This is a genomic window from Loktanella fryxellensis, from assembly GCF_900110065.1.
Lineage (GTDB): Bacteria > Pseudomonadota > Alphaproteobacteria > Rhodobacterales > Rhodobacteraceae > Loktanella > Loktanella fryxellensis.
The window spans coordinates 111122-158125 of record NZ_FOCI01000008.1; the positions used below are offsets into that span (position 1 = coordinate 111122).

At 64.8% G+C, this 47004-nt stretch carries 42 protein-coding genes, 1 tRNA gene and 2 pseudogenes (1 of these 45 running past the window's edge); 26 read left to right on the top strand and 19 right to left on the bottom strand.

The features are described from left to right. Positions 1–278, top strand: partial view of a sulfite exporter TauE/SafE family protein gene (locus BMX16_RS08230; protein ID WP_089901539.1) — the final stretch only. 637 nt of this gene lie to the left of the window's left edge; only the last 278 of its 915 coding nucleotides appear in the window; its start codon lies off the left edge, out of view; its stop codon occupies positions 276–278. Then, positions 275–1030, top strand: a complete 756-nt coding sequence (locus BMX16_RS08235; protein WP_089901542.1) for a TIGR02186 family protein — start codon at positions 275–277, stop codon at positions 1028–1030. Before BMX16_RS08230 ends, BMX16_RS08235 begins: the two co-directional genes overlap by 4 nt. Positions 1031–1086: 56 nt before the next feature. Here the strand turns inward: BMX16_RS08235 and BMX16_RS08240 are convergent, their stop codons facing one another. From BMX16_RS08240 to BMX16_RS08265, 5 genes are all read right to left on the bottom strand, one after another. Beyond that, entirely contained in the window at positions 1087–2625 is a 1539-nt protein-coding gene (locus tag BMX16_RS08240) for an ATP-dependent DNA helicase (RefSeq protein ID WP_089901545.1), read from the bottom strand. Positions 2626–2665: 40 nt separating this feature from the next. Beyond that, the gene (locus tag BMX16_RS08245) at positions 2666–3328 is read right to left on the bottom strand and encodes an acyl-homoserine-lactone synthase (RefSeq protein WP_089901548.1); all 663 of its coding nucleotides are present in this window, start codon (positions 3326–3328) and stop codon (positions 2666–2668) included. Between the two features lie 76 nt (positions 3329–3404). Further along, positions 3405–4187, bottom strand: a complete 783-nt coding sequence (locus tag BMX16_RS08250; RefSeq protein ID WP_089901550.1) for a helix-turn-helix transcriptional regulator — start codon at positions 4185–4187, stop codon at positions 3405–3407. A gap of 369 nt (positions 4188–4556) precedes the next feature. Further along, complete coding sequence (ccrA, locus tag BMX16_RS08260) at positions 4557–5843, bottom strand: crotonyl-CoA carboxylase/reductase (RefSeq protein ID WP_089901692.1); 1287 nt, start codon at positions 5841–5843, stop codon at positions 4557–4559. Between the two features lie 116 nt (positions 5844–5959). Continuing rightward, complete coding sequence (locus BMX16_RS08265; RefSeq protein ID WP_425434014.1) at positions 5960–7363, bottom strand: 1-acyl-sn-glycerol-3-phosphate acyltransferase; 1404 nt, start codon at positions 7361–7363, stop codon at positions 5960–5962. Positions 7364–7533: 170 nt separating this feature from the next. Between BMX16_RS08265 and BMX16_RS08270 the strand changes: the two genes are divergently transcribed. Both BMX16_RS08270 and BMX16_RS08275 read left to right on the top strand, forming a co-directional pair. Further along, positions 7534–9504 (top strand): protein meaA, encoded by a 1971-nt coding sequence (locus BMX16_RS08270; RefSeq protein ID WP_089901556.1) that lies wholly within the window; start codon positions 7534–7536, stop codon positions 9502–9504. Positions 9505–9600: 96 nt separating this feature from the next. Further along, a complete protein-coding gene (locus BMX16_RS08275) occupies positions 9601–9933 on the top strand; it encodes an H-NS histone family protein (protein ID WP_089901559.1) in 333 nt (110 codons plus the stop codon). 33 nt (positions 9934–9966) lie between these two features. On the opposite strand, the gene BMX16_RS08280 is transcribed toward BMX16_RS08275, so the two are convergent. Then, on the bottom strand, positions 9967–10488 hold the full coding sequence (locus BMX16_RS08280) for a DUF4329 domain-containing protein (RefSeq protein WP_089901561.1): 522 nt from the start codon (positions 10486–10488) through the stop codon (positions 9967–9969). Between the two features lie 59 nt (positions 10489–10547). On the opposite strand from BMX16_RS08280, the gene deoD reads away from it, so the two are divergent. Both deoD and BMX16_RS08290 read left to right on the top strand, forming a co-directional pair. Further along, positions 10548–11258 (top strand): purine-nucleoside phosphorylase, encoded by a 711-nt coding sequence (gene deoD, locus BMX16_RS08285; RefSeq protein WP_089901564.1) that lies wholly within the window; start codon positions 10548–10550, stop codon positions 11256–11258. Positions 11259–11439: 181 nt separating this feature from the next. After that, entirely contained in the window at positions 11440–12027 is a 588-nt protein-coding gene (locus tag BMX16_RS08290; RefSeq protein ID WP_089901567.1) for a hypothetical protein, read from the top strand. 70 nt (positions 12028–12097) lie between these two features. Here the strand turns inward: BMX16_RS08290 and BMX16_RS08295 are convergent, their stop codons facing one another. From BMX16_RS08295 to BMX16_RS08335, 9 genes are all read right to left on the bottom strand, one after another. After that, entirely contained in the window at positions 12098–12877 is a 780-nt protein-coding gene (locus tag BMX16_RS08295) for a succinate dehydrogenase iron-sulfur subunit (RefSeq protein WP_089901570.1), read from the bottom strand. 24 nt (positions 12878–12901) lie between these two features. Next, positions 12902–13201: a hypothetical protein gene (locus tag BMX16_RS08300; protein ID WP_089901573.1), complete on the bottom strand. Its 300-nt coding sequence runs from the start codon at positions 13199–13201 to the stop codon at positions 12902–12904. Beyond that, positions 13201–15006: a succinate dehydrogenase flavoprotein subunit gene (gene sdhA, locus BMX16_RS08305; protein WP_089901576.1), complete on the bottom strand. Its 1806-nt coding sequence runs from the start codon at positions 15004–15006 to the stop codon at positions 13201–13203. The genes BMX16_RS08300 and sdhA overlap by 1 nt, the downstream gene beginning before the upstream one ends. 20 nt (positions 15007–15026) lie before the next feature. Next, entirely contained in the window at positions 15027–15398 is a 372-nt protein-coding gene (gene sdhD, locus BMX16_RS08310) for a succinate dehydrogenase, hydrophobic membrane anchor protein (protein WP_089901579.1), read from the bottom strand. Positions 15399–15408: 10 nt separating this feature from the next. Further along, a complete protein-coding gene (sdhC, locus tag BMX16_RS08315) occupies positions 15409–15792 on the bottom strand; it encodes a succinate dehydrogenase, cytochrome b556 subunit (protein WP_089901582.1) in 384 nt (127 codons plus the stop codon). Positions 15793–15979: 187 nt separating this feature from the next. Beyond that, a complete protein-coding gene (locus BMX16_RS08320) occupies positions 15980–17020 on the bottom strand; it encodes a MaoC family dehydratase (protein WP_089901585.1) in 1041 nt (346 codons plus the stop codon). Then, positions 17017–17223, bottom strand: coding sequence for a DUF1737 domain-containing protein (locus BMX16_RS08325; protein WP_089901588.1), 207 nt, complete (start codon positions 17221–17223; stop codon positions 17017–17019). Before BMX16_RS08325 ends, BMX16_RS08320 begins: the two co-directional genes overlap by 4 nt. A 4-nt stretch (positions 17224–17227) precedes the next feature. Next, positions 17228–17773, bottom strand: a complete 546-nt coding sequence (locus BMX16_RS08330; RefSeq protein ID WP_089901591.1) for an NnrU family protein — start codon at positions 17771–17773, stop codon at positions 17228–17230. Further along, positions 17770–18612: an HpcH/HpaI aldolase/citrate lyase family protein gene (locus BMX16_RS08335; protein ID WP_089901593.1), complete on the bottom strand. Its 843-nt coding sequence runs from the start codon at positions 18610–18612 to the stop codon at positions 17770–17772. The genes BMX16_RS08330 and BMX16_RS08335 overlap by 4 nt, the downstream gene beginning before the upstream one ends. Before the next feature lie 189 nt (positions 18613–18801). Between BMX16_RS08335 and BMX16_RS08340 the strand changes: the two genes are divergently transcribed. The 17 genes and pseudogenes from BMX16_RS08340 (at position 18802) to BMX16_RS08415 (ending at position 38585) form a co-directional block, all read left to right on the top strand. Continuing rightward, a complete protein-coding gene (locus BMX16_RS08340; protein ID WP_089901597.1) occupies positions 18802–19101 on the top strand; it encodes a hypothetical protein in 300 nt (99 codons plus the stop codon). A 125-nt stretch (positions 19102–19226) separates the two neighbouring features. Next, positions 19227–19949: a PRC-barrel domain-containing protein gene (locus tag BMX16_RS08345; RefSeq protein WP_089901600.1), complete on the top strand. Its 723-nt coding sequence runs from the start codon at positions 19227–19229 to the stop codon at positions 19947–19949. 180 nt (positions 19950–20129) lie between these two features. After that, complete coding sequence (mdh, locus tag BMX16_RS08350; RefSeq protein WP_089901603.1) at positions 20130–21092, top strand: malate dehydrogenase; 963 nt, start codon at positions 20130–20132, stop codon at positions 21090–21092. A 254-nt stretch (positions 21093–21346) separates the two neighbouring features. Beyond that, positions 21347–22540, top strand: a complete 1194-nt coding sequence (gene sucC, locus BMX16_RS08355; protein ID WP_089901606.1) for an ADP-forming succinate--CoA ligase subunit beta — start codon at positions 21347–21349, stop codon at positions 22538–22540. A gap of 58 nt (positions 22541–22598) precedes the next feature. Continuing rightward, positions 22599–23486, top strand: coding sequence for a succinate--CoA ligase subunit alpha (gene sucD / locus BMX16_RS08360; RefSeq protein ID WP_089901609.1), 888 nt, complete (start codon positions 22599–22601; stop codon positions 23484–23486). A gap of 78 nt (positions 23487–23564) precedes the next feature. Then, positions 23565–26525, top strand: coding sequence for a 2-oxoglutarate dehydrogenase E1 component (locus tag BMX16_RS08365; protein WP_089901612.1), 2961 nt, complete (start codon positions 23565–23567; stop codon positions 26523–26525). Next, positions 26522–27823: a 2-oxoglutarate dehydrogenase complex dihydrolipoyllysine-residue succinyltransferase gene (gene odhB, locus BMX16_RS08370; protein ID WP_089901615.1), complete on the top strand. Its 1302-nt coding sequence runs from the start codon at positions 26522–26524 to the stop codon at positions 27821–27823. Before BMX16_RS08365 ends, odhB begins: the two co-directional genes overlap by 4 nt. A 6-nt stretch (positions 27824–27829) precedes the next feature. Continuing rightward, positions 27830–28843 (top strand): glycosyltransferase, encoded by a 1014-nt coding sequence (locus tag BMX16_RS08375; protein ID WP_089901618.1) that lies wholly within the window; start codon positions 27830–27832, stop codon positions 28841–28843. 11 nt (positions 28844–28854) lie between these two features. Continuing rightward, entirely contained in the window at positions 28855–29097 is a 243-nt protein-coding gene (locus BMX16_RS08380) for a hypothetical protein (RefSeq protein WP_089901621.1), read from the top strand. 40 nt (positions 29098–29137) lie between these two features. Beyond that, positions 29138–29527 (top strand): MAPEG family protein, encoded by a 390-nt coding sequence (locus BMX16_RS08385; RefSeq protein WP_089901625.1) that lies wholly within the window; start codon positions 29138–29140, stop codon positions 29525–29527. Beyond that, positions 29524–29934 carry an MAPEG family protein gene (locus BMX16_RS08390; RefSeq protein ID WP_089901628.1) on the top strand — a complete coding sequence of 137 codons (411 nt, stop codon included), beginning with the start codon at positions 29524–29526 and terminating at the stop codon, positions 29932–29934. The genes BMX16_RS08385 and BMX16_RS08390 overlap by 4 nt, the downstream gene beginning before the upstream one ends. Before the next feature lie 12 nt (positions 29935–29946). Then, the gene (gene lpdA, locus BMX16_RS08395) at positions 29947–31335 is read left to right on the top strand and encodes a dihydrolipoyl dehydrogenase (RefSeq protein WP_089901631.1); all 1389 of its coding nucleotides are present in this window, start codon (positions 29947–29949) and stop codon (positions 31333–31335) included. Positions 31336–31810: 475 nt separating this feature from the next. Continuing rightward, on the top strand, positions 31811–32722 hold the full coding sequence (locus BMX16_RS17945; RefSeq protein ID WP_245731429.1) for an ABC transporter transmembrane domain-containing protein: 912 nt from the start codon (positions 31811–31813) through the stop codon (positions 32720–32722). A 102-nt stretch (positions 32723–32824) separates the two neighbouring features. Next, positions 32825–33570 (top strand): annotated as a pseudogene (locus BMX16_RS17950) (ATP-binding cassette domain-containing protein). Next, the gene (locus BMX16_RS08405; RefSeq protein ID WP_089901633.1) at positions 33567–34877 is read left to right on the top strand and encodes an HlyD family type I secretion periplasmic adaptor subunit; all 1311 of its coding nucleotides are present in this window, start codon (positions 33567–33569) and stop codon (positions 34875–34877) included. The pseudogene BMX16_RS17950 and the gene BMX16_RS08405 overlap by 4 nt, the downstream one beginning before the upstream one ends. A gap of 379 nt (positions 34878–35256) precedes the next feature. Further along, positions 35257–37314, top strand: a complete 2058-nt coding sequence (locus tag BMX16_RS08410) for a calcium-binding protein (RefSeq protein WP_143058005.1) — start codon at positions 35257–35259, stop codon at positions 37312–37314. Between the two features lie 188 nt (positions 37315–37502). Beyond that, positions 37503–38585, top strand: a complete 1083-nt coding sequence (locus BMX16_RS08415; RefSeq protein WP_089901639.1) for a helix-turn-helix transcriptional regulator — start codon at positions 37503–37505, stop codon at positions 38583–38585. 128 nt (positions 38586–38713) lie between these two features. On the opposite strand, the gene mobA is transcribed toward BMX16_RS08415, so the two are convergent. Further along, positions 38714–39334, bottom strand: a complete 621-nt coding sequence (gene mobA, locus BMX16_RS08420) for a molybdenum cofactor guanylyltransferase MobA (protein WP_089901641.1) — start codon at positions 39332–39334, stop codon at positions 38714–38716. A gap of 1452 nt (positions 39335–40786) precedes the next feature. On the opposite strand from mobA, the gene BMX16_RS08425 reads away from it, so the two are divergent. Then, positions 40787–41179, top strand: coding sequence for a thiol-disulfide oxidoreductase DCC family protein (locus BMX16_RS08425; protein ID WP_089901644.1), 393 nt, complete (start codon positions 40787–40789; stop codon positions 41177–41179). A gap of 518 nt (positions 41180–41697) precedes the next feature. On the opposite strand, the gene BMX16_RS17605 is transcribed toward BMX16_RS08425, so the two are convergent. Both BMX16_RS17605 and BMX16_RS08430 read right to left on the bottom strand, forming a co-directional pair. Then, positions 41698–41791: transfer RNA gene (locus BMX16_RS17605), tRNA-Ser, on the bottom strand. Positions 41792–41867: 76 nt separating this feature from the next. Then, a complete protein-coding gene (locus BMX16_RS08430; RefSeq protein WP_089901647.1) occupies positions 41868–42353 on the bottom strand; it encodes an Lrp/AsnC family transcriptional regulator in 486 nt (161 codons plus the stop codon). A 102-nt stretch (positions 42354–42455) separates the two neighbouring features. On the opposite strand from BMX16_RS08430, the gene putA reads away from it, so the two are divergent. Beyond that, positions 42456–45923 (top strand): bifunctional proline dehydrogenase/L-glutamate gamma-semialdehyde dehydrogenase PutA, encoded by a 3468-nt coding sequence (gene putA, locus BMX16_RS08435; protein WP_089901650.1) that lies wholly within the window; start codon positions 42456–42458, stop codon positions 45921–45923. Positions 45924–45953: 30 nt separating this feature from the next. Then, positions 45954–46118, top strand: coding sequence for a hypothetical protein (locus BMX16_RS17610; RefSeq protein WP_177174610.1), 165 nt, complete (start codon positions 45954–45956; stop codon positions 46116–46118). A gap of 670 nt (positions 46119–46788) precedes the next feature. Here BMX16_RS17610 and BMX16_RS08440 read toward each other — a convergent pair. Further along, positions 46789–47004: pseudogene (locus tag BMX16_RS08440) on the bottom strand (IS5/IS1182 family transposase); the annotation flags it as partial.

The following is a 47004-nucleotide window of genomic DNA, read 5'->3' on the forward strand; positions in this document are numbered from 1 at the left end:
TGATCGGCACGTCGCTGTTCCAGATCATCTTCGTCACCGCCTATACCACGATGCTGCACGCGACCACGAACTACACCGTGGACATCGTGCTGGCCCTGCTGCTGATCGTCGGCGGCGTGATCGGCGCGCAGATCGGCACCCGCATCGGGCTGAAGCTGCGCGCGGAAAGCCTGCGGATCATGCTGGCGCTGCTGGTGCTGCTGGTCTGCCTCAAGCTCGGGTTGGATCTGGTGCTGCAGCCGTCAGAGCTTTACGTCATTCAGGCAACCGCGCCATGATGCGACTGATCGTGCTGCTGCTGCTGACACTGGCCGGACCGCTGCGCGGTGAAAGCATCGTGCTGGGCCTGAGCCAGGATTCCGTGTCGATCACCGCCACCTTCGAAGGGTCCGACATCCTGATCTTCGGTGCGGTCAGCCGCGATGCGCCCGCGCCGCAGGACACTGGCAAGCTGGGGGTGATCGTCGCGGTCGCGGGGCCGGATCAGCCGCTGTCGGTGTTCCGCAAGGACCGGCAGCTGGGCATCTGGGTGAACGCCGATCAGGTCGACGTGCGGCGCGCGCCGTCCTTTTACGCCGTCGCCACCAGCGGCCCGCTGGACGAGGTGCTGACCCAGACCGAAGACCTGCGCAACGCCATCACCATCCCGCGCACCATCCGCGCCGACGGGGCCACGGTCGAAAACAGCGCCGCCTATACCGAGGCGCTGATTCGCATCCGCACCAAGCAGGCGCTGTATCAGGTGCAGGAAGGCGGCGTCGATCTGGAGGAGGACACACTGTTCCGCACAGCGTTCCGGCTGCCCGCCAACCTGCTGGAGGGGGATTACCTCGCCCGCATCTATCTGACGCGGGACGGGCGCGTGATCGACGAACACAGCACGGTCATCCCGGTGGAAAAGGTCGGCATCGAACGCTGGCTCTACAACCTCGCGCATGTGCAGCCGATCCTGTACGGTCTGCTGTCGCTGGTGATCGCCGTCGCCGCAGGCTGGGCCGCATCCGCCGGGGCCACCCTGCTGCGGCGCTAGACGGCACATGCGCAAACGTCTGAGTGAGGACGGGAAGCCTTATCCGCGGACAAGGGTCAGTCGTCGTCGGACTGGGCCATCAGCGTCAGCGGCACGGGGCCTGCGTCCAGATCGTCGATGCGCAGTACCGGGTCGGCGGGTTTCGCCAGACGGTTGCGCACGACCCAGCGCAACTGGTTTTCGGCCCGCGTGATCGCCACATAGGCGAGGCGTTTCCACAAAGGCTGCCCGGCCTCGACCCGGCCCATGCGGCTGGCCATCTCGATATCCGGGGCGAATACCTGCACCGTGTCCCACTGGCTGCCTTGCGCCTTGTGGATCGTCACGGCAGCGCCGTGCAGAAAGGTGGCCCCCATCTTGGCGGCAAAGGGAATAAAGGGTTCCTCGTCGCCTTCCAGCTCGATCTTGACGATGCTGGCGGCCGACATCTGCGGGTCCAGCGCACCAAGGACGTGCAGGCGGCTGAAACCGGGCCTGCGTCCGGGGCCAAGGTAGATGACCTGCGCGCCCTTGATCAGCCCCCGCGCCTCGAGGTCGAGGCGCTTCTTGCGGTGTTTCAGCGGCAACTCGATCCCGTCGCAGATCAGCGGCTCGCCCGGCAGGAGGCTGTCGGGGGGTGCGTTGTAAGCGCTGCGGAACGCATGGATCAGCTTGATCCGCGTCTTGTTCGTCCACACGAGGCAGGGCGAGCGGGCCATCAGGTCCGCCTCGACCCGCTGGGCGATCACCACGCGGTCGTCGCGTTCGGCGGCCTCGGCCACCATCCGCTCGAAGTGGTAGAAATCCAGCATCGGGTCGGCCAGCGCATGCGCCAGATCGAGGATCGGGCTGTCGGCGCTTTGCCGGTGGATTCGGTTCAGGGTCAAGATGCGCTTCGCGGGCAATGTTTCGAACACCATGCCGCCGGCCGATTGCACGGGCGGCAGCTGCGCCGGGTCGCCGAACAGCAGCAGCGTCGGAAAGATCTCCTTCAGGTCGTCGAACTGGCGCGCGTCGAGCATGGAGGATTCGTCCACGAAGCCGATATCCAGCGCCTCCTCGCGCCGTTTCCAGCCGGTGATGAAATCGCTGCCGCGCAGACCGGCGGCGGCGAGGGCGGCCGGGATCGACTTGTGCCCCTGATAGGACGCGAACGCCCGGTTGAGCGCGATGTCCGTCAACTGTGCCACGGCGGGTCGTTCACCCTGCCCCGCCAGCCATTCCGCGACCTTCTCATACTCCGGGTCATAGACGGGGGTGTAGAGGATGCGGTGGATCGTGGTCGCCGGCACGCCGCGGTTGCGCAGCACGGACGCCGCCTTGTTCGTCGGTGCCAGGATCGCCAGCGTGCGGCGATTGCCGCGCTTTTTTCCCTCGTAGTCGCCGGACACGATATCGACACCAGCCGCCTCCAGCGCGCGGTAAAGGGCGGCGAGCAGCATGGTCTTGCCGCTGCCCGCCTTGCCGATGACGGCCAGAACCTCGCTCACGTCGGTTTGCGGCGGTTGCAGCAGGTCGTCGGTCAGGTCGATGCCGGACTGGCGCAGGGCTGTGGCGATGCTGTCCCACGCCGCGGCCTGATCGTCGGAAAAGGTGATGGTGGCTGGCGCATTCATGGCGCGACCCTAACCGTCGCCGCGTCCGCCTGCCAGTGGGTCAGGCCGCGATTGACGGCGTGATGGCCGTCGCTGCCGCCAAGGGGCGTGGCGTCACGTCCGGGCCGAAGGCGCGGGCGAACCACGCTTCCGACACCTCGGACGAAACACCCGCGCGGCGCAACACACGCAGGCGGTCGTCGGGTCGGTAGGGCCACAGACCGACGCCGATGGCATCGCGCCCCGGCCCGGTGCGGCCAAGCACCTCGGGCACCGCGCCGATGGCCTGATAGACGCGGATCATCCGCGCATCGAACACGCCCAGCAAATGCGTCAGGGCATGGGCACGCATCACCTCTCCCCCCGCCAGCATCAGGAGGCCCGCGACGCGGGGCCCGGCGTGGGGTGACAGGCAAAAGCGGGTGCATTCCCAGATCGCGGGATCGGTGATCGGGGCGGGCAGCAGCGCGGCGAATTGTTCGTTCACCATCGTGCGGCCCGACATGGGCAGCAGGCGCATGGAGCCGCCGTGCACCCCCGGTTGCGGTTCCCAGACGACATAGAGCGGGTCGCAGGCGTCATACTGGTCGCGTTCCCAGCCCTGCGCATCGACCTGTACATCCCAGCCCAGCCGGTCGCGGAACTGCGCCGTGCGGTCGCGGTGCATTCCGGCCTGCAGGCCCGGATGTGCCGCCAGTGCGGTCGTCGTCAGATAGCGAATCATGCTGCCCCCCGTGTTGATCGGGGGGCACCATGCGAGGCCGATGTTTAAGCGGTTCTAACGCCGCCGCGCGGTGGGGTCAGCCGGTCGCAACCAGTGGATCGCGCAGCCGGCCGGGCCAGCCGCCGGGATCGTCGCGCGCGGCACCGCCGGTCAGGATCAACCCTTCGGTCAGGGCGCGGGCGACGGCGTGGACGATGTTCGCGGCCCCGAGTTTCAACCGTGCGCTTTCGATATAGTCGCGCAGGGTATGTTCCGAGATCGCCAGCATGTCCGCCGCCTGCCCGCGCGAATAGCCCATGGCAAGAAAGGTCAGCGCATCCACCTCTCGTGGGGACAGGGGTTTGACCGGGTCGGGGGTACGGTGGTTTTCCAGTTGGAGCGCCTTGGCATTCAGATAATGCGCGAGCACGATGACATCACGCTGGTGGGTTGCGATGAAGTCGTCCCAGTCTTCGTCCGAACAACTGCGTGACAGGCTGAACAAGGCGAACTGACCGTTCGGCCCCCGGATCGGGACGGAATACCCCTGATTGCCCACCTGATAGGTCAGCGATTCCGCGCGGAATGCCCGTGCGGCCCGAGACGTCCAGTCGAGGCGTTTCCAGTCCACCGGGTGGAACCGCTGGAAGCAACCCAGCACCACCGGATCGACCCGGATATAGTCCATGTCCTGATAGCGTTGCGCCCACGTCGGATCGTAGGTGCCAAAGCCGTACTGCTGCCCGTCCACACTGATCCAGTGATAGATCACATGATCCACGGCCAACTCGTCGCGCAGCCCGACGATCAGATCCTGGATCTGGTCAAGCCGTGTGACGGATTCGAGGTTCGACAAGAAGGTGTTCAGTCCGTTCCGCATCATGCCGCCCAAGGCCCGCTGGCCCTATGATGACCGACGCGATTTCTGCCGATGCCACCACAGCGGCTTCGCGCATCCGGTCCGCCACGAGGGGCAGTCCGTTTGATGACGCGAAGGACTCCAAGTCGGCCAGAACGTCGATGATCCAGTTTTGTCCCACGGCACGATCCCCTGAAAAGTCTTAACGAAGTCTTAATGACTCAAGCTAACATACAGCAATTCTTCATCCTACCCGCTGGTTCGGCCCCCCCGGAATTGGGGGACAGACACGCTGCAACCCATTGGCACCACATCTGGATGCAGCAATTGGAAACGGGCGCCTGCCCTGCGACAGACGCCCGCCCACGATGTGCCGGCCCGTGACCCCGATCAGCCGCGTTGTTCGGCCTGCGCATCGGCGAAGGTGCGCAACCCCGTGCGCGGGCTTTGCACCAGAACGGCCATGTTGCCGGGCTTGTGCTGGTTCTTGCGCATCTTGGTGTGGGCGGCGGGAATGTCGTCCCAGCCGAACACCTCTGACATGCAGGGGTCCAGACGGCGTTCCACCATCAGGTTGTTGGCGGCAGACGCCTGCCGCAGGTTGGCGAAATGGCTGCCCTGCAACCGTTTCTGGTGCATCCACATATAGCGCACGTCAAAGGTCAGGTTGTAGCCCGTGGTGCCCGCGCAGATCACGACCATCCCGCCGCGCTTGCACACGAAGGTGGAGACGGGGAACGTCGCCTCTCCCGGATGTTCGAACACCATGTCGACGTTGTTGCCTTTGCCGGTGATGTCCCAGATCGCCTTGCCGAATTTGCGCGTCTCGGCGAACCATGCCTTGTACTCGGGGGTGTTCACCGTCGGCATCTGGCCCCAACAGTCAAAGTCGTTGCGGTTCAGCACGCCCCGCGCGCCCAGCGACATGACGAACTCGCGCTTGGATTCGTCACTGATCACACCGATCGCGTTGGCCCCCGCCGTGTTGATGAGCTGGATCGCATAGGACCCGAGGCCACCGGACGCGCCCCAGACCAGCACGTTCTGGCCCGGCTTCAGATCGTGGGGTTCGTGGCCGAACAGCATCCGGTACGCGGTGGCGAGGGTCAGGGTGTAGCAGGCCGACTCCTCCCACGTCAGATGCTGGGGGCGGGCCATGAGTTGCTGGGACTGCACGCAGGTGAACTGCGCGAAGGAGCCGTCAGGCGTCTCGTAGCCCCAGATGCGCTGGCTGGGGGAATACATCGGGTCGCCGCCGTTGCAGTGTTCGTCGTCGCCGTCGTCCTGATTGCAATGGATCACAACCTCGTCGCCGACCTTCCAGCGCTTGACTTTGTCGCCCACGGCCCAGACGATGCCGGACGCATCCGACCCTGCGATGTGATAGGGCGCGCCGTGCACGTCGAACGGGCTGAGCGGGATGCCGAGGCCGGCCCAGACGCCGTTGTAGTTCACGCCCGCCGCCATCACCATGACCAGCACCTCGTGGCTGTCCGGGCGCGGGCAATCGACCACCTCGACCTGAAACGCCTGCTCGGGCTCACCGTGCCGCTCGCGGCGGATCGTCCAGGCATACATCTGGTCCGGCACTTGACCGAGGGGGGGCATTTCGCCCACCGCATACAGGGTCTTGCCGCCGGTGGCAGTGCTCATCTTCGTGTTCAGGTCGAGGGCCATGTCCGTCTCCATCGTCGCATCCACTTTGGTCGCCGCACCGCAGAATCGGCGCTTGGGCCTAATATGCAACTGCAGCGCAACGATGCAACACAAAATGATACGTATTTGTAATTTAATTACGTGACGGATTTCGACAGGACTGGCGCAGAAAGGACCTGCATCGGGGTCTCGTCGAAATGATGGGCGATGGAATTGGCATAGTAGGCCAGCACGTCGCGACCTGTGTCCGTGACGAGGATCCTGTCCGGTGTAACTGCGATCAGCCCGCGATCCGACAACCGCAGCAGCGCCTCGTCCAACAGCTGCGCTGCCGGTCGTTGCGGCAACGGCATCTCGCGCGAGCGGAGCGCGTCGAGGCAGGCGGTCATGTGACCCAGCAGGCTGGCCTGTGTCAGAGCGTCGTGGCGCAGCAAGAGCCGCGCAACGAGCGGCACCGACAGAACGGGCACGACCTGCCGGACGCGGGCCATCAACTCCTCTGCCACCAGCGACGTGGGATCGCCGTCCAGTGGCCCGCGATCCTTCAGGAACAGAGACAGCTCCAGCGGGTGCCCGAACCCGACGGAGGCGGTGCCGAACCCGTCGAAGCGCCCGGTGATCCGCGCCCACAGATGCACACCCACCGCCCGCACCACGGTCAGGGTCGGCGGCCGGAACCTGCGGTTGCCGCGCTTGTCCGCATTGATCAGGAAGCGGTCCTCGATCACCCGGTCATAGTTCAGGGCCACGGGGATGAAGATCACGTCGCGGCCACCGGGGCGATAATTGCTGACGATATAGTTCAACAGACCCAGCTTGGGCGGCTTCACCGCACCGGTGACGGACAACCCGCCTTCGGGGAACATGGCCTGTGTCACACCGGCGTCCGTCGCCATCTGCACATAACGCGCCAGCACCCCGCGATAAAGGTCGCCGCGCGACCGCCGCCGGATGAAGTAGGCGCCCAGCATGCGGATCAGCCCCGACAGGGGCCACACCCGTGCCCATTCGCCCACCGCATAGGACAGGGTCCCGGCGCGGCTGACCAGATAGGTGACCAGCACATAGTCCATGTTGCTGCGGTGGTTCATGATGAAGACGATGGTGGCGTTCGGGTCCAGTTCCGCGAGTTCCTGACGCGGATAGGTCGCGATGCGCACCCGGTAGAGCGAGTTCGACAGATAGCGGGCCAGACGCATGCCCACCGAAAAATAGGCGATGGCCGAAAACCCCGGCACGATTTCGCGGGCGTAGGATTTGGCTTTCTCGAAGGCAACGTTTTCGGGGACGTTGTTGGCGCGGGCGTGATCGACGATGGCCTGCGTCACGGTCGGATCATAGATCAGGCGTTGGATCATATCGTAACGGCGCGCCAGCTTGAACGGCTCGATCGGGCGGGCCAGACGCGTGTTCACCCGTGCGATGACCCGTTCCGCCCGCTTGCGAAAGAACCAGCGCACGGACGGGAACAGGAAATGCGATGCGAACGTCACGCCGGCGAACAGCACGATCAGCACGAAGGCCCAAAGCGGCAGGATCACGGGATGCGTCATGGCGGGAACGTGACAGGTTTGCCCGCAGCCGTAAATCCCGGCGGACCGCACCGCGATTGTGCCGATGCCGCACTGCGGCACCTTGACCGCAGTGCAAAATATCGCATAACCCATCTGGTAAGCAATATTGTTACGCGTCAATGCAGGGATGCCCGCCGATGACAGACCGTGTCCAGACCGACCGCCCGTGGCTGTTCCGCACCTATGCCGGCCATTCCACGGCAAAGGCGTCCAATGCGCTTTATCGCGGCAATCTGGCCAAGGGGCAGACGGGACTTTCGGTCGCTTTCGACCTGCCGACGCAGACCGGTTACGACAGCGACCACGAGCTCAGCGGTGGCGAGGTGGGCAAGGTCGGCGTGCCCGTTTGCCATCTGGGCGACATGCGGGCACTGTTCGACGCGATCCCGCTGGACCAGATGAACACCTCGATGACGATCAATGCGACGGCGCCGTGGCTGCTGGCGCTGTATATTGCCGTGGCCGAGGAACAGGGTGCCGATATCACCGCCCTGCAGGGGACGGTGCAGAACGACATCATCAAGGAATACCTGTCGCGCGGCACCTATATCTGCCCGCCCGCGCCCTCGATGCGGATGATTACCGATGTCGCGGCCTATACCCGCGAACACCTGCCGAAATGGAACCCGATGAACGTGTGTTCCTATCACCTGCAAGAGGCGGGGGCGACGCCGGAACAGGAATTGGCCTTTGCGCTGGCCACCGCCACCGCCGTGCTGGACGACCTGAAGGGAAAGGTGCCCGCCGAACATTTCCCCGACATGGTCGGTCGCATTTCGTTTTTCGTGAATGCGGGCATCCGGTTCGTGACGGAGCTGTGCAAGATGCGCGCCTTCGTAGCACTATGGGACGAGATCTGCCGCGACCGCTATGGGGTGAAGGACGAGAAATTTCGCCGCTTCCGCTATGGCGTGCAGGTCAATTCGCTGGGGCTGACGGAACAGCAGCCAGAAAACAACGTCTATCGCATCCTGATCGAAATGCTGGCCGTGACGCTGTCCAAGAATGCCCGCGCCCGTGCCGTGCAACTTCCCGCCTGGAACGAGGCATTGGGCCTGCCACGCCCGTGGGACCAGCAATGGTCGCTGCGGATGCAGCAGATCCTCGCCTATGAGACGGACCTTCTGGAATTCGACGACCTGTTCGACGGCAATCCCGCGATCGAGGCCAAGGTGGCCACATTGATCGACGGCGCCCGCGCCGAATTGGCGGCCATCGACGGCATGGGCGGCGCGGTCGAGGCCATCGCCTATATGAAAGGTCGGCTGGTCGACAGCAATGCCGCCCGCATCGCGGGAATCGAAACGGGTCGCACCACGGTCGTCGGCGTCAACCGCTACCAGTCCGGAGAACCGTCGCCGCTGACGGCCGGCGACGATGCAATCATGGTTGCCGACGCCGCCGCAGAGGCCGACCAGTTGTACCGCCTTGCTGCGTGGAAAGCGGCACGCGATCCGCAGGCGGTGCGCGCCGCGCTGGCCGATCTGCGGCAGGCTGCCACCGACGGGTCCAACATCATGCCGCCGTCGATCAGGGCCGCCCGCGCCGGTGTGACGACCGGCGAATGGGCGGATGTGATCCGCACCGCGTTCGGCCAATACCGCGCACCCACCGGTGTCAGCGCCGCGATGTCCAATCGCACCGAGGATCTGGATGACATCCGGGCCCGGGTCGATGCCGTCAGCGCCAAATTAGGGCGGAAATTGAAATTTCTTGTGGGTAAACCCGGCCTCGACGGTCACTCGAATGGTGCGGAACAGATTGCAACCCGCGCGCGTGATTGCGGCATGGAAATCGCCTATGACGGTATTCGGCTGACACCGGATGAACTGGTGCAATCCGCATTGGAGGGGCAAGTGCATGTGATCGGGTTGTCGATCCTGTCGGGCTCGCACATGCCCCTCATCGAATCGATGATGACGAAATTGCGTGCCGCGGGATTGGGCGATATTCCTGTGATTGCAGGTGGGATCATCCCCGAAGACGATGCGCAGAAACTTCGGTCCATGGGGGTCGCCCGGATCTATACGCCAAAGGATTTCCGTTTGAACCAGATCATGGACGATATCGTGACACTCGTGGATCGGCATCATATTGCGGCCGAATGACGTAATGCATATTCGATATTGAATTATTCGTCACTTCACTGCACATATGCATGATACGGGGCCGTTCCGGCTCCGCGCGAATACTGGAGAGATGCCGTGAATTTCGAACTTAAATCCATGAGCCGCAAGGAACTCGAAAAACTCCGCCGCGACGTGGACAACGCCCTTGAAAAGGTCGAATCCCGCGAACTGAAATTGGCCCACGATGCTGCGGCCAAGGCCGCCGCCGATTTCGGCTTTTCCCTTGAAGAGGTCAGCGCCCTGTCGGACGGCAAGACACGCGGCAGCAAGGGGCCACGCAGCGTATCGCCCGCCAAATACCGCAACCCCGCGGATGAAAGTCAGACGTGGACCGGCCGTGGCCGTCAGCCCGACTGGTACAAGACCGCAATGTCGAACGGCACCGATCCGGCGACGCTGGAAATCTGACGTGACCGCCGCACGGGCGATCCCCGTGCGGCGTCATTCCTGAATGCGGCGCAATTCGTCGAGGGTATAGGTCTCTGCGATCTCGCCGTCGGCCTCCTTGCGATAGCCCGGCGCGACCGGCAGGCAGCCGCTTCCGCAGATCTGCCGTGCGACCCGCGTTCGTCCGTCGATGTGCCACAACCGGCCACCGGGTGTCGCCACGTATCCGTTCAGAAAAAACTCCGCATCGCTTTCGACGTCCACGGTGCTGGGCATTTCGTTGAAGTAGCCTTCGTCGAATGCCCCGTGGGTGTGATAGGATGCGATAACCGCGATATCGTCCGGAAAGTCCGCGCTGCAGCTGGCCATGTCACCCGGCACGGCGGCGCTTGCGACCAGTTCGCCCTGACGCGTCAACCCCAGATAGCCGCAGTATTCGCGCCGCTTGTCGAACGACACCGGTTGCAGCGCGGCCAGGACATCCCGGGCCAGCGCCACTTCGTCCGCGTCCTGTGCCATGGCGGGGTGGAACAGCGGCGCTGCGGCGATGGCGATCAGGGCTAGGTGGCGCAGCATGGCTTTTCTTTCGGGCGGCTTTCGACCAATAATCCCGACAAACAATAAGGAAGCAAGCCATGACAGTTCATATCGGCGCCAAGCCCGGCGACATCGCGGAAACCGTTCTGATGCCGGGCGATCCCTACCGCGCCAAGTGGGCCGCAGAGACGTTCCTGACCGACGCCGTCTGCACCAACGAAGTGCGCGGGATGCTGGGTTTCACCGGCATGTGGAACGGCAACCGCGTGACGATCCAGGGTTCCGGCATGGGGATGCCGTCCATGTCGATCTATGCCAACGAGCTGATCAAGGACTACAACGCGCAGACCCTGATCCGTATCGGCAGCTGCGGCGCGATGCAGGACGAGACCAAGGTGCGCGACGTGGTGCTGGCGATGACCGCCTGTTCCAGCGGCACGCCGTCCGACACGATCTTCAAGGAAGTGAACTACGCCCCCGTCTGCGATTTCGGCCTGTTGCAAGCGGCGCATGCGGCAGCGCACAAGCGCGGCACGCGCACCCATGTCGGCAGCATCTATTCATCCGACACCTTCTATGCGGAACGCAACGACCTGACAGAGCAGATGATCCGCCACGGCGTTCTGGCGGTCGAGATGGAAGCGGCGGAGCTCTACATCCTTGCCGCGCGCTACAAGCGCCGCGCGCTGGCCGTGATGACCGTCAGCGACCACATCATCACCGGCGAAGCCCTGCCCAGCGACCAGCGCGAGCGCAGCTTTGGCGACATGGTGGAGATTGCGCTGGAAGCGGCATTCACCAAGGTCTGACACGATCTGCGGGGGCGACCGGATCGGTGGCCCCCGCGACACACGCAGTGCACTGCAAGGGGGCGGTGGCCTGCGCCCGGATGACTGCTCAAAGGCGTCCATGCTATCTGCATGGCTGTATGCATTCCCGCGTCGGCCTGCCCCTCCCCCCTTGGCCGTGCCCAGCCATCAGGATCAGACCATGTTCACACGTTGCCTCGCCTGCCTCGCCGTCGCGGCGCTTGCCGCCTGCAGTTCCGGGTCCGGGTCGCGCTTTTCCGGCGGGGGCCTCGAGCCATCCGATATCCGCGCGCCGACAATGACCCCCACGGGCGGATCCCTGTCCATCGCATCGGGCGGCGGTTTCACCTATTCCAACCGGATCGGCACGATCGACGGCAAGCCCGGCAACGTGTTTGCGGCCAACGTGTTGCCGGGCGCAGAACTGACACCGACCCCCACGACGGGATCGGCCCGCATGACGGGGCGATATGCCTTGCGGCATGCGACAGACCTGACGCGCAGCGGCAACGGTATGACAGGCATGTTCGAGAATCGGTCGGGGACCATCGCCATGAACGCCGACTTTGCCGCTGGCACGCTGCGCGGAAACAGCGACGGGCTGCGCATCGACGGGCGCTTCGACGACGACAAACTGACAGGAACGGCAGCCTATGGCGGCACGTCCGGACCAATTACCGGGTTCATGGGGGGCAATGGCGCGGTCGGTGTGTTCAAGGGGAACACGGGCCGCTCGTCGCTTGCCGGCGGCTTCGCCGTCGCCAGATGATCGCGCGCTGACGGCAAAAAAGGCCCGTCCCCAATCGGGAACGGGCCTTTTCAATGCGGCAGATGCCGGATCAGACGATCCGTTCGACCATCATGTGCTTGATCTCGGCGATTGCCTTGGCGGGGTTCAGGCCCTTGGGGCAGGTCTTGGCGCAGTTCATGATCGTGTGGCAGCGATACAGCTTGAACGGGTCTTCGAGGTCGTCGAGACGCTCGCCCGTCGCCTCGTCGCGGCTGTCCACGATCCAGCGGTGCGCGGCCAGCAGCGCTGCCGGGCCGAGGTAGCGGTCGGAGTTCCACCAGTACGACGGGCAGGAGGTCGAGCAGCAGGCGCACATGATGCATTCGTAGCGGCCATCCAGTTTCTCACGGTCTTCGATGGACTGGCGCCATTCCTTGGCGGGGGCGTTCGTCTTCGTCTCCAGCCACGGCATGATGCTGGCGTGCTGGGCGTAGAAGTGCGTGAGGTCGGGGATCAGGTCCTTGACGACCGGCATGTGCGGCAGCGGATAGATCTTGATGTCGCCCTTGGCATCATCGAGGCCGGAGATGCAGGCCAGTGTGTTCACGCCGTCGATGTTCATCGCGCACGACCCGCAGATCCCCTCGCGGCAGGACCGGCGGAAGGTCAACGTGGGGTCGATGTCGGTCTTGATCTTGATCAGCGCGTCCAGAACCATCGGACCGCAGGTGTTCAGATCGACGAAATAGGTGTCCAGACGCGGGTTCTTGCCGTCGTCGGGGTTCCAGCGATAGACCTGCACCTTCTTGGTGTTCGTAGCCCCTTCAGGCTTGGGCCATGTCTTGCCCGTCACCATCCGGCTGTTCTTGGGTAGCGTGAATTCGACCATGTCTCAGGCTCCTCGCGTATGTGTTTACCGGGCCAGTGCCGGTGAATAGGGGATCATCGGCGCGGCCCCGGTCAAGCGGATGTAGCATTCCGCATGGACGGTTGCGGGGTCGCGACCGCGCAGGAAATCGTCGGTGACGCCGATGGAAATACCGGACTGCACACCACGGTTGCTGGACACGCCGACGGCGACCTGACCCGTCGGCCCTTCGGCACCGCGCGCCTCCCGGTCGCAACGGGCGGCGACCTGCTGCGGCGACGGCGGCACCTGCGGCCCGCAGGCGGCAAGCAACACCAACACCGTCAGGATCGCCGCGCCGCGCATCAGTAGACCCGCTTCTTCGGCGCGATCTTCTTCATGTCGATCCCGCCTTCGTCCTCTGTCGTCAGCGGGTCGAGGTGGACCGGGCGGTAGGCCAAATCGACGCGTGCCCCATCGACCACGGCCAGCGTGTGCTTGCGCCAGTCGGTGTCGTTGCGGTCGGGATAATCCTCGTGCGCGTGCGCACCACGGGATTCCTTGCGCGCCTCGGCACTGACGATGGTCGCCAGCGCGTTGGGCATCAGGTTCGCCAGTTCCAGCGTCTCCATCAGGTCGGAGTTCCACACGAGGCTGCGGTCCGTGACCTTGATGTCGGCCATCTTGCCCGCAATCTCGGTCATGCGGGCGACGCCTTCGGCCAACGTCTTGTCGGTGCGGAACACGGCGGCGTCGGCCTGCATGGCCTCCTGCATCTCGAGGCGCAGGGCAGCGGTGGGCGTGCTGCCGTCGGCGTGGCGCAGCTTGTCGAAGCGGTCGAACGCCGCGTCGACGGAAGCCTGATTGAGCGGGCCGTTCTGCGTGGTCGGATCGACGATCTGACCCGCCCTGATCGCGGCGGCACGGCCGAACACCACGAGGTCGATCAGTGAGTTCGACCCCAGACGGTTCGCCCCGTGCACGGATGCGCAGCCCGCCTCGCCCACGGCCATCAGGCCGGGCACGGTGGCGTCGGGGTTGTCCGTCGTCGGGTTCAGCACCTCGCCCCAGTAGTTCGTGGGGATGCCGCCCATGTTGTAATGCACGGTCGGCTGCACCGGGATCGGTTCCTTGGTCAGGTCGACACCGGCAAAGATGCGGGCCGATTCCGTGATGCCCGGCAGGCGCAAGTCCAACGTTTCGGGCGGCAGGTGGTTCAGGTTCAGGTGGATGTGGTCCTTTTTCGGGCCCACGCCGCGACCTTCGCGGATTTCCATGGTCATGCAGCGGCTGACCACGTCACGCGACGCAAGGTCCTTGTAGGTCGGCGCGTAGCGTTCCATGAACCGCTCGCCTTCGGAGTTGGTCAGATAACCGCCCTCGCCCCGCGCACCTTCGGTGATGAGGCAACCGGCGCCATAGATGCCGGTCGGGTGGAACTGCACGAATTCCATGTCCTGCAGGGGCAGGCCCTGCCGCGCGACCATGCCGCCGCCGTCGCCGGTGCAGGTGTGGGCGGAGGTGGCGCTGAAATAGGCGCGGCCATAGCCGCCGGTCGCCAGCACCACCATCTTGGCGTTGAAGACGTGCATGGTGCCGTCGTCGAGCTTCCAAGCCACCACGCCCTGACACACGCCGTCATCGGACATGATCAGGTCGATGGCGAAATATTCGATATAGAACTCGGCCTTCTGCTTCAGGCTCTGTCCATAGAGCGTATGCAGGATCGCGTGGCCGGTCCGGTCGGCGGCGGCACAGGTGCGCTGCACGGGGGGACCTTCACCGAACTCAGTGGTGTGGCCGCCGAAGGGGCGCTGATAGATCTTGCCTTCCTCGGTGCGGGAAAACGGGACGCCGTAATGCTCCAGCTCGTACACCGCCTTGGGTGCCTCGCGGGCGAGGTATTCCATCGCGTCGGTGTCGCCCAGCCAGTCGGAGCCCTTGACGGTGTCGTACATGTGCCACTGCCAGTGGTCGGGACCCATGTTCGACAGGCTGGCCGCGATCCCACCCTGCGCCGCCACGGTGTGCGACCGGGTCGGGAACACCTTGGTGATGCAGGCGGTCTTCAGCCCCTGTTCGGCCAGACCCAGCGTCGCGCGCAGGCCGGACCCACCGGCGCCCACGACGATCGCGTCGTAGGTGTGGGTTTCGTATTCATAAGCAGCCATCGGTCGAATCCTCGGGTCAATCAGAGTGCAAGTCCGGCCACAGCCAGAACGCCAGCAGCCGCTGCGGTATAGGACAGGCAGATCATGGCGATCAGCGCGATCTTGCGGGCGGGACCGTGGACATAATCCTCTATCAGCGTCTGCACGCCGCCCCGGTAGTGCACGAACCCGACCGCAAAGGTCAGGGCTGCCACGATGGCCGGGAACGGACGCTGGTAATAGGCCACGACCTCCTCGTACGGGGCGCCGAGTATGGCGCCGAACGTAAAGATAAAGCACGGCACGAGGAAAAGGAGTGCGACGGATGTGACCATCATCTGCCAGTGGTGCTGGGTGCCGGATTTGGCGGACCCCATGCCAGCGGCGCGTTTGCGGTCGGTCAGATAGGCCATGACGGTCCCCTTACAGCACGATGACGGTGAAGACGGTGAGCAGCACGGCGACCAGCACCATGGCCTGACCGAACGTCTCGGATTTGTCGACGGCAAGCATGTGGCCGCTGTCCCAGATCAGGTGACGCACGCCCGCAAGGCTGTGATACCAGATGCCGGCGACCGAGAAGAACAGGATGATGTCACCCAGCCAGCTGGTCAGTAACCCGTTTGCGGTGGCGAACGCCTCTGGCCCCGCGGCAGCGGCGACGAACCACCACACGATCAGCAGCGCCGTCACGATCAGCGCATTGCCGGTGATCCGGGTGAAGATCGAGGTCATCGAGGTCCACTGCGGACGGTAGATCGTCAGATGCGGTGACAGGGGGCGGTTCACCGGTTTCACATTGGCCATGTCGTGTCCTCTGGTTCGTTCGACCCGCGTCCGGGCCAGTGATCGGTGTCTTTCTGACCCATCGCAGGGGCAAAGTCACGCTCTGCACCCGCAAAATACCGCGCGATAACGCCGCGCCGCGTGGTTATTTCGATTATGTGATCACAGGATTTTCAGCTGTGATCACAAGGGGTCATTACGGTTGGCATCACTGGGGCATCAAGGCCCAATAATCCAGATCGAGAAGAACATCCGGTGAATATTTCCCCGCCGCGTCGCGCAGGTTGCCCGCAGCACCCTTGGTCGCGACGGTGCGCAGACGGATCGCACCGACGCCGGGGGCGGGTGTGTCGGCCACGTCCAGCACTTGCGACCATGCCCGTACGGTATCGCCCGCAAAGCAGGGGTTGGCATGTGCCCCGCCGTTCAGCGCCACGATCATCTGCGCGTTGGCCAGACCGTTGAACGACAGCGCCCGCGCGATGCTGATGACGTGACCACCATAGATCAGCCGCCGTCCGTCGGGGCGGTGCGTCGCGTCGAAATGCACCTTGGCCGTGTTCTGCCACAGGCGGGTGGCCAGCATATGCTCTGCCTCTTCCACCGTGACGCCGTCGACGTGGTCGATGATTTCGCCCACCGCATAGTCGCGCAGGCGGTGCGGTTCGCCGGACAGGGTGAAGTCGTAAGCCGTGAGGTCGAGGCCGGGCGGGATCACGAGGTCCGTCACCGCAACGCTGTCGGACAGGGTGGGCACGACGGCTGCGGCTGCGGGGCCGGTGCCGCGTTTGCGCACCATGACCCAGCGCACGTAGGTCAGCAGCACTTCGCCGTGCTGGTTGCGACCCGTGGTGCGGACCCAGACCACGCCGCTGGTGCCGCTGGAGTTTTCCTTGACGCCGATCACCTCGGACGTGGCGGTGATGGTGTCGCCGGGCCACAGCGGCGTGATCCACCGCCCCTCTGCATAGCCTAGGTTCGCCACGGCGTTGAGCGAGATGTCGGGCACCGTCTTGCCGAAGACCGTGTGGAACGTCACCAGATCGTCAAGCGGGCTGTACGGCAGACCGCAGGACTGGGCAAAGGTGTCGGCGGAGTGCAACGCGTGCCGCGCGGGATAGAGCGCGTGATAGAGCGCGCGTTCGCCCATCTTGACCGTGCGCGGGACGGCGTGGGCGATCACCTTGCCCACGCTGTAATCCTCAAAGAAGCGGCCCGGATTGGTCTTGGCCGACGTGGTCCCGGTCATTGCTGGCCCAGTTTCATCTCCGGATCGTAGGGCACCGCGACCTCCTTGGTCACGGCCTGACCGCAGCGCATGACGCCGTTGGCCTGATCGAAGGCATAGGTGGGCGAGCCGTGCAGGGTCCAGCCCTTGGACAGGGCCTCCGACACCTTGTGGCAGAAGGCCGAGGTGTCGTCGGCGGTGAGCAGGCGGTAAAGCGTTGTCATGGGATCATCCGAACGGGTTGTAGCCGAGGGCGGCATGGATGCCCGCCACCACGGCGAACACGACGAAGGTGGCCACGACGGCGATGATTTCCGACTTGATCGGCGGGGCGTGATAGGCGCCGCGCGGACCCTGTGCGCGGTTCAGCAGCACGATTTCCGCCAACGCCCAGGCGGCCATGCCACCAAAGAGCAGGAACGACGGCGTGTCGCCGTTCACCAGCAGGTGGGCGCCGGACCACACGATCACGGCGGTCAGCTGCGGGTGGCGAATCGCCCTTGTCACGCGTGTGCCTTTGCCCGATGCGGCGTAGAGGTAGAAGGCCAGCAGCATCAGAAGGTTGTTGATGCCGGTCATGGCGGCGGTGCGGCCCCAATAGACCTCGCCCACGGCATTGCGATAGCCGATCACCATGAGCACGATCGCCAGCACCGAAAGGACGGCGACGATGATCTTGCCCTTGTCGCCGGCAGCCGCGCGGCTGTCGGGGGCGAGCCGTTTCCAGAAATGGCTTCCCGACCACAGGATCAGGCCAAGCAGGATGAGTATCATGTGCGCTCCAATGCGGCGATGGCGAAGGCCATGGCCAGCGTGGCGCGTGCGGTGACGATATGCAAGTTCTCGACGATGCGGCCGTCCAGCACGGCGACGCCCTGCCCCTCGGCCATGGCGGCGTCGAACGCGGCGATCTGGCGCTGGGCAAGTGCGACGTCATCGGCGCTGGGGCCAAACACGGCGTTGGCGATGGCAAGCTGAGCCGGATGGATCAGCGATTTGCCGTCGAAACCCATATCACGGCCCTGATCGCATTCCGCGCGCAGGCCGTTGTCGTCCTGATAGGCGTTGAACACGCCATCCAGCGCCACGACCCCCGCCGCCCGCGCAGCCAGCAGGCAATGCTGCAGCGCGGTCGTCAGCGCGGCGCGGGTGCGGCTGCCCAGATCCTTGGACAGATCGTTGGTGCCCATGACCATGCCCGCCAGACGAGGGTGCGCGGCGATGGCCTGCGCGTTCAGCATGCCCAGCGGCGTTTCCATCATCGCCCACAGGGGCAGGTCAGGCACCAGGTCCGCGACCGCGTCCAGATCGGCGGGGCCGTTCACCTTTGGCACCAGCACGCCGTCGCAGGCCATGGTGGCCGCGGCGCGGGCATCGTCCGCGCCCCACACCGTGTCCAGCCCGTTGATCCGCACCAGTCGCAGGCGCGGGTCGAAGCCGCCTTGCGCCAGCGCGTCGTGCAGGGTCGCGCGGGCCGCAACCTTGGCATCGGGGGCCACCGCATCCTCGAGGTCGAACAGGATCACGTCGCAGGGCAGGCCGCGCGCCTTGTCCAGCGCACGGAGTTTGGAGCCGGGAATGTAGAGGGCGGAGCGCGTCGGTCGGGTGATCATGAAAGGCCTCGCAACAAAGTTGCGCTCACTTGGCCCGAGATAAAAGGATCAATCAACCGCAAAATGCCGCGATGCGGCATCCATCCGTTGCGGCGGCACCCTCCGTGCCCACCCCGCACGCCCCCGCAAGCCGGTGTTCACGGGCGCGCAGCCAGCCTGCGGTCACACCCTTCAACTTGGAGCATGCCGATGATCCGCCTGCCGCTGCTGACCTGCCTGGCCTTGCTGACACCGTTCCCGGCCAGCGCCCAAGGGGCGACATGCCTGCCCCTCGACGACATGCGCGACCTGCTGCGCCAGCATTACGCCGAGGCACCGCTGGGCCTTGGCCTGACGGCGGACGGTGCAGTGCTGGAGTTGCTGACGGCGGCGGACGGGACGTGGACGATCACGCTGACGACGGCGGGTGGCCCGACCTGCATCGTGGCCAGCGGCACCGCTTTCGGTCTGATGCATCGGGACGGCCTGTATCCATCACAACCAGTTTGAGAAAACGGCAATTATCCGCCAATTGCGCGTATTGTCTGTGCGGTGATGCAACCAAATCCGCTCTGCCTTGGTTGAGTGGCCATAGAGAGACCCGGAATCCTGGGTCTGCATCGAAAGGACGGAACATGAAAAAGTTTCTTGCAACCACCGCACTCGCACTCGTCGTCGCCAATGGCGCTTTCGCCCAGACTGACACCACCACGACCGACACGACAGAGCCTGCAACGACGGATGCACCGATGACCGATGCGCCCGCTGCCGACGGCATGGCGACCGATGCGCCGATGACCGATGAACCCGCTGCCGATGGCATGGCGACCGACGCGCCGATGACCGAAGCACCCGCTGCTGACGGCATGGCGACCGATGACGCGATGGCGACCGACCCGGCAATGGCCGACGCCGCTGCCGCCCCTGTGATGGCGATGGATGGCTATGACACGCTGGTGAACATGGACGTGACCGCCGAAGAGCTGACCGGCGTTGCCGTCTACGGCACCGACGACAACAAGGTGGGTGACATCGGCGACCTCGTGGTCGGCACCGACGGCACCATCACCGAGGTGATCGTCGATGTGGGTGGCTTCCTCGGTCTGGGCGCCAAGCCCGTTGCGATTGCCTACGACAGCATCCAGCTGATGCGTCAGGTCGACGGCACCGACATGCGCGGCTACGTCAGCATGACGCAGGAGCAGTTCGAGGGCATGCCCGCCTATGAAGCACCGATGGACGCTGCAGCCGACGCAGCTGACGACGCGGCCATGAGCGATCCGATGACCGACGATGCCGTGGTGACCGACGATGCAGCGACCACCGATGCAGTCGAGCCGGCACCCGCCAGCAACTGATCGCAGCCGGTCCCCTACAGGGACCAGCCTTGATCATCGGGCCGCCGTCCTTCCGGACGGCGGCCTTTTGCTTGTCCCGGCACCCGCACGACGCGTCCGGCTGCGCCCTTGCGCCACGGGGATCAAAGGACTAACCAAACGCGCAAGTTTCATTCGCACCCACAGCAGGAGCCTTTTCCCATGGCCAGACCCAAGATTGCACTGATCGGCGCCGGACAGATCGGCGGCACGCTTGCCCACCTCGCGGCGGTCAAGGAACTGGGCGATGTCGTCCTGTTCGATATCAGCGAAGGCACCCCGCAGGGCAAGGCGCTGGACATCGCGCAATCCGGTCCCGCCGCCAAGTTCGACGGATCGTTCAAGGGCACCAGCGACTATGCGGACATCGCCGGTGCGGACGTCTGCATCGTCACCGCCGGTGTCCCGCGCAAGCCGGGCATGAGCCGCGACGACCTGCTGGGAATCAACCTGAAGGTGATGAAGGCTGTGGGCGAGGGCATCAAGGCGCATGCGCCCGACGCCTTCGTCATCTGCATCACCAACCCGCTGGACGCGATGGTCTGGGCGCTGCGCGAGTTTTCGGGCCTGCCGCACCACATGGTCTGCGGCATGGCAGGCGTGCTCGATTCGGCGCGCTTCCGCCATTTTCTGGCGGACGAATTCAACGTCTCGATGCGCGACGTGACCGCTTTCGTGCTGGGTGGGCACGGCGACACGATGGTGCCGCTGACGCGCTATTCCACCGTCGGCGGCATTCCCCTGCCCGATCTGGTGGACATGGGCTGGACCACGCAGGACAAGCTTGATGCGATCGTGCAGCGCACCCGCGACGGCGGCGCGGAAATCGTCGGCCTGCTGAAGACTGGCTCCGCCTTCTACGCGCCCGCCACATCCGCCATCGAGATGGCCGAGGCGTTCCTCAAGGACCAGAAGCGTCTGCTGCCCTGTGCCGCCCACGTGGACGGCGCTTACGGCCTTGACGGGTTCTATGTCGGCGTGCCGACGATCATCGGCGCCGGCGGCGTCGAGCGGGTCGTCGAGATCAAGATGGACCGCACCGAACAGGCGATGTTCGACAAGTCGGTCGACGCGGTGAAGGGCCTTGTGGCCGCCTGCAAGGACATCGATCCCGCGCTGGCCTGATCCGGTCATCACGGCACCCTACAGGCGCGTCGCGGCACCGCGGCGCGCCTTTTTCATGCGCGCGACGGCCTCTGACGATGCTGGCGAAGGGGGATCCAATTCTGTGATCACACGATTTGACGCTGTGATCACAAATGTCGGATTTTGCGGGGGTTCCGAAAAGCAGTGGTTCTTTGTTAAATGCGGATGTGGTTGAAGGTGGCGAAGAGTGCGACCCGACCATACCTACGATCCACCCAGACAAGGGACTTGCGATGAACATCCACGAATATCAGGCCAAGGCGCTGCTGCGCACCTATGGTGCCCCCGTCAGCGACGGCCGCCCCGTCACCCGCGCCGAAGATGCCAAGACGGCCGCCGGAGAGCTGGACGGACCGCTGTGGGTGGTCAAGGCGCAGATCCACGCCGGTGGACGCGGCAAGGGTCATTTCAAAGAGGCCGACGCCGGTGACAAGGGCGGCGTGCGTCTGGCCCGGTCGGTCGAGGAAGCCGCGTCCGAGGCCAAGAAGATGCTGGGCCGCACGCTGGTCACGCACCAGACCGGCCCCGCAGGCAAGGTCGTGAACCGCATCTACATTGAGGATGGTGCGGGCATCGAGACCGAACTCTACCTCGCGCTGCTGGTGGACCGTCAAACCAGCCGCATCAGCTTTGTCTGTTCCAGCGAAGGCGGCATGGACATCGAAGAAGTCGCGGCCAACACCCCCGACAAGATCCTGTCGTTCAGCGTCGATCCCGTCACCGGCTATCAGCCGTTCCACGGACGCCGCGTCGCCTTCTCGCTGGGTCTGACCGGTGGTCAGGTGAAGCAATGCGTCACGCTGATGGGACAGCTCTACCGGGCCTTCACCGAGAAGGACATGGAGATGCTGGAGATCAATCCGCTGATCGTGACCGACAAGGGCGACCTGAAGGTGCTGGATGCCAAGGTCAGCTTCGACGGCAACGCCATGTATCGCCATGCCGATATCGCGCAGTTGCGCGACGAGACGGAAGAGGACAGCAAGGAGCTGGCCGCGTCCAAGTACGACCTGAACTACATCGCGCTGGACGGCGAGATCGGCTGCATGGTCAACGGCGCGGGACTGGCGATGGCGACGATGGACATCATCAAGCTTTACGGGGCCGAGCCTGCCAACTTCCTCGACGTGGGCGGTGGCGCCACCAAGGAGAAGGTGACGGAAGCGTTCAAGATCATCACCTCCGATCCGAACGTCAAAGGCATCCTCGTGAACATCTTCGGCGGCATCATGCGCTGCGACGTGATCGCCGAAGGCGTGATCGCCGCGGTCAAGGAAGTGGGCCTGAAGGTGCCGCTGGTCGTCCGGCTGGAAGGCACCAACGTCGAGAAGGGCAAGGAGATCATCCGCAACTCCGGCCTCGACGTGATCGCCGCCGACGACCTGAAGGACGGCGCGCAGAAGATCGTGAAGGCCGTCAAGGGCTGATCGCCACACCGTTCGCGGCGGTCCCCCGCCACCGACCAACCATTCCACGGAGGCCCCCATGGCCATTCTCGTCAACGAAAACACCCGTGTCATCTGTCAGGGCTTCACCGGCTCTCAGGGCACGTTCCATTCCGAACAGGCCATCGCCTATGGCACCAAGATGGTCGGCGGCGTGACCCCCGGCAAAGGTGGTCAGACCCACCTCGACCTGCCGGTGTTCGACTCTGTCCACGAGGCACGGGCCAGCACGCAGGCCAATGCATCGGTGATCTACGTGCCGCCCCCCTTTGCGGCTGACAGCATCCTCGAGGCGATCGACGCCGAGATGGAGCTGATCATCTGCATCACCGAAGGCATCCCGGTGCTGGACATGATGAAGGTGAAGCGCGCGCTGGAAGGCAGCAAGTCCCGCCTGATCGGGCCGAACTGCCCCGGTGTCATCACGCCAGACGCCTGCAAGATCGGCATCATGCCGGGCCACATCCACAAGCGCGGATCGGTCGGTGTCGTGTCGCGGTCCGGAACCCTGACCTATGAGGCGGTCAAGCAGACAACCGACATGGGTCTGGGCCAGTCCACTGCCGTCGGCATCGGCGGTGATCCCATCAAAGGCAGCGAGCACATCGACATCCTCGAGATGTTCCTCGCCGATCCCGAGACGCAGTCGATCATCATGATCGGCGAGATCGGCGGGTCCGCCGAGGAAGAAGCGGCGCAGTTCCTGGCCGATGAACGCCGCGCTGGCCGGTGGAAGCCCACTGCGGGCTTTATCGCCGGTCGCACCGCCCCTCCGGGCCGTCGCATGGGCCATGCGGGCGCCATCGTCGCCGGTGGCAAGGGCGATGCGGAGTCCAAGATCGAGGCGATGAAGGCCGCAGGCATCGTCGTCGCCGAAAGCCCCGCCACGCTGGGCGAGGCGGTTCTGGCCGCCATCGACAAGAAGTAAGCGACCACGGGTGGGCCACCGGGCCCACCCTTTTCCGCGCGGTGTGCCGCTGGCCCATCCATTCGCACAGGTGATCCGATGACCGAACAACCCTCCAACGACGTGTTCCACGCCTCCAGCTTTCTGCAGGGGCACAATGCCGACTACGTCGAACAGCTGTATGCGCGCTATGCGGACAACCCGCAGGCCGTGGACGAAAGCTGGCGCGACTTCTTCAAGTCGCTGGGGGACACGCCCGCAGAGGCGCGGGCGGAGGCCGCCGGCCCGTCGTGGGCCCGCATGGACTGGCCGCCGGTGCCGAACGACGACCTGACGCAGGCGCTGGACGGGCAATGGGCGCAGGAACCCGCAGCGGCGGCCAAGAAGATCGCCGCCAAGGCCGAGGAGAAGGGCACAAGCCTGTCCGAGGCGCAGGTGCGCAGTGCCGTGCTGGACAGCATCCGCGCGCTGATGATCATCCGCGCCTACCGCATCCGGGGCCACCTGATCGCCGATCTGGACCCCTTGGGCATGCGCGAGGTGTCGAACCACCCGGAGCTCGATCCCGCCAACTACGGCTTCACCAAGGCCGACATGGACCGGCCGATCTTCATCGACAACGTGCTCGGCCTCGAGATCGCGACGATGAGCGAGATCATGGCCATCGTGAAGCGCACCTACTGCGGCACGTTTGCCCTGCAATACATGCACATCTCGAACCCCGCCGAGGCCGCGTGGCTGAAGGAGCGGATTGAGGGCTATGGCAAGGAGATCACCTTTACCCAGAACGGGCGCAAGGCGATTCTGAACAAGCTGGTCGAGGCCGAAGGCTTCGAAAAGTTCCTGCATGTGAAATACATGGGCACCAAGCGCTTCGGTCTGGACGGCGGCGAGAGCCTGATCCCCGCCATGGAGCAGATCATCAAGCGCGGCGGGCAACTGGGCCTCGAGGAAGTCGTGATCGGCATGCCGCACCGGGGCCGCCTGTCGGTGCTGGCCAACGTGATGCAGAAGCCCTACCGCGCGATCTTCAACGAGTTTCAGGGCGGCAGCTTCAAGCCCGAGGACGTGGAAGGCTCGGGTGACGTGAAATACCACCTTGGCGCGTCCTCTGACCGGGAATTCGACGGCAATACCGTCCACCTGTCGCTGACCGCCAACCCGTCCCACCTGGAGGCGGTGAACCCCGTCGTGCTGGGCAAGGTCCGTGCCAAGCAGGACCAGAAGAAGGACCGCGACCGCACCAAGGTCATGGCGATCCTGCTGCACGGCGATGCGGCCTTTGCAGGTCAGGGCGTTGTGGCCGAAGGGTTCCAGCTGTCGGGCGTCCGTGGCCACCGGACGGGCGGCACCATGCACATCGTGGTGAACAACCAGATCGGTTTCACCACCGCGCCGCACTTCTCCCGCTCCTCCCCCTACCCCACCGACATCGCCCTGATGGTCGAGGCGCCGATTTTCCATGTCAACGGCGACGACCCCGAGGCCGTGGTCCACGCCGCCCGCGTGGCGACCGAGTTCCGCCAGACGTTCCACAAGGACGTGGTGCTGGACATCATCTGCTACCGCCGCTTCGGTCACAATGAAGGCGACGAGCCGATGTTCACCAACCCGGTGATGTACAACAAGATCAAGAAGCAGAAGACGACGCTGACGCTGTATACCGACCGTCTGGTCAAGGATGGCCTGATTCCCGAGGGCGAGATCGAGGACATGAAGGCGGCGTTTCAGGCCAAGCTGAACACCGAATTCGAGGCGGGCCGCACCTACAAGCCCAACAAGGCCGACTGGCTGGACGGGCGCTGGTCGCATCTGGACCGGGACCGCGACAACTATCAGCGGGGCGAAACCGCGATCAGCACCGACACGTTGGCCGAGGTCGGCCAAGCCCTGACCACCCCGCCCGAAGGGTTCGCCACCCACCGCACCATCGACCGTCTGCTGGAATCGAAAAAGCAGATGTTCGACACCGGCACGGGATTCGACTGGGCCACGGGCGAGGCGCTGGCCCTCGGCTCTCTCGCGGTGGAAGGGTATCCCGTTCGCCTGTCCGGTCAGGACAGCACGCGCGGCACGTTCAGCCAGCGCCATTCGGCGCTGATCGACCAGAACACCGAAGACCGCCATTTCCCGCTGAACCACATCCGCAACGGTCAGGCGCAGTATGAAGTCATCGACTCCATGCTGTCGGAATACGCGGTGCTCGGGTTCGAGTACGGCTATTCGCTGGCCGAACCCAACGCGCTGACCCTGTGGGAGGCGCAGTTCGGCGATTTCGCCAACGGCGCGCAGATCATGTTCGACCAGTTCATCAGCAGCGGCGAAAGCAAGTGGCTGCGGATGTCCGGCCTCGTGTGTCTGCTGCCGCATGGTTACGAGGGGCAAGGCCCGGAACATTCCAGCGCGCGGCTGGAGCGGTTCCTGACGATGTGCGGCAACGACAACTGGATCGTCGCCAACTGCACCACGCCTGCGAACTATTTCCACATCCTGCGCCGCCAGCTGCACCGCAGCTATCGCAAGCCGCTGATCCTGATGACGCCGAAATCCCTGCTGCGCCACAAGCTGGCGGTCAGCGATGCGGCCGATTTCACCACCGGTTCGTCGTTCCACCGCGTGCTGTGGGACGATGCGGAAAAGGGTCACTCGGACACAAAACTGCTGCCCGACGATCAGATCAAGCGGGTGGTGATGTGTTCCGGCAAGGTCTATTTCGACCTGCTGGAAGAGCGTGACGCGCGCGGCATCACCGACACCTACATCCTGCGGTTCGAGCAGTTCTATCCGTTCCCCGCACAGTCCGCGGTGGCCGAACTGCAGCGGTTCACCAACGCCGAGATGGTCTGGTGTCAGGAAGAGCCCAAGAACCAGGGGGCATGGTCCTTCATGGAGCCGAACCTTGAGTGGTGCCTGACCCGGATCAAGGCCAAACACACGCGCCCCGTCTATGCGGGACGTGCCGCATCCGCCTCGCCCGCGACGGGTCTGGCCAGCCAGCACAAGGCCCAGCAAGCCGCCCTCGTGGCAGAGGCCCTGAATATCGAAGGAAAAGCCCAATGAGCACCGAAGTCCGCGTCCCCACACTGGGCGAATCCGTCACCGAGGCGACCGTCGCCACATGGTTCAAGAAGCCCGGCGACACCGTCGCCGTGGACGAGATGCTGTGCGAACTGGAAACCGACAAGGTGACCGTCGAGGTGCCCAGCCCCGTCGCAGGCACCCTGAGCGAGATCGTCGCCGCAGAAGGCGAAACGGTCGGCGTCGATGCCCTGCTGGCGCAGATCAGCGAAGGCGGCACCGACAGCGCCGCCCCCGCAGCCCCCAAGGCCGACGCCAAGGCGGAGAAATCCGGTGCGGATCAGGCCGCCAAGGCCGATGACGTGCCGACCGCCGCAGGCGAGGATGCGCCCACTGAAAGCCCTGCACAGGGTGGCACCGATACCGTGAACGCGGGCCCCGAAGAGACGAAGCTGCGCGATCCGCAGGATGCGCCGTCCGCGCAAAAGATGATGGCCGACAAGGGCATCGAGCGCGACGCGGTGACGGGCACCGGGCGCGACGGCCGCGTGATGAAGGAAGACGTGCTGAAGGCGCTGTCGCAGCCACGCGCCGACGCCCCGAAGCCCGCGCCCCGCGCGCCCACCCCCGCCGGTCAGGCCGACCGCGAGGAGCGGGTCAAGATGACCCGCCTGCGCCAGACCATCGCCCGCCGCCTGAAGGAGGCGCAGAACACCGCCGCCATGCTGACCACCTACAACGAGGTGGACATGGGCGCGATCATGGCCCTGCGCGATGAATACAAGGATCTGTTCCTGAAGAAACATGGCGTGAAGCTGGGCTTCATGTCGTTCTTCACCAAGGCCTGCATCCACGCCCTGCACGAAGTGCCGGAAGTGAATGCCGAGATCGACGGCACCGACGTGGTCTACAAGAACTACGTCAACATGGGCATCGCCGCAGGCACGCCCACCGGCCTCGTGGTGCCGGTGCTGAAGGACGCCGACCAGATGTCCTTCGCCGGGATCGAAAAGGCGATTGCCGAAATGGGCGGCAAGGCCCGCGACGGCAAGCTGAGCATGGCCGACATGCAGGGCGGCACCTTCACCATCTCGAACGGTGGCGTCTATGGCTCGTTGATGTCCTCGCCGATCCTGAACCCCCCGCAGTCGGGCATCCTCGGCATGCACAAGATCCAGGACCGCCCGATGGCGATCAACGGCAAGGTCGAGATCCGCCCAATGATGTATCTGGCGCTGTCCTACGACCACCGCATCGTGGACGGCAAAGGCGCCGTGACCTTCCTCGTCCGGGTCAAGGAAGCGCTGGAAGATCCGCGTCGGTTGTTGATGGATCTGTAACGCGCCATGTCGACCACAGCGCCAACGATCACGGTTGTCCTTGCAACCTATAACGGTGAACGTTTCATCGAGGAGCAGCTGCAAAGCCTCCTCGATCAGACGCGTCAGCCTGACGAAGTGATCGTTTCGGATGACGCATCTGATGATGCGACGATAGAGATCGTCGATAAATATCTGGTGCAATTTAAGTGCCTGACCGTGTTTTTGAAGAACAACACACCCAAAGGGTTTCGCAAAAACTTCGCCGATGCGGCAGCCCAAGCCACTTCTGATTTCATCGCATTCTGCGATCAGGACGACGTGTGGGAACCGGAAAAGCTTGCGATATGTAGCGCGCACCTCGACGATACTGACGTGTTTATGGTTGTCCACCAATCAACATTGATAGATGCCGACGGGCTTCAGATCGGAATATTTCATCAAGGCATAGAATCCACCCAAAAGATCGGACCGTTCAGCCGAGATCTTTGGAGCGTTTATGCCGGCTTCTCCACTGTCGTGAGAAGTAGTTTTTTTAAATGTTTGCCGTTTGAACAATTCCCGAGAGATTACATTGCACCGCAGCATCGACTGGCCCATGATCGCTGGACACATGCTATGGCGCAGATCTGTGGCTGCACTGTCGAAATTGCGGCCCCTCTCGTCCGGTACCGCCAGCATGGGGCCAATGTATATGGCGCGGGTACAGCAAAGGCACCTGCACTGAAGTCCAGATCGGCGCTTGCAGCGAAAAATGCAGCTTATATCGAGTACGTCGATGATTTGACAGATATTTTAAAAAATCTGTCGAACTCTTCGTTGTTGCAGTCACCCCTCTGCGACCGTGACAGAAGCAATGGCATACTTTGCCAAGCAGCAAAGGAGGTTCGTAATCGGCAGGACATCTATAAGTCCTTCCGCATCTATGCGCCCCTTCTGGTTGTTCGCAATTTGCTTAACGGGACATATCAAGACGTCGTCACTGGAAATTTTCGAAAATCGTCTTTCCTTCGTGATGTTTCATCTGTTGTTTCACCGTAAGAGGCCCACTCATGCAACTCCTCACCCGCACAACCGTCACCGACTTTGCCGCGTTCAAGGCGGCCTTCGATGCGGAAGCCGAGAAGCGGTCCGACGCCGGCCTGACCCTGCTGCAGATATGGCAGGACGCGGACAGCCCCGGTACCGTCGTCTGCCTGTTCGAGGTCAACGACCGCGCCCGCGCCAAGGCCTGGCTGAACGCCGAGGTGCAGACCGGGACGGATGTCACGGGACAGTTCCTTAAAACGGTATAGGTATGACGCAGGGCCGCGTGGCCCGTCATAAGGTTGTCCCATGTTCACGAATATCTTCTCCATCCTCGCCCTCTACGGTCTGTGGGTGCTGGTCCTGATCAACGGGCAGGCGCTGCTGGCCATCGGCCAGAAGGGTCTTGGCGCGATGCTTGGCCCGCGCGACGACGTGGGTGAGCTGACGGGTGCCGCGGGCCGGCTGGACCGTGCCAGCGCCAATTCCGTGACCGCGCTGGCGCTGTTCGCACCCGCCGTCTTGCTGCAGGCGACCCAGCCCATGGTCCTGGACAGCGCCTTGCTGGCGGCACAGGTGTTCCTCGCAGCCCGCATCCTCTATCCCGTCATCTACGTCGCCGGCATACCCGGCCTGCGCACCATCGTCTGGACGGCAGGCATGCTGGCGACCGTCTGGCTTTACGTGGTGGCGCTATGACGACCGAACTGACCGTCCTGACCCTTGCCGGTCTGCTGCAGGTGCTGCAGATGATCTGGATGTCGGCCGCCGCAAATCGCGAATTGCCCGCTGGCAAGACGATGGGCCCGCGCGATCCCGGCCGGCTGGGCAAACCGCTGACCGAACAGGTCAGTCCCCGCACCGGCCGCCTGTTCCGCGCCGCCAACAACCATTTCGAGGGGTTGATCATGTTCACCCTCGCCGTCGTCGTCGTCACGCTGGGTGACAAGACGACGGGCCTGACCGCCGCCTGCGCGTGGATCTATCTGGGCGCGCGCATCGCCTACGTGCCCTGCTACTACTTCGGCCTGACGCCATGGCGCTCTGTCGTCTGGATGATCGGCTTCGGCGCCACGACACTCATGCTTCTCTCTGCCCTCATCTGAACGGAGGCCCCCATGGCCAGCTACGACGTCATCATCATCGGTTCCGGCCCCGGCGGCTATGTCTCCGCCATCCGCTGCGCGCAGCTGGGCCTGAAGGTCGCCTGCGTCGAAGGGCGCGAGACGCTGGGCGGCACCTGCCTGAACGTGGGCTGCATCCCGTCCAAGGCGCTGCTGCACGCGACCGAGATGTTGCACGAGGCGCAGCACAACTTTGCCGACATGGGCCTGACCGGGGCCGCGCCGACCGTCGACTGGTCCGCGATGCAGGCCTACAAGGACAAGACGGTGGGCCAGAACACCGGCGGGATCGAGTTCCTGTTCAAGAAGAACAAGGTCGACTGGCTGAAAGGCTGGGGGTCGATTCCGGAAGCGGGCCGCGTCAAGGTCGGCGACGCGGTCCACGAGGCCAAGCACATCATCATCGCCACCGGGTCAGAGGCGAGCCCGCTGAAGGGCGTCACGGTCGAGGAGGACACCGTCGTGACGTCCACCGGCGCGCTGAAACTGGGCCGCATACCCGAGACGATGGTCGTCATCGGCGCCGGCGTCATCGGGCTGGAGCTGGGGTCGGTCTATGCCCGCCTTGGCACCGATGTGACGGTGGTCGAATACCTTGATGCGATCACGCCGGGGCAGGATGCCGAAATCGCGCGGCAGTTCCAGAAGATGCTGACGAAGCAGGGGATCAGGTTCGTCCTCGGTGCTGCGGTGCAGGGCGTCACGGTCGAGGGGGCGAAGGCCACCGTCGCCTATAAGATGCGCAAGGACGATGCCGAGGCCACGCTGACCGCCGACACGGTGCTGCTGGCGACGGGTCGTCGCCCGTTCCTTGACGGTCTGGGGCTGGAGTCGCTGGGCGTGACGCTGACCGACCGAGGCCAGATTGCCGTGAACGACCGCTATGCCACCAACGTCGCCGGCATCCATGCCATCGGCGACGCGATCGCGGGCCCGATGCTGGCGCACAAGGCCGAGGACGAGGGCATGGCGGTAGCCGAGATCCTTGCCGGGCAGCATGGCCACGTGAATTACGGCGTCATTCCCGGCGTGATTTATACCCACCCCGAGGTCGCATCGGTCGGCGAGACCGAAGAGACGCTCAAGAGCGCGGGCCGCGCCTACAAGGTCGGCAAGTTCCCCTTCATGGGTAACGCGCGGGCAAAGGCGAACTTCATGGGCGACGGGTTCGTCAAGATCCTGGCCGACAAGGAGACGGACCGCATTCTGGGCGCGCACATCATCGGTCCGATGGCAGGCGACCTGATCCACGAGATCTGCGTGGCGATGGAATTCGGCGCAGCCGCAGAGGATCTGGCCCGCACCTGCCACGCCCACCCGACCTATTCGGAGGCGGTCCGCGAAGCGGCACTTGCCTGTGGCGATGGTGCGATCCACGCCTGACGCCCGTCACGACGCGACACCGCGCATTGCACCCTCGACAGCGGCAATGACCGCCGTCGGGGTGACCGGTGGACCTTGGCTGCTATGATCGGCACCACCACACCTTTTCAAGGCGATACACGCGTCGGTCACGCACGGCCTAAGCCCGCCGTGCCATTGTGCCTGTTGGGTCCGTTCGATCCGTCGTCGGTCTGAACGCGGTCAGCCGGCAGAGCAGCTACGGCATCAGCCACGGGACCCGCTGGCCCGTGCCATAGAGACCCCAAAGTCCGGTCCGATTCGCCTGCCTGCAAGGCTTTCCGGCTGTTATCGTCGGGCCGCGAGGGCGCTACCCCTAAGTGGTGTCAAATCAAGAATTAAAAAAAGCTGACCAAACAGGCAGAAAAGGTTAAAGTGTGGCAACTTCCTGACAAAAACTTAATCGATGCCATCTTTTTGACAAAAAGCCTTTCGAAGCCTTTTGTGTGCTTTCCCTGTGGAGCGTGCAATGCAAATTGATCATTCGGACGGTCATGCGGAGTCGCGTGATGTCAGGCATGGCCTGTCAGGGCACATCTGGACAGCGGCATTCTTCAGTCTGTTCCTCAATCTCCTGACACTGACCGGCCCGATTTTCATGTTGCAGACCTACGACCGGGTGTTGAGTGCCCGGTCCGAACCGACGCTGATTGCACTGATGCTGATCGTGACATTCCTGTTTGCCATGTTGGGCCTACTAGACTGGGCCCGTCAACGATTGATGACACGGTTGGGCTGGCAATTTCAAGCGCGACTGGATCGCGGGATCTTTCAAGCCACCATCGATCATTCGGTCGTGCAAACCAGGCCACGTCAAGCGACCGATGCCAGTCAGCCGCTGCGCGATGTCGAGGCGTTGCGCAATTTCTATGCCTCCCCGGTCTTCGCGGCCTTGTTCGATGCGCCGTTCGCACCCCTCTTCCTGATCGGCCTCGGATTCTTCCATCCACTGATCGGCATCTTTGCATTCGTGGGCGGTCTCATCCTCGTGCTGTCGGCAGTGGCCAACCAATTGATGACACGGGTCAGCGCCGTGAAAGCCGCCGTCGCAAGTCACGAATCGGATCGCTATTCTGATCAGATCCGCAACGAAGCCGAGACGATCCACAGCCTTGGCATGCAGAGCAACGCGTTTGCCCGCTGGGACGAGACGCGGTCGAACGCGCTGCAGCACAGTCTGCGTGCCATCGATCTGGGCGGGAACTTCGCCACCCTGTCGCGTGTGTTCCGCCTGTTCCTGCAGTCGGCCATGCTCGGTCTTGGTGCCTGGCTCGTCCTGCGGGGCGAGATCACGGCCGGCGTGATGATCGCGTCCTCGATCCTGCTGGCGCGGGCATTGTCGCCGGTCGAAAGCCTCGTCAATCAATAAAGCATGGTGCAGCGCGCGTGGCGGGCCAGGGACAGCCTCGCGGCCCTGCTGGCGGCCGAACCCGTGGCGCGGCCGAAGGTCAGCCTACCACGGCCCAGCGCCCTGCTGGATATCCGCCAGATTTCCGTCGTGCCGCCGCAAAGCAAGGCCCCGACGCTGCGGCGGGTCAGTTTCGACCTGCGTCCCGGCGAGGCGGTCGGCGTCATCGGGTCGAGCGGGTCCGGCAAATCGACGCTCGCCCGCGCTTTGACCGGGGTGTGGCCGCTGGCCAGCGGCAAGATATGCTGGATGGCGCACCGCTGGATCAGTACGACCCGGAACGGCTGGCGCATCTGATCGGCTACTTGCCGCAGCGTGTCTGTCTGTTCGATGGGACTGTCGCGGAAAACATCGCGCGTCTGGCCCGCGACTTTGACAACGACCGGGTCATCAACGCCGCGCGACGTGCCGGGGCCCACAGGATGATCCAGAAGCTGCCACACGGCTACGACACACCCTTGCAGAATATCGGAACGCAACTGTCCGGTGGCCAGATGCAGCGCATCGGCCTTGCGCGGGCACTCTATGGCGACCCGGTCGTGCTGATCTTGGACGAACCAAATTCGAGCCTCGACAACGAGGGGTCGATGGCCCTGAACGCCGCGATCGCCGCGATGAAGGCCGCGGGGGGTGCGGTGCTGATCATGGCCCACCGTCCGGCCGCGATCAAGGAATGCGACCGCCTGCTGATGCTCGAGAATGGCGGGCGGAATGCCTTCGGCCCGCGCGAGACGGTGACGGCCGACATGCTGTCGAATGTGCGCGTCATCCAGAAGACCGCCCAGATCAGTGCAGGCAGCCTGTCATGACACCCCAGCCCGCGCAGTTTTCCGCCCGCGCACCGCGCATCATTGGCCTGTGCGTGATCGGCCTGCTGATCGCGGGTTTTGGCGGCTGGGCCATGACGGCGCAGATCAGCGGCGCGGTCATGGCGGCGGGTCGCGTGGTCGTCGAACAGAACCGACAGGCGGTCCAGCATCTGGATGGGGGCCGCGTGGCCGCCGTCATCGTCAAGGAAGGCGACACCGTGGCTGCCGGCGATGTCCTGTTGGAACTGGATCCGACGGTCGCGCAGTCCGAACTGGCGATCATCGAGAACCAGCTTTACGAGCTGATGGCGCGGCGTGGCCGACTGGAGGCCGAACGTGACGGCGCGGCGCAGATCGCCTTCGATCCGGAACTGGTGGCGCTGGCTGCGCGCGACCCGCACGTGGACGATCTGGTCGAGGGCCAGTTGTCGTTGTTCGAGGCGCGCCGCGACACCCAGCGACGGACGATCGAGCAGTTTCACAACCAGCAGGCGCAACTGGTCGACCAGATTGCCGGCGTCGATGCCCAGATGTCAGCCAGCGACCGCCAGATCGCGCTGGTCGGGACCGAAGCGACCGTGCAGCAGTCGCTCGTGGACCGGCAATTGGCCCCGATCGAACGGATCCTGACGCTGCAGCGCGAGGATGCACGCCTGTCCGGCCTGCAGGGCGAACTGATGGCGCGTCGCGCGCAGGCGATGGAACGACGGACCGAAATCGACCTCGAGATCCTGCGACTGCAAACCGAGCGGCGCGAAGAGGCCATCACGACCTTGCGCGACATTTCAGTGCCCGAGGCCGAAAGCGCGGAACGGCGCGCGACCCTGATCAGGCAGCTCGCCTTCATGCAGGTCAGGGCCCAGGTGTCAGGCATCGTCTATGACATCAAGGTCTTCGGCCCCGGCGCCGTCATCCGTCCGGCCGATGCGCTTTTGTTCATCGTGCCGCAGGACCGCCCGCTCGTCATCGCAGCCCGGGTCGATCCGATCGACGTGGACAAGATCCGGTCGGAGCTGGATGTCGTCCTGCGCTTTCCGACGTTCAACCTCAGCAATACCCCCGATCTGTTGGGCAAGGTGACGCGGATTTCGCCAGATGCGTTCACGGACCCTGCAACGGGCCGCACTTTCTATGCGGCCGACATCTCGCTCGCGGCCGAGGAGCTGGAGAAGTTGGCAGAGGGCCAGATCCTGGTGCCCGGCATGCCGGTCGACTGCTTCATCGACACCGGGGCACATACACCATTCGCATATCTGACGGATCCACTGGTGCGTTATTTCTCGCGCGCGATGCGGGAAACCAGTTGATACATGGAATTTACAAAAGCTGAGTATCAGAAGAATCCGATTTCAAATTAAGTTGTCATAAGCGGTTCTTTGTTACCCCATTACCCGCAATCAGATTTAAGATCATTCCATTTCCAGACGGCCATGCAGATTTCGCTCTGCGTGACGCCTGCATTTGCATGATGACACTATTTCTTCGTCGAAATTCAAAAGGTTTCATGGAACGGATCGGTCTGAAATATTTCGGTATCCACCCCAGATGGGGATATGGCGCACATTTGACCTGACGTTCAATGACCGTGGACAGAATCATAGTGTTCACGTCCGAATATGAAATTTCCGCCGCATCACGGATATTTCATGTTCTCGTTTTCAATTCAATCCTGTGGGGGAATACATCATGGCACTGAAATCTGCAGCGACGGCGTGGGCTCTGGTCGGTGGACCGGCCTGGCTTGGTGGCACACCCGGGTCCGACAACGGCGACCTGAAGAAGGCTGGTGTGAACCGGGCCAACGGTGGCGCCGGCAACGACCACATTTCTGGCACCGACAACACGGACGCCATTATCGGGGGGGCCGGCAACGATTTCCTGCGCGGTCTGGGCGGCGCCGACTTTCTGTTCGGGGACGCCGGCAACGACATTCTGCTGGGTGACGAAGCGTCGGACGCCGTCGGTGGCGCGGACGAGCTGTCCGGCGGGACGGGCGACGATGCCCTCGCGGGTGGTGCAGGGAACGACCAACTGGCCGGCGGCACCGGTGCCGACCTGCTGATCGGCGGAACCGGTGACGACACCCTGATGGGCGAGGCCGGCAATGACCTGCTGCTGGGCGGGTCGGACGACGACACGATGGACGGCGGCAACGACAACGACGTCATGGCCGGACAGGCCGGTGACGACATCATGAGGGGCGGCAGCGGTCACGACGCGATGACCGGCGGCACCGGCGACGACGATCTGTACGGCGGGACCGGAAACGACGTCCTCGCGGGCAACGAGGGCGACGACTACATCAACGGTGGCGATGGCAATGACGTCATTGCCGGCGGCAGCGGCGACGACACGATCCGCGCCGGAAACGGGGCCGACTTTGCATATGGTGGCCGTGGCGATGACGTCATGATGGGCGAGCGCGGCGACGACTATCTGTCGGGCGACGCGGGCCGCGACAACATCCAGGGCGGCGCCGGCGACGACGTCATCTTCGGTGGCGCCGACAACGACCGGATCGAAGGTGGCGACAACGCCGACTGCATCTCCGGTGGCGATGGCAACGACGTGATCTGGGGCGACAATGCCGACGGCCAGATCGCCCAGGGCGAAGCCAGCGACATGATCTCCGGCGGCGCCGGTGACGACACGATCCGCGCCGGTCAGGACGACGACATGGTGACGGGCGACGATGGCAATGACTTCATTTATGGCGATGTCGGTATGGACATCCTCGCCGGCAACATGGGTAACGACACGATCTATGGCGGCACCAAGGACGACCAGATCCGCGGCAACAGCGGCAACGACCAGCTGTATGGCGACGACGGCAACGACGTGATCGGCGGCGACGACGGCATGGACCGGCTGTTCGGTGGCAATGGCGACGACTGCCTCGATGGCGGTTCCGGCACCGACACCCTCTCCGGCGGTGCGGGGAACGACCGGATGGATGGTGGTACCGGGAACGACACGCTGGAAGGCGGCACCGGCAACGACTTCCTCTTTGGCAACGCCGGCAACGATCGCCTGGTCGGTGACACGGGCATCCGCAACGGCGGCAACGACGTGCTGCTGGGTGGGACCGGCAACGACACCCTGCTGGGCGGCAAGGGCGACGACTGCCTGATCGCCGACGAGGGCAACGACACGCTGACGGGTGGCGCCGACGGTGACGATTTCGTCTTTGGCCACGAGATCAACACGGATGGCGACCCGGAGGGTGAGATCGAAAGCCTGACCTTCGGCGACAACGTGATCACGGACTTCGACGACGACAACGGCGACCGTATCGTGTTCCACACCGCCTTCGAGGGGACGCTCGATGCGACGATCGATGGCGACGACGTCATCATCACGTCGCCCGGCGGCTCGGTGCGCGTCGTGGGCCTGATGAACGAACTCGAGGGGCTGGACGCCTCGGATCCGTTCTTCGACCCGTCCATGCTGATCGACTTCCTGACCAAGCCGGGCGAGGACGGCGACGGCAAGGGCATCATCGTGTTCGAGGACAAGGTCGTCACGCTGCCGGACTGCGATGCCACGCAGGCCGAAGTGGGATGCGAGATGGTCGATCTGGACGACTACTGCTTCACCATCGACCTCGACACCATACGCGTGGGCAACACCACGATCAGCGCATCCGAGGCGCAGATCGCGGACCTGTACGTCGAGGATGACGCAAACGTCAGCGTCAGCGGCAATGCCGTGGTCATCAACCTGTTGGCCGAAATGAACCTCTGATCCGTCGTGCCGCGCCCGTCGTGCGGGCACGGCAAGACGGGGGCTGGCGGATCATCCAACCCGCCAGCCCCGCCCCGCGCCTGCCACCAAAGCCAGACGGACGATCATGCGTTCGGTCCATGGCATCCGACATGTCCAAGGTGCCCCACCCACGTCGGGCTCGCGCACGGCCAGCCAGGAGAAGATCGATGATCATCGGCAACGGCCCCATCCACAAACCCGGCTTCACCAGCAATGCCCTGCTGGAACAGGTCGCAGCTGCGCTGGGGGTGCCTTACGTCGCCACGGTTCTGTTCGATCCGGTGACGGGCGACTTCCAGCAACTGCGGATCGTCTCGGCCTCCAACGACATGACAGCGCCCTGCCCCGACGTGCTGCCACCCTTGCGCGAAAGCCTCGATCTGCACTTTTCCGTCCATCACAGGACCTGCGACGACGACCGCCAGACGACGCTGTGGTTGCGCAGTGACACGTTGTGCATCGGGATCGGCACCGGCGTCGGCGGGGTGCTGCCGGTCCTCGCGCTGCCCGGTCACGCGTGGTCTGACGACCCGGCACATCAGGCCATGCTGTCGATCGCGGCGTCCTATCAGCAACAGCGTCTGATCGAATTCACCTACATGCGGCCCAGCTGGCCCGAAGGGCTGGTCGAGGCAACCCTGCAGACCCTGTCGTTGCGCTTCGTTCTGGTCGATGCCACGGCACAGGTCTTTCGCGACGGGCGGCTGGAGGATGTGCCCGCCGCCGACGATCCCGCCTGGATCATCCGCAACAATCGGCTGACGCTGGCCTGTGCCCGCGAACGGTTCAGCCTGCGCGAGGCGATCAAGCTGGCCACTGCGCCGGAGCCCGCCACGTCGATCATCACGGTGTCAACCGTCGCGGGCGCCATGCGTCTGGCCGCCGTCGCGCCGCTGTCGCGCACGTCGCCGCCCCTTGCGATGGTGCTGTTCGAGCGGTCCGGCACCGATCACGCCGCCCTGCGGGAGCATTTCTTCGACGCCTATCGGCTGACCGCCTCCGAACGCCGGGTCGGCCACCTCGTGCTGGACGGGATCACGCTGGATCAGGTCGCCGTGGCGACATCGCTGTCGCTGGCGACGGTGCGCAGCTATGTCAAACGCCTGCTGGCCAAGACTGATACCCATCGCCAAGGCGAGCTGATCGCCCTCTATTACCGCTCGATCCTGCCGGTCGGGGCATCGCTCGCAAAATCGCGCCAACAGTCCGGGACGCCCCCGTCCCCGGGCATGGCCTCGGTGTTGTTCTGACCGCAAGGCCGGTGATCCGGTGCGGCGCGCCACACCCGTGACCGGGGCCACCCGTCAGGACGCGCTGCACCATCGTCGACCCGCGGTGGTCTTGGGGGTGTCATGCGAGCCCGTTTGACCGACAGTCGTCAGGCGAGGGCCGACAACCTGTTCGCCAGCGCCAGATCCTGCGGCGTATTCACGTTGAAAAAGGGATCGACCGGCTGGCTGTCGAACGCCGCCACACTGCCGGCATGGCGGTCGGTCCACTGCACCATCTTGCGCAGACCGCCCGTCAGGGCGGCGCGCAGATCCTCGCGCAGGCGTGTGGGCCACAGACCGGCCGTGGGGTGCCGCTGCAACCGGCCCGTCGCATCGGGGCTGGCGGCCAGACACAGCCCCTGTGCGCCCGCCTGCGCACGCAACCGCGTCACCAGATCGCGTGGGCAGAACGGCGTATCGGCGGCGACGGTCACGATACTGTCCGCGCCCAGCGACGCCGCCCAGTCGAGACCGGCCAACACGCCCGCAAGCGGACCGGCGTGGTCGGCCACGCTGTCCGGCAGGACTGGCAGACCCCGCAGGTCAGGGATGTCCCACCGCGCCGGATCGCCATTGGCATTGATCGCCAGCGCCGCACACTCCGGGGCAAGCCGATCGATCACATGACCGATCAGGGGCCTGTCACCCAGCCGCAACAGACCCTTGTCGCCGCCGCCCATCCGCGTCGCCAGCCCCCCTGCCAGAACCACGCCCAACGGTGCGTTCATGTCCCGGCCCCCCGGCGCGGGCCCGCACGGTCCGCGTCGGGTCCGGCAACCAGGCCAGACTCGCGGGTCTGCCGATCACGGCCGGACAGCCAGACATTCTGCTGTGCCTGTCTCCAGCCGACCGGCGACCGCCCCGCGTGGCGCACGATGCGGTCCGGACAGCCGGCAAGGCCGGATCGGCAGTCGCGCACGGGTGTTCCCATCATCACGGTGTCGATCTCTCTCTCGAAGGATGAAGGGGCCATTCTACAGGAGGTCTGGTCCCCCCGCACACCATGCAACCACGTTTCGCCATCGGTGTGGTCCATGGCGGCAGAGCGTTCAAGATCCTCCATGCGTTGCTGCTGGCACGCTGCGATGACATCGGCTGATTGACGGTGAAGACGGGTCCGAGGTCTGGCCGAAGCACTTGCTGGAGAACCATCCGGAGGTGGCCCTTGCGAGGGCTGCCCAGCTGCTGGAAGCCACGACCACCGACCACGTCGGCTGCATGCTGACCGACGCCGAGGGTCCGCGTAAGGTCAGGTTCCGGGGGCGGCAGGTCGGAGCGTAGCGCCTCAAGTCCTGTGTGCCGAACCGCTCGGTGCTGTTGGTGAATCGGGTCATCCGGCGCTGGTGCCATGATCGGCAATGCATCAACCCCCAAACCCTGTCGAAAGGTCGCAGTCAGACAACCGGCGCGATGACGACGACTGGGCCTACGGGACTGATTGCCGCTACCGTGACGGGTGGCACAGGCTCTCCGGGCGGCCCTGGAAGGCACCCACGGCACCCGCAGAACCCGAGGCACTTCTCGGGGCTTTTCTCACCCTAGAGCGTCGCTATGACCCAATCGAAGAACTGTCTGAAGGCGCTGGCTGGGGTGGTAGAACACCAACCAAAACTTTCTCTTTCCTAAAAATGCTAATCTTTTCAAGTCACCAGACGCAGATCACATATTCCCTAGCGATGATATGTGTAAACTCCTGTGTAACCTGAAGTCTTTCAGCAAGCTGCAGACGCCCAGACGACATCAAACAGGTTCTGTTTCCGGCGGATCAGCTGCGAGGATGAACATCGGCATGAAGCGTAAGAAGGCCCGCGACCCCAAATTGCCATGTGAGTTCAGTCGCATACGGCCTCAGCCGGGAAGCTGCATTGTGTGGTCCGGCCGGTCTGCCCAGGTAGACCCATGCCTTCCACGCGGCGCTGACCTACCAGATCGACGAGGACGAAGATCGGCGGGACCAGTACCTGTCGCTCGGGGTCGCGGCGCGCCGCGACTTCGTGCAGTGCAGGCCTTGGGCCGCGGGCGAGATTTAGGTCGCGCAGGATCCGGCCCTGTGAGCTGAGCGCATGGCGCGGGCGGGCGACAGCATCGCCCCCGACCGACAGATGGCCGATGCCGCGACCCTTTGCCGCCCGAGGCAGGCTCCTGTTGGACATCAACGGCAGAGGGCTTATCTGCCAAGCATGGAAAAGCACCCTGAGACGACCGTCCTGTACAACGCCAACTGTCCGGTCTGCCAGTTCGAGATCGGTCATTACGCCAGCTACGCGGATCAGGCCGGTCTGCCGATCCGGTTCGATGACCTGAACACCGACGCGCGGGATCAGTGGGGGATCGATGCCGACACCGCGGCGCGCCGTCTCTTTGTGCTGCACGACGGCGAACTGACCTCCGGCATCCCCGCCTTCCTCGTCCTCTGGGCACAGATGCCGCGATACAGGCGGCTGGGACAGATCGTGGGCCTGCCGGGCATCAGGCACGTCGCCGGCTTGGCCTATGACTACGTCCTGGCCCCGGTGATCTATCGCTGGCATCTGCGCCGCATGCGCAAGCGGACTGCGCACACCACACGCTGACACTTCGACAAGCCGTGCCGAAACACCGACCTCTGCCAGTCCCTCAATGCGGACGTCGGTGTTGAACCGGGCGCGGTTCAGCACGATGACGCTGCGGTCACCCACAGGCGAGGCGGGATTGGCATCCTCAAACTGGCGGCTCACCGCGGCGTTACCGGGCCGGGATCGGTGGCCTTGGACCAGGTTTGTCCCAGTGTCGTCGGTGCGTTAGGTCTCATTCTGGGATATCCGCGGAAGCATCAAGACAGGTATCGGTTTGCCCGGCGTCACCGGCGGGGTGCGAGCGACCGGTGAATGTTCGCCGCCACCGCAGGCGACGAGAAGGGCCAAGTTGCCGGGCAACCCGATGGCGCAACAGTGTTTTATGGCATTCCGCATGTTGTTGGCATTTGGAAGTTGACCGCATTCTCAATGTGGCGCCAGCATGGTCGGCGGGGCTGCCGCATACATCCCTGCTGCCACATCCGAATCCGCCGCCGGCGCCTGCCCGCCCCCGGACCGCCATCCATGACCGCCGGTGGTGCCCCCCCAGCCGGACTCGAACCGACACCGGCACGGGCATCGGCACGAGAGATCTCAAGTCTCCGATGCCTACCAATCCACCATCGGGACACGCGGGATGTGGAAGGCGCGCGGCGCGGCCGGGGTAAAGGTGCGGCGCCCGCGACGCCCCTGCCCCGCAGAACCGTCAGCCAGCAGGGGGAAGCGGGGCCACGCCTTCTTCCTTTACCGCCTGCATGGCGACATAGGTCGACGTGCCCGCCACATGCGGCAGGGTCGAGATGAAGTCGGCCAGCACCTGGCGGTAGTCGGTCATGCCTTGGGCGCGAACCTTCAATAGGTAGTCGAACGACCCGGCGATCATGTGGCACTGCTCGATCTGCGGCACGTCCAGCACGGCACGGTTGAAGGCCAACAAGGCCATCTCGCGCGTGTCGGTCAGACGCACCTCGACGAAGGCGACGTGATCGCGGCCCAGCAGGATCGGGTCGAACAGCGCGCGATACCCGCGAATGACGCCGTCCGCCTCCAGACGACGCAGGCGGGCCTGGGTCGGGGACTTCGACAGCCCGATGCGGTCGGCCAGGGCGGTGACGCTGATGCGCCCGTCGACGGCCAGCACATCGAGGATCTTTGCATCGAATGAGTCCAGCGCGGCAGGCTTTTCGCCCATGATGCACTCCCAATACGGATCAATTCACCTCGTTTGCCCAAGTTACCGGGCAGATCGCCCGATCGCAAGATGCTAGGATGGGCGATCATTTAGGAGTTGGCCATGCCCCGCGATACCCCTGACGACCTGCGCCACCTGATCGACGCTCAGATGTATGCCGAAGAGATGACCGTCGTGACGGCCCTTGCCGCAGCGGCCGGGCTGGATCAGGCGGCGCGCGCCCGGATCGGGGCGGCCGGGGCGGATCTGGTCCGCCGCATCAGGGCCAGCGCCGAACCCGGCCTGATGGAGGTCTTTCTAGCCGAATACGGGTTGTCGACGGACGATGGCATCGCCCTGATGTGCCTGGCCGAAGCGCTGCTGCGGGTGCCCGACGCGGACACCATCGATGCCCTGATCGAGGACAAGATCGCACCCAGCGACTGGGGCCGGCACCTGGGGCGGTCGGCCTCGTCGCTTGTCAACGCGTCGACCTGGGCCCTGATGCTGACCGGGCGGGTGCTGGACGACAGCCAGCCGGGCCTGACCCGGCACTTGCGCGGCGCGATCAAGCGTCTGGGCGAACCGGTGATCCGCACCGCCGTGGGCCGCGCCATGCGCGAGACGGGCCGTCAGTTCGTGCTGGGCGAAACGATCGACGCCGCGATGAAGAGGGCGCAGCGGATGCAGGACAAGGGGTTCACCTATTCCTACGACATGCTGGGCGAGGCGGCCCGCACGGACAAGGACGCGCGCCACTACCAGTTGGCCTATTCCCGCGCGATCGGCGCGATCGCGGCCCATTGCACCCACGGCAGCGTGGCCGAAAACCCCGGGATCTCGGTCAAGCTGTCGGCGCTGCATCCGCGCTACGAGGTGGCGCAGGCGGACCGGGTAATGGCCGAACTGGTGCCCCGCGTCACGGCCCTGGCGATCCTCGCCAAGGCGGCGGGCATGGGGTTCAACATCGACGCCGAAGAGGCGGACCGCTTGGCCCTGTCGCTGGACGTGATCGAACGGGTGCTGGCGGAACCGGCCTTGGCGGGCTGGGATGGGTTCGGTGTCGTGGTTCAGGCTTACGGCCTGCGCGCGGGCCCGGTGATCGACCATCTGCACCAACTGGCCGTGCAGATGGACCGCAGGATCATGGTGCGGCTGGTCAAGGGGGCCTATTGGGATGCGGAAATCAAACGCGCACAGGTCATGGGGATGGACGGGTTCCCCGTCTTCACCGCCAAGGCACATACGGATATTAGTTTCATCGCCCACGCGCGCAAGCTGCTGGGGATGACGGACCGGATCTATCCGCAGTTCGCGACCCACAACGCGCATACGGTGGCGGCGATCCTCGACCTTGCCCGGCAGATGAACCGCAGCACCGCGGATTACGAATTCCAGCGGCTGCACGGCATGGGCGAAGCGCTGCACGACATCGTCATCGCCGACCAGCACACCCGCTGCCGGATCTACGCCCCCGTCGGCGCCCACGAGGATCTGCTGGCCTATCTGGTACGCCGGCTTCTGGAAAACGGGGCGAACTCCAGCTTCGTCAACCAGATCGTGAACGCGGATGTCGCCCCCGAGATCGTCGCGGCAGACCCGTTCGACCAGATCGGCACCCGCCCGACGATCCGCAGCGGGCCGCAGCTGTTCCTGCCAGAGCGGGTGAATGCGCAGGGCCATGACCTGAGCCATGCGCCTGTGCTGGCCCGCATCGCCGTCGACCGCGACCCGCACCGCGCGCGCGTCTGGTCCGTCGGACCGCGCATCGCGGTGCCCGTGGCGTCGTTGCCCGACGGCCATCCGGTGATGAACCCGGCCCGGCCGGGCGATCTCGTGGGGCGCGTGACCCCGGCCACGCCGGAAGCCATTGCCGCGGCCCTGTCCGCCGCCGCCCCATGGGCCGTGACGGCCGATGTGCGGGCGCGGACGCTGACCGACGCCGCCGCCGCGTTCGAGGACAACGCCGGCGAGATCATGGCCATCCTGACGCGCGAGGCGGGCAAGACCCTGCCTGATGCGGTGGCCGAACTGCGCGAAGCGGTGGATTTCCTGCGCTACTATGCAGCCCGGGCCCGCCTGACACCGGACGCCGCCCCCCGGGGTATCTGGACCTGTATCAGCCCGTGGAACTTTCCCCTGGCCATCTTTACCGGCCAGATCGCGGCCGCGCTGGCCGCCGGGAATGCGGTGCTGGCGAAGCCTGCTGGCCAGACCCCCGTGATCGCCGACCTGGCCGTGCGCCTGCTGCATGACGCCGGCGTGCCGCCAACGGCGCTGCAATGCCTGCCCGGCGATGGCGCCGTGGGCGCGGCCCTGACGTCGGATGCCCGGATCGCCGGCGTGGCCTTTACCGGGTCAACAGCCACGGCGCGTCGCATCGCGCAGGCCATGGCCGACCACTGCGCCCCCGGCACGCCGCTGATTGCGGAAACGGGCGGGCTGAACGCCATGGTCGTGGACAGCACCGCCCTGCCGGAACACGCGGTGCGCGACATCGTGAACGGTGCGTTCCGGTCCGCCGGGCAACGCTGCTCTGCCCTGCGCTGCCTGTTCGTGCAGGATGATATAGCCGATCGGCTGATCGTCATGCTGAAGGGCGCGATGGACACGCTGACGCTGGGCGATCCCTGGGCGTTGTCGACGGACATCGGCCCCGTCATCGACGCGGCGGCCCGCGATGCGATCGACGCGCACATCGCCCGCGCCGGGGCGGCCGGGCGCATCCTGCATCAGGTGTCGATCCCGGGCTTGGGCGCCTTCGTGGCGCCGACGGTCATCGCGCTGGACGGGATCGACCAGCTGGAAACCGAGGTCTTCGGACCGGTCCTGCACGTCGTGCGCTTTGCCGCGCGGGACTTGGATGCCGTCATCGACGCGATCAATGCCACCGGATACGGGCTGACCTTCGGCCTGCACACCCGGATCGACGACCGGGTCGAGACGATGGTCAACCGGATCCGCTGCGGCAACATCTATGTGAACCGCGACCAGATCGGTGCGGTGGTGGGCACGCAGCCCTTCGGTGGCGAGGGGCTGTCGGGGACGGGGCCCAAGGCAGGGGGGCCCGCCTACCTGCCACGGTTTGCGATGCCCGCCGCAGCGCCGGTCACCGCCGCGACCTGGCCCGATCAGGACACGCCCGCCCGCCTGGCCCAGGCGATGGCGGCGGCCCGCAGGCCGGCCCCCCTGCCGCCCCGGGACATGCCCGGACCGACCGGTGAATCCAACCGGCTGGGCCTGCATCCTCGCGGCCCGGTGCTGTGCCTGGGGCCCGGGCCCGATGCGGCCACCGCCCAAGCCCGCGAAGTCGAACGGCTGGGCGGGATGCCGGTGATCGCGCAGGGCACTATCGCCGCGACGGTCCTGACAGACCTTGCGCCGCTCGCCGCCGTGATGTGGTGGGGCGATGCCGCGCAGGGGCGTGCCTATGCCCGCGCCCTGACCGAACGGACGGGACCGATCGTCGGCCTGATCACCACCATGCCCGACACCGCCCACGTCATGCACGAGCGTCATGTCTGCATCGACACGACGGCCGCCGGTGGCAACGCCGCCCTGCTGGCCGAGGTCGCAGGCAATACGACCTGACCCCGGCCCTGCCGCCAACGGGCGGGCGTCATGTCCGGCGACGCGGCGCTGGGCTGGTTCGACTCCCATTACGGCCTGATCCCCGCACGTCTCAGCGGGGGCGAGTGTTATGCCGGCCACGTGACGTGGATATTCCTGCACGCGGGGCCACTGCATCTGGCCGGCAACATGAATCGGCGCAGCATTCCAGGATGAGGGTCCTCGTGCCGTCGAAACCCGACCCTGCCGCAGCAGCTGCAGCGTCAGGCGAAGTGGTCCGCAGATACCGCATAAAGCACTGACCCGCTTTCAGGGCGCCAGTTACGCCCCCTGCCCCGCCTCGTGTTCTCCAAGTCAGACGAGCTGCGTCATACTCGCCTCACGACCCCGGCGTCCTTCCAGACCGAATGCGCGCCGGACCGCCGCCACCGTCTCGCGCATGGTGACGTCGGATTTCTGCCGCCCCCGCTCTATGATCTCCGCGACAAGCCCCGGATCTGCCGCAGTGGATCATCTTGTCCAGCTTCAGATCCGACACGGCACGTATGAGTCAGTTAGCGCAGATTTTCCGGACGGGCATTTCGGGGAATCCCCGACAGCCGTTGTAATAAACCGCGGACAGGCAATTCGCTGCATCCCGGACAGCTGAATACGCTGGAGCCCAACCGCTCGATCATTCTGGACGGGTTCTTGTTGTCGGCGATTGACACGCAGGCGACGCGCCTGCACGTCCCAACAGTGGCCACGGTCACCAAAGTTGCAGTGTCGACATGAAACCGCTGTTACCGCCGCGCCCGAAAATGCAGCGAATGGGCTAACTGTAGTGCAGTTCGACTCTGTTGCGCAAATCAGCTGACGGACGGTTTTCCCCTTACCCCAGACGGATTTATGCCACTGCCTTTGTGACGGGGATGCCAAGGGCGGTGTAGCCATTCAGGATAGCGATGCGCACCTGGACCTCCGCGACCTGGCGGTCGAAGTCCCGAGCCATCAGCCGCTGGCCCAGCAGCTTTACACAATGCATCTTTGTCTCGACGCGGCTCCGGCGGTGGTATCCGCTCCAGTTCCGCCAGAGCGCCCGACCCAGACACTTCGATGCGCG

What these genes read in the sequence shown, in the direction of transcription:
- ccrA (WP_089901692.1), bottom strand. Translation starts at nt 5,843, where the DNA reads ATGGCCCTCGACCTGAACACGAAGATGAGCACTGCCACCGGCGGCAAG.
- sdhA (WP_089901576.1), bottom strand. Translation starts at nt 15,006, where the DNA reads ATGGCTGCTTATGAATACGAAACCCACACCTACGACGCGATCGTCGTG.
- BMX16_RS08425 (WP_089901644.1), top strand. Translation starts at nt 40,787, where the DNA reads ATGGAAAAGCACCCTGAGACGACCGTCCTGTACAACGCCAACTGTCCG.
- BMX16_RS08375 (WP_089901618.1), top strand. Translation starts at nt 27,830, where the DNA reads ATGTCGACCACAGCGCCAACGATCACGGTTGTCCTTGCAACCTATAAC.
- BMX16_RS17610 (WP_177174610.1), top strand. Translation starts at nt 45,954, where the DNA reads ATGTCCGGCGACGCGGCGCTGGGCTGGTTCGACTCCCATTACGGCCTG.
- BMX16_RS08405 (WP_089901633.1), top strand. Translation starts at nt 33,567, where the DNA reads ATGACACCCCAGCCCGCGCAGTTTTCCGCCCGCGCACCGCGCATCATT.
- BMX16_RS08280 (WP_089901561.1), bottom strand. Translation starts at nt 10,488, where the DNA reads ATGCTGCGCCACCTAGCCCTGATCGCCATCGCCGCAGCGCCGCTGTTC.
- sucD (WP_089901609.1), top strand. Translation starts at nt 22,599, where the DNA reads ATGGCCATTCTCGTCAACGAAAACACCCGTGTCATCTGTCAGGGCTTC.
- BMX16_RS08415 (WP_089901639.1), top strand. Translation starts at nt 37,503, where the DNA reads ATGATCATCGGCAACGGCCCCATCCACAAACCCGGCTTCACCAGCAAT.
- mobA (WP_089901641.1), bottom strand. Translation starts at nt 39,334, where the DNA reads ATGAACGCACCGTTGGGCGTGGTTCTGGCAGGGGGGCTGGCGACGCGG.
- BMX16_RS08365 (WP_089901612.1), top strand. Translation starts at nt 23,565, where the DNA reads ATGACCGAACAACCCTCCAACGACGTGTTCCACGCCTCCAGCTTTCTG.
- putA (WP_089901650.1), top strand. Translation starts at nt 42,456, where the DNA reads ATGCCCCGCGATACCCCTGACGACCTGCGCCACCTGATCGACGCTCAG.
- BMX16_RS08345 (WP_089901600.1), top strand. Translation starts at nt 19,227, where the DNA reads ATGAAAAAGTTTCTTGCAACCACCGCACTCGCACTCGTCGTCGCCAAT.
- BMX16_RS08250 (WP_089901550.1), bottom strand. Translation starts at nt 4,187, where the DNA reads ATGCGGAACGGACTGAACACCTTCTTGTCGAACCTCGAATCCGTCACA.
- sdhC (WP_089901582.1), bottom strand. Translation starts at nt 15,792, where the DNA reads ATGGCCAATGTGAAACCGGTGAACCGCCCCCTGTCACCGCATCTGACG.
- mdh (WP_089901603.1), top strand. Translation starts at nt 20,130, where the DNA reads ATGGCCAGACCCAAGATTGCACTGATCGGCGCCGGACAGATCGGCGGC.
- lpdA (WP_089901631.1), top strand. Translation starts at nt 29,947, where the DNA reads ATGGCCAGCTACGACGTCATCATCATCGGTTCCGGCCCCGGCGGCTAT.
- odhB (WP_089901615.1), top strand. Translation starts at nt 26,522, where the DNA reads ATGAGCACCGAAGTCCGCGTCCCCACACTGGGCGAATCCGTCACCGAG.
- BMX16_RS08270 (WP_089901556.1), top strand. Translation starts at nt 7,534, where the DNA reads ATGACAGACCGTGTCCAGACCGACCGCCCGTGGCTGTTCCGCACCTAT.
- sdhD (WP_089901579.1), bottom strand. Translation starts at nt 15,398, where the DNA reads ATGGCCTATCTGACCGACCGCAAACGCGCCGCTGGCATGGGGTCCGCC.
- BMX16_RS08390 (WP_089901628.1), top strand. Translation starts at nt 29,524, where the DNA reads ATGACGACCGAACTGACCGTCCTGACCCTTGCCGGTCTGCTGCAGGTG.
- sucC (WP_089901606.1), top strand. Translation starts at nt 21,347, where the DNA reads ATGAACATCCACGAATATCAGGCCAAGGCGCTGCTGCGCACCTATGGT.
- BMX16_RS08330 (WP_089901591.1), bottom strand. Translation starts at nt 17,773, where the DNA reads ATGATACTCATCCTGCTTGGCCTGATCCTGTGGTCGGGAAGCCATTTC.
- BMX16_RS08380 (WP_089901621.1), top strand. Translation starts at nt 28,855, where the DNA reads ATGCAACTCCTCACCCGCACAACCGTCACCGACTTTGCCGCGTTCAAG.
- BMX16_RS08240 (WP_089901545.1), bottom strand. Translation starts at nt 2,625, where the DNA reads ATGAATGCGCCAGCCACCATCACCTTTTCCGACGATCAGGCCGCGGCG.
- BMX16_RS08320 (WP_089901585.1), bottom strand. Translation starts at nt 17,020, where the DNA reads ATGACCGGGACCACGTCGGCCAAGACCAATCCGGGCCGCTTCTTTGAG.
- BMX16_RS08295 (WP_089901570.1), bottom strand. Translation starts at nt 12,877, where the DNA reads ATGGTCGAATTCACGCTACCCAAGAACAGCCGGATGGTGACGGGCAAG.
- BMX16_RS08385 (WP_089901625.1), top strand. Translation starts at nt 29,138, where the DNA reads ATGTTCACGAATATCTTCTCCATCCTCGCCCTCTACGGTCTGTGGGTG.
- BMX16_RS08335 (WP_089901593.1), bottom strand. Translation starts at nt 18,612, where the DNA reads ATGATCACCCGACCGACGCGCTCCGCCCTCTACATTCCCGGCTCCAAA.
- BMX16_RS08235 (WP_089901542.1), top strand. Translation starts at nt 275, where the DNA reads ATGATGCGACTGATCGTGCTGCTGCTGCTGACACTGGCCGGACCGCTG.
- BMX16_RS08290 (WP_089901567.1), top strand. Translation starts at nt 11,440, where the DNA reads ATGTTCACACGTTGCCTCGCCTGCCTCGCCGTCGCGGCGCTTGCCGCC.
- BMX16_RS08325 (WP_089901588.1), bottom strand. Translation starts at nt 17,223, where the DNA reads ATGACAACGCTTTACCGCCTGCTCACCGCCGACGACACCTCGGCCTTC.
- BMX16_RS08340 (WP_089901597.1), top strand. Translation starts at nt 18,802, where the DNA reads ATGATCCGCCTGCCGCTGCTGACCTGCCTGGCCTTGCTGACACCGTTC.
- BMX16_RS08430 (WP_089901647.1), bottom strand. Translation starts at nt 42,353, where the DNA reads ATGGGCGAAAAGCCTGCCGCGCTGGACTCATTCGATGCAAAGATCCTC.
- BMX16_RS08410 (WP_143058005.1), top strand. Translation starts at nt 35,257, where the DNA reads ATGGCACTGAAATCTGCAGCGACGGCGTGGGCTCTGGTCGGTGGACCG.
- BMX16_RS08300 (WP_089901573.1), bottom strand. Translation starts at nt 13,201, where the DNA reads ATGCGCGGCGCGGCGATCCTGACGGTGTTGGTGTTGCTTGCCGCCTGC.
- deoD (WP_089901564.1), top strand. Translation starts at nt 10,548, where the DNA reads ATGACAGTTCATATCGGCGCCAAGCCCGGCGACATCGCGGAAACCGTT.
- BMX16_RS08245 (WP_089901548.1), bottom strand. Translation starts at nt 3,328, where the DNA reads ATGATTCGCTATCTGACGACGACCGCACTGGCGGCACATCCGGGCCTG.